We start from the raw sequence: 57,671 nt of genomic DNA, 5'->3' as shown, positions 1-57,671 counted from the left end.
GAACGAGGCCTTTGCCATGGTGAGCATGCTGGCCATGGCAGGGTGCCAGATCCCCCATCACAAGCTGAACGTGAACGGAGGCGCCTGCGCCCTGGGCCATCCCCTGGGGGCAAGCGGCGCCCGCATCCTGGTCACCCTGATCCATGCCCTGCAGGCGCGGGGCCTGCGGCGAGGGGTGGCGAGCCTGTGCATCGGCGGCGGGGAGGCGACCGCCATGGCCATCGAACTGGGCTGAAAAGCTTCCCCCGACGGCGCAGGCCGATAAACGCACAACGTCCCTCTTGCGGGGACGTTGTCATTTCCGGAGATGGATAGGTGAGCGCGGGGAGTGGGTTCAGTCCGTTCCTTCCATGGCCTGGAGCTGCTGATTGACCCAGGTGGTGGCGGCCAGATAGAGGTGGCTGACCTTCTCTTCATTGAGCCCCAGGCGGGCTGTGCTGGCGGCGATCCGCTGCCAGTTGGCCTTCTCGTACTCTTCACAGAACGCGAGATAGAACCCCAGATTGCCCTTGCGCTCCAGCAGGGCGGCGCGGATCTCGGCGGTCAGGGGTATGGTGCCGAGCAACTGATCCAGCGGTTGCCCCATCAGCACGTCCAGCAGGGAGAAGAGCCCGGTGATGAAGGCTTGCTGCGCCTGCTGGGTGGGGGCATGGGTCTGCGCCAGCAGCTCGCAGAAGCGGGCCCGGATGAGGGACATCTGGTAGAGCTCGGCACTCTTGTCGTGACCGGCGCTGGTGGCGGCGATCAGGGCCACGAAGCGCTTGAGCTGGGCGTGCCCCAGGGAGCTGGCGGCCTGGCGAAACGAGGCGATGGGCTGGGGAAAGCGCTTGAGGTGGTTGACGTAGCGCAGCAGCTTGAGGGAGAGGGAGAGATCCTGGTTGAGCAGCTGCTCTATCTTGTCCAGATCCGGCTCGGCCTGATTGACCACCTTCAGCAGCTGCATCACCACCAGCTGGGTCGGGGGCATGGTGGTCTGCTGCACCATCTGGGGCCGACTGAAGAAGAAGCCCTGGAACAGCGACACTCCCAGCGCCTTCATCCGTTCAAACTCGTCCTTGTCCTCCACCTTTTCGGCGAGGTAGGTGAGCGGCAGGTGGCTATGGGTCTGCATGAACCGCTCTATGCTGGCGAGCGGTGTGGCCCGCAGATCGAACTTGATGATGTGGATGTAGGGCAGGAACCTGTCCCAGGCCGGGACCAGGGTGAAATCATCCAGCGCCAGCCGGTAGCCCAGCCCGTGGAGCTGGATCACCTTGTCCAGCAGGGCATCGTCGGGCTCGGCATCTTCCAGTATCTCGATCACCACCTTGTCCTGGGGCAGGCACTCGGCCAGGCCGTCCAGCAGCAGGGAGTGAGGAAAGTTGATGAAGCAGGGGTGGCCGCCAAGCAGCTGATCGATGTTCTGTTGCAGGAACTGCTCCGTCACCAGTCGGGAGGTGGCCAGCTGGGCGGAGATGGGGGGAAACACATTATCCAGGCTGTCGCGAAACAGCAGCTCATAGGCATGGGTCTTCAATTCCCGATCCAGGATGGGCTGCCTTGCTACATAGGAATACATGCATTTCTCCAGCATGGGTGAAGGCTTGATTCTATGGTGAAGCGGATCACTATGCCAGTGCCGACCGGGTCGAAAAGGTCAGCAACTGGCATAGTGTTGCCAGGGGTGGCGGGATCAGAAGAGGTAGTTGAGCTGCAGACCGGCCAGCCAGGCGTCCCCTTCCGAGGTGCCCTGGAAGGTGGAGGTGGTTTGCGCCATCCCGGGTTTGAGCTGCATGGTTTCGCTCACCTCGACCTTCTTGCCGTCGATCAGGGTCAGCCCCAGATCCAGCGACAGGTTGCTGTCTATCTGGTAACCCACCCCGGCGCTGTACCACACCCGATCCGAGTCCGGGATGGAGATGGTGCGGCGATCGGCGGGAACCGGGCTGCGATCGTAGGCCAGGCCGGAGCGCAGCTGCCACTTCGGATCCAGGCGATAGGTCAGGCCGAAGGCGTAGCGCCAGCTGTCTTCCCAGTGCTCGTCCTTGATGTGCATGGTGCCATGGTGATCGAGCTCGGACTCGAGCTGGACGAACTTGCTCCAGTTGGTCCAGTTGATGCTTGAATGGATCGCAAGGGCCGGGGTCAACTGATGGAACAGGGCCAGCTCCGCGGTGGCGGGCAGGGGCAGATCCAGGGTGCCGGTGTCGGTGAAGGTGCGACCCAGCAGGTCGGTGCCGACGGCATCCCCGGAGAGGGTCAGGTTGACGTCATGGCGATAGGAGAGGCCGAGGCGGGTGGCAGGGGACAGCTCCAGCAGGGTGCCGAGATGCCAGCCAAGGGCCCAGCCATCCCCCTTGAGGTGCTTGGCAATCTTGTTGTTGGAGGGGAAGGTGCCACCCACTTCCCCTTCGCCCTGAATGGCGGAGAGGCCGGCGCCGACCGACCAGTGCTGGTTGATGCGATAGGCCAGGGAGGCGCCGAGATCCACCGTCTTGATGTCGGAGACGTTGCCGAAGTGACCGGCGTTGTAGTTGTCCGGCATCTGGACGCCGAGGCCATAGTAGGAGGTCGCCGCCAGCCCCAGCCACCATTGATCATTCAGGGGCAGGATGAGATAGGCGTTGGGCACCCAGGCACCGTCCGCGATGTCGTTGGCGCTCGCATCCAGGGTCACCGGGCCCTGGGTGGTGGGGACCCGGGTCACCCCCTCGATGTTGACGTCAGGCTGTATATGGATGACGCCGCCGGAGAAGGCGGTGCGCTCGAAACGGGTCATGGCGGCCGCATTGCGGGCGAGCACGCTGGCGTTGTCGGCGATGGCTGCCTCCCCGGCGAAGGCACGGCCCATGCCGGTGGCCGATTGTTCCGCCAGCTGGAAACCGGCCGCCAGGACCTGGCCAGGCAGCAAGATCAGGGCGATGAGGGAGGGCTTGATGGTCGACTGCATTGCTTTTCCTCGGGATGAACTGAGGGTTCATTCTGTGATTCGGTTGGGGGCGGGATTTTATATGGTATGACCAGTAAGGCAACGGGGGCGGGGGCCGAGCGGGCAAAACGGGATTAAATGCTGGAGCGGTTACTTATAACAGTTTGATAAAAAACAAAAAGAGTACAGCTGTTTGCTACAGCTGTGCGCCGAAATGGGGATGTCGCATAAAAAAAGAGCGCCCGGAGGCGCTCTGTTTGATCGCGATGAAATCAGAATTTCATGTTGAACTGGGCGGAAGCCAGGAAGGCGTTGCCGTGGGAGGTGCCCTTCCAGCGTACCGGATCGGTATGGCTGGTCAGACCTTCGTTCACGTCCACTTCCTTGCCGTCCAGGTAGGCCATGCCGAAATCGACGCTCATGTCCTGATCGATGTGGTAGGTGGCGCCGGCGCTGTACCAGACACGGTCGGAGTCAGGAATGCTCAGGCTGCGGTATTCCGGCTCGATCGGGCTGTTGTCGTAGGCGAAGCCGATGCGGGCTTCCCAGGACGGGTTGACGTACCAGGTACCACCGATGGCGTAGCGGGCGGAATCCTTGAACTTCTCGTCTTTTTGCAGGCAGACTCCACCGGCACAGGCGTTGCTGGTGGCCTTGAGCTCCTGGAAGGCGCTCCAGTCGGTCCAGTTGACGGAGTAGTGCACCGCGAACTGCTGGTTCAGACGGTGGTAACCGGCGAACTCGGCCTGGGCAGGCAGATCCAGCTTGAGGTTGCCATCGACGGTCTGGTAACCGGAGGTCAGCCCCTTGAAGTCGCCGTCAAAGCTCAGATCTACCTGGGAGCGGTAGGTCAGGGCCAGGCGGTTGCTGTCGTTGATCTCGTACAGGGCGCCGACGTTCCAGCCAAAGCCCCAGGTATCACCCTTGAGGTGGGCGATGGCGGTGTCGCTGTTGTGAACGATACCGGTTCTGGCGGTCAGGCCCGGAGCCAGGGCACCGGCATAGCGGTTCAACTCGGCCTGGGCATAGACGGCATTGACACCGGCACCCACGCTGAAGTTGGAGTTGATGCGGTAGGCGATGTTGGGGTTGATGTTGAAGGTCAACAGCTCGGTATCACCGGCACCGGCACCGGCCGGGAAGGTCTTGGAGTACTCGGTGGAGAGGCCGTAGTTGGAGAAGAGGCCAATCCCCCAGGCCCACTGATCGTTCAGGGGCTGGATGAAGTAGGTGGCAGGCACGAAGGCATCGGGGGCGATGTCGCTCTCGCTGGCCGATGCCAGCTTGGCCGGACCGGCATAGATGTCACCCGCGACATCCACGTCGGGCTTGATGTAGGTACCGGAAACAGACAATGCCATCTTGTCGAACGTGGTCATGGCGGCCGGGTTGCGGGACAGCACGGACGCGTTGTCGGCGATGGCTGCTTCACCGGCATAGGCGCGGCCCAGACCGGAGGCCGAGTGTTCGTTCAACTGGAACGCGGCGGCGAAGGTCTGAGTGCTGGCCAGGGTGACGGCCGCGGCGATCAGGCTTTTCTTGAAAAAGGCAGTTGTCATAGTGTTCTCTCTTTGTAAGCAGATTTTCTGTCGATATCAGGGCTCTTTGGCCGCTATAGACGACAAGATCTGTTGTTATGTCAGCTTCTTCCCATTCACTTCTGGCGTGATTCTATGGATCTGGTAGGAGGTAAGAAATCAGACCAGTGACAGCAGAATACATAAAAGTTTCCATTGTGTTAATCATTTGTTTTAACTTGCCGTTTAAATAGTCTGTTTTATCCATTATCGGATAAATAACACACAATGAGTTCCTTTTGAATCGTTCAAAAAAAATAGTAAAAATGTGACTTCAGGTGGGTATCAAGCGGGAAGTTGTCGGGATTCTGAGATGAACAGGCAGACAACAGACGGTGTCTGCCTGTGATGTGGAGGGGACGGGGCCAGGTCAGCCCCAGTCAAGATCTGTTAAATGGACCAGTGCAAACGGGACTCAAGCTGCTGGGCAACCGGGGCCAGTGACTCCTGCATGTCTCCAATCAACACCATGTTTGCCCCCTTGAGCGGGAGTATCTCCCCCTTGAGGGTACCGTCTGCAAAATCGGGCTGGATCCTGAGCGGCACATGCTTGGGCACCAGGAACAGGGTGACCGGTCCCATCTTGCCCTGGATCACCATGTGCAGGGCCGGCCCCTGGTAAAAGGCACAGTGATTGACATAGGTGATCTTCATGTCGGACATGTCCATCAGGGTGGCGCCATATTTCTCCATCTTGGCGTTGATGGTCTGCAGGCTCACCTTCTCATCCACCCCCTGGATGAAAGGCTCCTCTCCATAGACGTGGGCCATGGCCACCTGGGCCAGCGACAGCGGCTCCGATGCCGGTGGCCAGCTGATCCAGCGGGTACTCATGCCGAGCAGGAAGGCGACCGAGGCCGCCATGGCGAGGGGGCGCCAGCCTCTGCCTTTGGCCGGGGAGGGCAGTGGCACCACCTCGTCGTCCGCTTCCATCGCCTGGCGGAGCAGGATCCGCTCGGCGAGACCGGCGGGCACCTCCACCTCCAGGGTGCGGCGCAGTTTGCTGTCCAACTGCTTCATCTCGTCCAGATGCTTGCGATTGGCGACAGACGCCTCTGCCGCGGCGAGGAAGGCAGGATCCCTGTCCGTGGGATGGGTGATGGCCCGGCGGCGAAATTCAAGCTCATCCATTGGTGTGACCTCTCTGTTGCTGCGCAGCCTCCATGGCCTCTTTGATCTGGTTGCGAGCCCGGAACAGCCGCGTCATGACGGTGTTCTTGTTCAGGCCGAGCTGGGCGGCGATCTCTTCGCCGCTGAACCCCCCCAGCACCTGCAGCAGCAGGGGTTCCTGATACTCGTCGGGCAGGCGGGCGATGTGGCGCCTAAGCCACTCGTGCTCCATCTCCTGTTCGCTGTGCAGCGCATCCTGATCGCTTTGGGGATGCTCGTCGAGATCGACGAGATCGAACTGCTTGCGCTCGAAGCGCCGGGCATTTTCCCGCCGCAATATGGTGATGAGCCAGGCCTTGGCGGCCTTGTCATCGACCAGGGCGTCGAGCGCCTTCCAGGCTCGCAGGAAGGTCTCCTGCACCAGATCCTCGGCGACTTGGGGATCCCGGCACAGCCAGTAGGCGTAGCGGTAGATGTCCCCGTGCAGGGCGTGCACCAGGGCCTCGTATTTCGTTTGTTTGTCTGCCATATCCCCATAGACCGGGGTGGCCGAGGGATCCTTTCCCGTTCCTGCCTTTTTTTTTCTAAAAAAACCTAACGTCATGAATGCGATTCCTTTTTCATGAGTGGTTTGCCGCAGGCGTCAGGGACGTGCCCACGCCAGTTTTCTGAGGACATAGGCTATCGCAAAAGTCTCCCTGGCGCACAGCGCCCGGGCCAGCCCCTGCCAGTCGACCCCCTGGCTTGCAGCGCCAGGGGCGGCGAAACAGGCCCTGTCCAGATCATCGAGTCGCGCGCCCATACCGGGATCGCCATGGCATGGCAGGCTGGCCAGGTGCTGGCAAGGCTGCCCCCGGCGCAGCGCTGCCCAGGCCAGCAAGGCCCCTCTGGCCAGGTCAGGCTCCCGGGTAGCCAGGGCCCGTTGCAGCCGATAGAAGGCGAGCCAGCGCGGCCCGCCTTGGCACAGGGCGCGCAGCAGCAGCGCCCACAGCACCCAGAGGAGGCTCTCTGTGCCGGGCGCCCTGGCGGGATCGGAGGGAGCGGCGTCGCCCTCGATGTGCAGGGTCTGCGCCGGCAGGCGGGCCTGCTCGATACGCCCGGTCCCGGTGTTGAACCAGGAGAGTGTCACGGCGGGCAGGGTATAGCTGCCTGGGGCTTGTGCGGTCAGGGCCTGGCGCCACTGGCGCTCGAAGCGCAGCGCCCCCTTGGCCACGAAACGCTCCTGCTGCTGCTCGCCGTCCGGTTTCATCGAAAGACCCTGCGGCAATGCCGGGGCCGGGAGCTGTGGCAGGCGGTTGCCATCTCCTCCCTCCATCACCAGGGTGAGGGTGCGGATCACCGGCTCCCCGACGCTGGCTCCCCTGGCCGGGCTGAACTGCTGGCGCAGGCTCAGGCTGCTCGCCACCGGCTCTACCGGTGCCTTGTCCACCTTGACGAAGAGGGTGGCCGCCCTGGCGGAGAGCAGATCCCCTTCGTCGTTTTGCGCGGCAATGTCCGGGTCCTGGGGCAATCGCCCCTGGAAACGGGGGGACTCCAGGGGATGCAGCCCGGGCTCCCTGGCCTGGAGCAGCCACTTGCGGATCAGGCGCCCCGGCATGCCGGGGCTGGCGGGGGACTCCCAGCGATCGTCTCCGAGGCGGCGTATGGTGAAGCCTTGACCGAGGGGCTCGCCGAGGTTGGGGGCCTCCATGTTGGCGGGCAGCCAGAGGCTCAGCTCATAGATGAAGGGTTGCCCCGGGTAGAGGGGGCCCTGATGCAGCACCCTGGCCTGCAGCTCCACGGGGGAGACTCGTGCCTCGGGCTGCGGCATCAGGGTGCCCGTCCGGGGGCGCGCCGGGATGGGCAGTGCGGGCGTCTGTTCGGCGCCGAGGGTCAGGGGCGGCACCTGGCGGGGACTGGTCTCCAGCAGGTGAAGCGGGATCTGCCAGCGGATCAGGCTGCTCACCTCGGTGTTGACGCGACTGATGCTGACCTGGCCTACCGCAAACTGGCGCAGCAGGGGGAGTAGGCTGAGCTCGTCGCCCTTGAGCTCCCCGTCGGCTTCGATGACGAGCAGCCAGTCGCGCTCGCTCTCCCCAGCCAGCAGTTCGGCGCGAGGGGGGGCCGCCTGCACTGGCGCGATCTGTACCTGGACGGCCAGCAGCATGGCGAGCAGCCAGCCGCCGCTTGGCACCTTCATCAACCGGATGAGTGAACGCAGCCAGGGGATCACCAGGGCTCCTCCATCTTGATAAGGGGGCGGCGCTCGGCCTCCTTGCGCAGCCGCTGCTCCAGCAAGAGTACGGGGGGCGCCGGGGGGCGGGGGTTGTCCGGGGCGGCAGAGGGCTCGGGGGGCTCGCCGCTCTCGGGGGCCTGGGCAGAAGGGGCCGCCTGTGGCGGGTTGGCTCGCAGCAGCGCCAGGTTATGGAGGGCATCCTGGTGCCCGGGCTCCCGCTTGAGGGCGGCCAGGTAGGCCAGCTCGGCCCCCTTGAGATCCCCGAGCCAGACCAGCGCATTGCCCCTGTTGTAGTGGGCGGTGGCCGTGTCGGCACGGCCATAGGCGGCGACGGCCCTGGCATAGTCACCGGCCCTGTACCAGGCATTGCCCTGCCAGACGGGGTCCTGGAAGGCGCGAGCTGCCTCCTGATAGCGCCCCTGGGAGAAGGCGTGCCAGCCGGGCGCTTCCTGGGCGGGCCACCAGGGTGCGGGCGCCGCCTGCAGGGGGGGCGGGGGGATGAACACCACCATGAGCAGCAGCAACCAGTGGGCCCCTATGCGGGCCAGCAGCGCCAGGGGCAGCAGAGGAAGCAGCAACCAGGGGCCGAGATCGAGGGACCTGGCCCCGGTCTGGGTCTGGCTCATGGGCAGGGGGGCAAAGGAGGGGAGCCCGGCCTGCAGCCATTGCAGCCTTCCCCCTGTGCTGGCCGCGAGATCCGCCATGGCGGCGCCGTCCGGTGCCGGCAGAGTCTGCCCCAGGGCGCTGCCGAGTCGCCACCCCTCGGCGGGGGGCGGGGGCAGCGCAGCGCTCTCACCGGCATTGGCCAGCAGGATGTCGAGCCGGGGGGACGGCGATTGCGGGCAGAAGAGGGTATCCAGACAGGGCCAGAGATCGGCGATGCGCGTCATCTGGCTCTGTGATAGGCCGTCGGTGATGAGCAGCAGGCGCGCCTGCTGGCCCGGGGGGATCTGCGCCAGGGCCAGTGCCACGGCCCGCTCCGGTGCGCTGCCCTGAAGCGGCATGATGGCCGGGCGCAAGTCCGGCAGCAGCAGCGAGATGGCCTGATGATCCCGGGTAGGGGGCATGGCGAGGTAGGCATCCCCGGCAAACAGGATGAGTCCGAGGGGATGGGGCACCTGCCGGGCCGCTGCCTCGGCCAGCATGTCCTGAAGCAGCAGGCGCACCCGGGTCGCTCGATCCGGGGGCAGATCCTTGGCCTGCATGGAGCTTGAGAGATCCAGCAACCAGAGATCCAGGGCCGAGCTGCTGACGGTCTGGCTCTGCTGGCGCAAGGCGGGGCCCGCGAGTGCCAGGATCACCGGCAGGGTGGCCAGCCAGAGCCAGGGGATGGCCCGGCCCCGGGCCGGCAACAGATAGGCCTGCATGGCGGGGGCCAGCAGGGGGCGCTGCCGACGACGGCGCCACCCCTGCCACAGCCAGGGCAGCAGGGCCAGCAGCCAGAGCGGGCGTAGCAGCATCAGCTCCATATTGACACTCCTTCAAGCCACTTATGCATGGGGCGGCTCCGGCGCGTCTCTGTCCGTTCGCCGCCCCGGCCAGCGCAGTCGGGCCGGCCACACCAGCAGCAGCCAGGCCAGCGCCAGGGGCCAGGGGTAGAGCTCATGGTGGGGACGATAGAGGGTCTGCGGGCGGGCGGCTGGCTCCAGGGTGTCTATGGCCTGATTGATGGCTGAGAGATCGGCCTGGCTGCGGGCGCGAAAATAGCGGCCATGGCCAAGCTCGGCCAGTTGCCGCAACAAGGGTTCATCCAGCTCGGCGCTGGGATCGGCCCCTCCCAGGGGGGAGGCGAAGGTGTCGGGATCGGCCCCCACCCCCAGGGTATAGAGGCGGATGCCTGCGGCGGCGGCCCGCCTGGCCTCGGTCAGGGGCTCTGCGTTGCCCGCGGTGTTGCGCCCGTCCGTCACCAGCAGCAGGGCGGTGGGGCGGTCGGGGTCGGCGTGCTGGCGGGCCAGCAGTATGGCCTCGCCGAGCGCCGTGGTGCGCCCCACCAGATCGAAATCGAGCTCGCGGGTCAGTGCCAGCAGGGCCCGGGTCTCCTGGGTCAGGGGGGAGAGCAGGTAGGCGTGATCCGCAAAGACGATGAGGGCGATGCGATCGCCGGGGCGCTCGCCGATGAGCTGCGCTATCTGCTGGCGCACCGCAGAGAGGCGATCGCGCTGCTCCCCCTCATCCAGCATGTCCTGGGTGCGCATGCTGTCGGAGAGGTCCACCGCCAGGATGAGATCCCGGCTGGCCTGGTAGTGAATGAGGGGGGGCTCCTGCCACTGGGGGCGGCACAGGGCCAGCACCAGGGCACACCAGCACAGGGCCATGCGCCACAGGGGTTGCCCGGCCTGGGGTAGCAGCAGGGGAAAGCCGGCATGGGCCAGCCTGGCGCGGCCGGTGCGGGAGAGCGGGGGCAGGCCGAAGCGCACCAGCAGCGGCAGCGCCAGGGCGAGGGCAAACCAGGGCCAAGCGAGGTTCATCTGGCTCCTCCGCTGCGCCTGCGGCGCCACAGCACAGGGCGCGCCATCCAGTGCGGAGCGCTGACGCAGCGGCGTCCCCAGCTGAGGTAGGCAAGGCGCAGCCGCGCCCGCTGCCCCCCATCCGGCGCGTCCGAGCCATAGAGCCAGCCCGGCCACTGGCGGGCGAACTCACCAAAATGGCAGCCTCCCTGGCGGTCGAGCCAGGCGAGCCACTCCTCCCCTTGCAGGGAACGCGCCTCTGGCCAGCGGGCGATGGCCGCCTCTCTCAGCGCGGCGTGCAGGCCAGGCACCAGATCGGCGGCTTGCCAGTCTATCTGGCGTGCCCAGCGGCGCTGACGCCACAGGGTGTTTATGGTGGCCCCGATCAGCAAGGCGGCGAGCACGGCGATCAGCAGCCAGCCCCAGGCCAGCAGACGGGGATCGCTCGCGCTCTCCAGGAGCGGGCCCGGATGGATGTCGCGAAGCTGTCCCTGGATCTCCTGAAGCCGCGTCAGCGAAGCGATCTCCCCAGGCGGGTGCTGGAGGGGGGGAGTTTGGGGGGCGCTCAGAACAGACGGCATCCAGCCTCCTGCCACTGGCGTTGCAGCGGCAAGCCGTTGTCGAGGCGGTAGAGGCGCTGCACCAGGGGCAACAGCTGCTGCTGGCAGGCGTCGGCCTGCTGCCGCGCCGCGGCCTGGTAGCGCCGGCGAAAGAGGGGCTGTCCGGCGTCGAGCCAGCCGCTGCGCTTGCCCGATTGCACCGCCAGTTGCCCCTGCTCGGGCAGGGCCACCTCCAGGGGATCCCGGATCTGCCAATAGTGGATGTCGTGGCGCTGGCCGAGGCGTTGCAACTGCTGGCTGAGCCCCTGATCCAGGGGCTGATGGTGGCTGATCACTGTGAGTCTGGCGCCATGGGGCAGGCTGAGGCGCGCCAGGGTCTGGGCCAGGGAGCTGGCCAGGGGGGCGCGCTCCAGCCCCGCATCATAGTGGTGACAGAGCGCCTCCAGCAGGGGGATCAGGGAGTCACGCTGAGACTCGCTGCGGGTCTCCACCCCGTGGCAGACCAGGGTGTTTGCCTGCTTCTCCCCCTGCCACAGCAAGGCGGCGGCAAGCTCGCAGCCGAGGCGGGCCTTGAGCTGGGGGCCAGAGCCGAAATACATGGCGGGGGAGAGGTCCAGCAGCAGCCAGTGGGCCTGCTCCTGCTCCTCGGCATACAGCCGGGTGTGGGGGCGGCCTAGGCGGGCGGTGACCCGCCAGTCGATGTGGCGCACCTCGTCCCCGGCCTGGTAGAGGCGCAGCTCACGAAAATTCAGGCCCGGCTGGCGCCCGAGCCGCCCTTGACGAGCCAGGTGAATGCGCGCCCGCTGACCCTGTCTCGCCCAGAGCCGGATGGCGAGCAACCGGGCCAGGGACAGGGCGATGTCGGGATGGGCGCGGGGATCAGCGGATCTGGTCATGGGGGCAGATCATCAGGGGCATGGCACAGTGCTGGTGCGCTGTCAGGGACATGGAATGGCATCCAGCAGACGGGCGATCAGGGTGTCGTTGTCGAGGTTGTCCGCCAGGGCCTGATGGCTCGGGATGAAGCGGTGGCGCTGGACGGCAGGCTGTCAGGGACATGGGATGGCATCCAGCAGGCGGGCGATCAGGGTGTCGTTGTCGAGGTTGTCCGCCAGGGCCTGATGGCTCGGGATGAATCGGTGGCGCTGGACGGCGGGCTGTCAGGGGCATGGGATGGCATCCAGCAGACGGGCGATCAGGGTGTCGTTGTCGAGGTTGTCCGCCAGGGCCTGATAGCTGGGAATGAGGCGGTGACGCAAGATGGCCGGGGCCAGCTGCTGGATGTCTTCCGGCAGCACGAAGTCGCGCCCTGCGAGCCAGGCACGGGCGCGGGCGGCGCGGGCCAGGCCTATGCTGGCCCTGGGGCTGGCACCCACCGCAATGAGGGGTTCGAGCTCGGGGCAGAGACCGCTGCCGGGGCGGGTGGCACAGATCAGCTGCACCAGATAGTGCTCGAGCCGGGTCTGCATCTGAACGGTCTGCACCGCGCTGCGGGCCGAGAGCAAGGCGGCCTGGCTCAGGGTCACGGGGGGCGGCGGCAGGGTGTCGCCCCCGGCGTTGAGCTGCAAGATGGCGAGCTCCATGGCGGGGCTGGGGTAATCCACCATGAGTTTGAGCAGGAAACGGTCGAGCTGGGCCTCCGGCAGGGGATAGGTCCCCTCCTGCTCGATGGGGTTCTGGGTCGCCGCCACCATAAAGAGCGGCGGCAGGCGCCAACTCTTCTTGCCCACCGTGATCTGATGCTCGGCCATGGCCTCCAGCAGGGCGGACTGCACCTTGGCCGGGGCCCGGTTGATCTCGTCCGCCAGCACCAGGTGGTTGAACAAGGGGCCGGGCTGGAACACGAAGCTGGCGTCCTGGGGGTGAAACACCTCGCTGCCGGTGAGATCGGCGGGCAAGAGGTCGGGGGTGAACTGGATGCGGGCGAAGCGCCCCTCGACGGCGCCGGCCAGCGCCTTGACCGCCCGGGTCTTGGCCAGCCCCGGCGCCCCCTCGATCAACACATGTCCTTCACATAGCAGGGCGATCAGCAGCCCCTCGATGAGGGGGCCCTGTCCCAGGATCTGACTGCCAAGATAGTCCCCAAGCGCTCTGAATTCGGCCGCTGCCATGTAATGAACCCGTTGTTTTTATGGAAGTTGATCTTTTTATACTCCAGTTGGCCCCCAAGGGCGAGGGAGGGGACCAAGATGGGGACAATTTAGTTTCAATCAGCCGTATGAAAGTTGTGATTGGATTGTTAAGATGTGGCGCTATGAGGTCAGACCTCTTCCTTTTAATCTTCTCGTTTAACCAAGGAGCCAGGATGAAACAGCCATTGAAACTGACGACTCGCCAGGGCGAACGGATTGCCGTCGTGGCGGGTCTGCGAACCCCCTTTGCCAAGCAGGCCACCGCCTTTCACGGCGTGCCTGCGGTGGATCTCGGCAAACTGGTGGTGAGCGAGATGCTCGCCCGCACCGATCTCGATCCCAAGCTCATCGACCAGCTGGTGTTCGGCCAGGTGGTCCAGATGCCGGAAGCCCCGAACATAGCCCGGGAGATAGTGCTCGGCACCGGCATGAGCGTCAGCACCGATGCCTATAGCGTGTCGCGCGCCTGCGCCACCAGTTTCCAGGCGGTGGCCAACGTCACCGAATCCATCATGGCCGGCACGGTGGACATCGCCATCGCCGGCGGGGCCGACTCCTCCTCCGTGCTCCCCATAGGGGTGAGCAAGACCCTGGCCCGGGCCCTGGTGGATCTCAACAAGGCGCGCAATCTGCAGCAGCGTTTCAATATCCTGCGTCGTCTGCGCTTGAAAGACTTGATGCCGGTGCCGCCCGCAGTGGCCGAGTACTCCACCGGCCTCTCCATGGGACAGACCGCCGAGCAGATGGCCAAGAGCCACCAGATCAGCCGCGAGGCGCAAGATGCTCTGGCGCACCGCTCCCATACGCTGGCGGCGCAAGCCTGGGCAGAGGGCAAGCTCAGCGGCGAGGTGTTTACCGCCCACGTGCCCCCCTACAAGTCGCCGCTGGAGCGGGACAACAACATCCGCGAAAGCTCGGATCTGGCGAGCTACGCCAAGCTAAAGCCGGTGTTTGACCGGCTGCATGGCTCCGTCACCGCCGCCAACGCCACCCCGCTCACCGACGGCGCCGCCGCCGTGCTGCTGATGCGCGAGGGGCGGGCGAAGGAGTTGGGGTTGGAGCCGCTTGGTTATATCCGCAGTTTCGCGTTCTCCGCCATCGACGTCTGGCAGGACATGCTGATGGGCCCCTCCTATGCCACGCCGCTGGCGCTGGACAGGGCTGGCATCACGCTGGCCGATCTGACCCTCATCGACATGCACGAAGCCTTTGCCGCCCAGACCCTGGCCAACCTCAAGATGTTTGCCAGTGCCGAATTTGCCCGCGACAAATTGGGCCGGGATCAGGCCATCGGCGAGGTGGATATGGACAAATTCAACGTCCTCGGCGGCTCGCTGGCTTATGGCCACCCCTTTGCCGCCACAGGTGCGCGCATGATCACCCAGACCCTGCACGAGCTGCGGCGTCGGGGTGGGGGACTGGGGCTCAACACTGCCTGTGCGGCGGGTGGGCTGGGTGTGGCCATGGTGCTGGAGGTTGAATGATGAGCGCTAAGACTTTTTCACTGGATATTCGCAAAGACGGCATCGGCATCCTCACCATGGATGTGCCCGGTGAGAGCATGAACACCCTGAAGGCCGCCTTCGCAGACGAGATCCGCACCGTGCTGGCCGAGATAAAGGGGAACCGCGATCTGATCGGCCTGGTGATCGCCTCCGGCAAGAAGGACTCCTTCATCGCCGGGGCCGACATCGGCATGCTGGCCGCCTGCACCAGTGCCCGTGACGCCGAGACGCTGTCGCGGGAGGGCCAGGTGGTCTTCGCCGAGATCGAGGCGCTGACCATACCGGTGATCGCCGCCATTCACGGCCCCTGCCTCGGCGGCGGGCTGGAGCTGGCGCTGGCCTGCCATGGCCGGGTGGTGACAGATCACGCTAAAACCGTGCTGGGCCTGCCGGAAGTACAGCTCGGCCTGCTGCCGGGCTCCGGCGGTACCCAGCGCCTGCCGCGCCTCATCGGGGTGGCCAAGGCGCTGGATCTGATGCTGACCGGCAAGCAGGTACGGGCCAAGCAGGCCAAGAAACTGGGGCTGGTGGACGATGTGGTGCCGCCTTCCATCCTGTTGGAAGCCGCCATCAAGCTTGCCAAGAAGGGTAAGCCCCGCCATCAGTTGAAGCGGGATCTGCAGGGCAAGGTGCTGGAGACCAACGCCCTGGGTCGCAAGGTGCTGTTCGATCAGGCCCGCAAGGGAGTCAAAGCCAAGACCCGTGGCAACTACCCGGCCCCTGAGCGGATCCTCGAGGTGGTGCGCATCGGCGTGGAGGAGGGGATGCAGGCTGGCCTGGCCGCCGAGTCCCGCCACTTCGGCGAGCTGGTGATGACGGCGGAATCCGCCGCCCTGCGCTCGATTTTCTTCGCCACCACAGAGATGAAGAAAGAGGTTACCTATCAGGGCGCCGAGCCGCGCAAGGTGGCCCATGCCGCCGTGCTGGGCGGGGGCCTGATGGGGGGCGGCATCGCCTTCGTCACCGCCACCAAGGTAGGGGTGCCGGTGCGGATCAAGGACGTAGGGAGCGCCGGCATCGGCAACGCCATGCGCTACAGCTATGACCTGCTGGCCAGGAAGCTCAAGCGCCGCCAACTGCTGCGCAGCGAGCTGGAGAAGCAGATGAGCCTGCTCACCGGCACCCTGGACTATTCCGGTTTCCACCGGGTGGACATGGTGGTGGAGGCGGTATTTGAAGATCTCGCCCTCAAGCACCAGATGGTGGCGGACGTGGAGCGCGAGTGCGCTGAACACACCGTCTTTGCCTCCAACACCTCCTCCCTGCCCATCCACCAGATAGCGGCCAATGCCGCCCATCCGGAGCGGGTGGTGGGGCTGCACTACTTCAGCCCGGTGGACAAGATGCCGCTCGCGGAAGTCATCCCCCATGCGGGCACCAGCCCCGAGACGGTGGCCACCACCCTGGCCTTCGCCCGGGCCCAGGGCAAGACGCCTATCGTGGTGAAAGACGAGGCGGGCTTCTACGTCAATCGCATCCTGGCCCCCTACATGAACGAGGCGGCGCGCCTGGTGCTGGAAGGGGAGCCGGTGGAGGTGCTGGACGGCGCCCTGCTGGACTTCGGCTTCCCGGTCGGCCCCATCACCTTGCTCGATGAGGTCGGTATCGACGTGGGGGCCAAGATCTCCCCCATCCTCGAGAAAGAGCTCGGCGGCGAGCAGTTCCAGGCCCCCAAGGCCTTTGACAAGCTGCTGCAAGACGATCGCAAGGGGCGCAAGAACGGCAAGGGCTTCTACCTCTACGGCAAGGCGGCGCCGCGCAACAAGCTCACCGGCAAGGAGGGCAAGAAGACGGTGGACGAGAGCGTCTACGCCGTGCTCGGGGTCAAGGTATCGCCCAAGCTGGCCCGCCAGGAGATCGCCGAGCGCTGCGTGCTGCTGATGCTCAACGAAGCGGCCATGGCGCTCGACAGCGGCGTGGTGGCCTCGGCCCGTGACGGCGACATAGGTGCCATCTTCGGTATCGGCTTCCCCCCTTTCCTGGGCGGTCCCTTCCGCTACATGGACAGCCTCGGCATCGATCACCTGGTGGGGCGCCTCGAGTTCTACCAGAAGCGCCACGGCGATAGGTTCGCCCCCTGCGCACGCCTCAAGGCGATGGCGGCGGAGCAGCAGCGCTTCTACTGATCCCAGGCGATCTGCAAAGGATGTACGCGAGGCGACCCCGGGGTCGCCTCGCTTTTTTGTCTGACCGTGAGCAGGGAAGGGGGGAGCGCTTGCCCCATGGGCAAAAAAGCGGCACATCAGGGGCCAAATCATTGATCTGGCGCAAACTGGTGCCCCATTTATTACTTTGGTGGCATAGGACTCAGGCGCCGGTTGAGGTCAAATAGCCTTATCAGGAACGGGGACTACTCCGTCACGAAAGGGACACCCATTTCACTGGATGAAGGACACACTATGAGTCTGCTTGAACAAACCATCTGGAACATATTGGGATACGGGGCCATGCCCTTTATCTTCCTGAGCGGCTTCGTGGCCGTGGCAGTGATCTGCTGCCTGCTGCTCAATGCCTTCGGGGTCAAGTCCGCCGAGAAGTGAGTCACTCTCGTTCATGCCGCCAAATGCCAGTCTCACGACTGGCATTTGTTTTATGTGTCTTTTAAGGCACTTATCCAGGCCCAAGTGGGGAAACTGTGGTCAATATGGTCGAACCCGGCGGCCATTTTGATTACACTGGCGCCCGGCATGTCCGCCCTTTTCTCTTTTATCAGGTGTTCACGATTTCTATGGCGCTCAAGGCAACCATCTTCAAGGCCCAGATCAGCTTGTCTGACATGGACCGCAATCTCTATCAGGACTTCTCCCTCACCCTGGCCCGTCACCCCTCCGAGACCGACGAGCGGATGATGATCCGGCTGGCGGCCTTTGCCTGGCACGCCGCCGAGCGGCTGGAGTTCACCAAGGGACTCTCGGCGGACGACGAGCCCGAGCTCTGGCGCAAGAACTACTCAGACGAGATCGAGCTCTGGATTGAACTCGGCCAGCCCGACGAGAAGCGCCTCAAGAAGGCGTGCAACCGCTCCCGTCAGGTGGTGCTCTATCTCTACGGTGGCCGCGGCACCAGCGTCTGGTGGAAGCAGAACCAGGGCAAGCTCGGCCTGCACGACAACCTCACCGTGATCGAGCTCTCCGACAGCCAGACCCTGCCCCTGACCGCCATGGTGGAGCGCACCATGCAGCTCACCTGCACCATCTCGGACGGCCAGCTCTGGGTCAGCAACGGCACCCTGGAGGTCACCCTGGATCCCGTGGTGCTGATGGGACGCCCCGCCCGCGAACTCTAAGACGGACTCCCCATGCTCAGTGCCCTGCTCGATATCGTCATCCCGGTGTTTGCGGTGGCGGGCCTCGGCGCCCTCTACGGGCGGCTGCGCGGGGGAGCCGAACTCGGTTACATCAACCGGGCCAACATAGAGCTCTTCTCCCCGGCGCTGGTCTTCTCGGCGCTGGTGAAATACCCCCTGGATCTGGCGGCCCACCTGCCGCTGATCGCGGCCGGGGCCCTGGTGATCCTGCTGCCGGTTTTTTCATTCTCTGTGGTCGGTTACACCAATAGCTAAGGGGTCGGTATCAGGCAACATAAAAGGCCCCTAGATTCACTGTGCTATCACAGAGTACCGAGAGACCTTTAGGAGGCGAGTTTATGGTGGGTGTCTTCAAGCCGGATGCTTGTATTTTTATAAGCCTACGTCTTTTTGTTTTTCAACATCTCTGTCACATGATTCTTTATTAGTAAAACTATATTCAAGAGTCAGATAACCGTTATCTCCAGTGGTTGCCCCAGCGAACAACCCAATCTCCAATAATTCGTTTGGCAATGGCTTTTTTTCCTTACCCCAAACACTATATAAATATCTATCCTCTTTTTGTAACCCACGCATCCAATACTGAGGGTCATTCCACAATGACCCTGATACTAGGAAATCCGTTCTTTTGTGAGAGCCATAACGTTCGTCTAGTTTTCTCTCAAAATCATCAAATTCGGATTTTAACTGGATACCATGTCCATTCGTCGGGATATCCTTTCCAACCCCTTTGATCCAACAAAGCCCGGTTTTATCTGATATTTTAACGACATACTGTTCAAATTGAGGATGAGCCTTAGGTGGGGTATCTAACATATAAACCCCTGTGCTAATAGGCGTCAAATGCCCCTTAAACATCTCCTTGGTCATCCCCATAGCCAAACCAAATGGACCGTCTGCAGCTAATATGTCCCCCTTATCAGCTACCGAAGCAGGTGCCATCGCTGGTTCATTTACAGTATTTGAAATGCTTGATGTAGGAGAATTATCTGGTTTGCTATTTGGTTCAGCGCTAGCTTTCACTGTGAAAGGTAACCCGTATTTTGCGACTAAAAGCTGCTGTTGAAGAAGTGCCAGAGTCTGCTCTTGGGTTGCCACAGTCGACATACTGATTGCTGCTATCAAACCACCGCTATACTGTGCCGCTTTTGCTTTAGCTTCCACCAGTTGTTGCTTTGCTTGTTCAATTTCGCTTTGTAGTGACTGAGCGCGCTCGGGGTCAGGTTGACTGGTTGGTGCTATGACAGTCACCTTCGCACCAGTTTCAATTGCTTGAATGCGTTGATTAAGTATGTCTCTACTCAACTTCAGTGTTTCTTCTCGCACCTGCATGATAGTCTTAATCAGCCCGCCGTTGTACTGCGCTATTTCGCCGGAAACAATGTCTATTTCTTGTCCTAGCCTATCTCGCTCTTGTTTGAGCTGGCTGACCATCTGTTGCTCTTGTGGCGTTAACGTCCTTGGTTCATTACAAGCAGAAAGAATAAAAGCTGAACAAACCAGTAATGCTATCTGAGTTTTTTTAAACATTGTGCCCTCTTCTCCTCAGTCTAAACTTCAATACTGAATCAGTACACCTGTCAACAAAACCTGTATGACCATCCGCAGCCTAAACCCATTTTCAGTTACTACACTGACCAGTCAGCCATAAAAAGAAAGCCCATCAAATGGGGTTATTCTGTATCTGTGAAGAAACACGCACTTTAAAGTTAGTTTCCTCATTTAATAAAAGGATCTTGTTGCACACGCTGCTACATCAACTGCCTTTGCTCCACCACAATCGCATATTGGAGACATCGACAGTCCATGCTTAAGAGCCCGTAGATTCGATTAGCGAAGCGTAATCGGACTTTCGCGATAGCAATAAAAAGGACGCCATCAGGCGTCCTTGAAAAAAACTGGGTCAACTCCCCAGATGCAGCGCCAACCACACCGCCAGCGGGATCACCACCACGGAGAGTGCATTGCCGCCGAGCACTATGCTGGCCACCTTGTCGGGCTGGCACTGGTACTGCTCGCACAGCATGTAATTCAATACCGCCGGGGGCAGCGCCACCGACAGCATCAGCAGTGGTATCCAGTCAGGTTCAAGTGGCAGCAACCAAACGGCGATGCCAAGGGAGATCCCCCCCGCCAGCAGATAGAGCAGGTTGCATTTGAGCGCGAGCCCCAGGTGGCCCAGCTCCCCCTCCATTAGCCGAACCCCCAAGGCAAACAGCATCAGGGGCACCGCTATCTGGCCGAGCAGGGAGGCGCTGGTCACCAGGTAGTCCGGCAGCGGGATCTGCAGGTTGGCCACCAGCAGACCGGCGAAGGCGGCCCAGAGCACGGGGCTTTTCAGCCAGCCCCAGCGGGAGCTGCTCGCTGAGAGGATAAACATGCCCACCGAGAAGTGGAGCAGGTTGGAGAGCACGAAGAGGATGACGATGGCGCCGAGCTGCTGCTCGCCAAAGGCCAGCACCATCAGCGGGATGCCGAGGTTGCCGGTGTTGCCGGTGTTGCGAAACATGGCGGGCTACAATTGGGGCAAAGTCAATCACTCGAACGACAGGGGCGGCCATACCAAGTAATGCATGGCCGCCCTGTTTATTTGTTGACGGGCGCTTGCACCTGACCATCCTTGCGCAGCTGGGTATAGAGGCCAAACCCGGCCAGCAGGCCGGCGAGGGCCAGCAGCAACCAGATGGCGGTGGCGGGGCGGCTGCCTGCATCCCCCAGCATAAAACCGATAAGCAGGTTGCCAAAGAGCGCCATGCAGCCCCCGGCGCTGGCATAGAAGCCGTAGTAGCTGGCGAGCTGCTCAGGGGGCGCGTAGCGGGGCAGCTGGGCGGCAAAGAGCGGGAAGCAGAGGATGGAGCCCAAGGAGAGCAAGGCCACCTGCGCCAGGACACCCGCCGTCGGCCAGGGGGAGAGCAGCGGCAGGGTCAGGTAGCTCAACCCCATCACCCCGATCCCCAGCCCCATGGCGAGCGGCACCCCAAGGCGCTGCTCCACCAGACGGGACGCCGGCAGCTGGAACAGGACGCCGATCACCGCCGAGAGGGTGAAGACGCCGCCGAGCAGCTGGGTGGCGTCCGGCAGGCTCTGGATATGGGCGGGCAGGGCGAGATAGAGCTGGTGGAACAGGATCTGGTAGCTGCCCGCCAGCAGGGTGAACATCATGAAGGGGCGCTGGCGCAGGATCTCCCGCCATTGGCGCAAAATGGCGCCGCGCGTGCTCTGGTTGCTGACCGGTCGCTTGGGCAGCACCCGATACTGCAGCACCCCTAGCAGGGCGAACAGACTAGCCGCCAACAAGCCTGTCAGGGCATAGCTCTGCTGGGTCAGGGCCAGGCCGACCAGGGGGCCGAGCAGCATGCCCGCCTGGCTGGCGAGATTGTGCAGGGCGAAGGCGCGCTGACGCTGACCGGGGGCGCTGCATTCGCTGGCGAGATAGGCCTGGGCGCTGGGGGTGAAGAGGGCCCCGGCAAAACCGGTCAGGGTCGCCGCCAGCAGCAGTATGGGCAGGGACTCGGCCCAGCCCAGCAGCACGAAACCGACCGAGCGTACCAGGCAGCCCCAGACGATGGCGGGGTGATAGCCGATGCGATCCCCGAGCGTCCCCCCCAGCAGAAAGAGCCCCTGCTGGCTGAAGACCCGCATTCCCATGACCAGGCCGCAGGCCCAGCCGGCGAGGCCAAGCCCGCTGCCCATGTGCTGGGCGAGGAAGGGCATCATCATGTAGAAGCCGAGGTTGAACGCCAGCCCGTTGATGATGAGCAGGCGGGCGGCCGGGCTCATGCCCTGCCAGTCCCGCCAGTAGGAGGCGCCGTTCATCTTGTGTGTACCCGGGGGCCGGTTGCGGGCCATGCCGAATGCGCCGTCATGATTGTCTTCGCAGGGTACGCAGGAAGGGGATGCCGCTCTGATCGTGGCTTATCTGCACAGGTACCTGGTAGAGGCGCTCGATGAGGGCCGCGTCGAGCACCCGGGCGGGGGGGCCGAAGGCCTGCAGATCGCCCCCTGCCAGCACGATCAGCTGATCGGCAAACTGGGCCGCCAGGTTGAGATCGTGCAGCACCACCAGGGTGATCCACTGCTGCTCCCGGGTCTGCTGGCAGAGGTGCTCCATCAGCTGCATCTGGTGATGCAGGTCCAGGGCGCTGACCGGCTCGTCCAGCATCATGATGCGGGGATCCCGCAGCAGCACCTGGGCAAAGAGCACCATCTGCCGCTGGCCGCCGCTCAAGGAGTAGAGGGGGCGATCCGCCAGATGGGCGATGCCGAGCGCCTGCAGGGCGCGGCCGGCCGCCAGTATGTCCTCGTCCGCCAGACGCATGGAGAGGCTGTCGAGGCGCCCCAGCACCACCACTTCGATGACGCTCAAGTCCAGCTCCAGCTGGATGTTCTGGGGCATGTAGCCAAACTGCTGGCGCCATTTGGCCTGGGTCATCTGGCGGGCACTCTGGCCCCCCAGGCGGATGTCGCCAGCGGCCGGGGTCAGTTCACCGAACAGGGCGCGCAGCAGCGAGGTCTTGCCGGTCCCGTTCGGGCCGATGATCACATGGACCTGACCCGGATGCAGGGTGAGGTCGAGCTCCCGCAGCAGGGTCTGCTGGCCGAGGGAGAGGGAGAGTCGGGTTATCTCAAGCACGTTTACGCCCCCTGCCGAGGATCAGCCAGATGAAGAAGGGCACGCCAATCAGGGCGGTGACGATGCCGATGGGAAAGAGGGCCCCCGGAATGATGGACTTGGAGAGCACAGAGGCTGCCGACAACATGCAGGCGCCGCACAGGGCGGAGAGCGGGATCAGGAAGCGCTGATCTTCCCCCACCAGCATGCGGGCGATGTGGGGGGCCACCAGGCCGACGAAGCCGATGATGCCGACGAAGCTGGTGGCGGTGGCGGTGAGCAGGGCGACCAGGATCAGGGTCTTCATGCGCAGCCTGTCCACGTTGACCCCCAGGCTCCGGGCCCTGGCTTCCCCCAGACGCAGGCTGGTGAGGGCCCAGGCATCCCGATAGATGAGCAGGGTGCAGATCAGGGTGACGGCGGCCGTGATGATCAGGGAGTCCCAGGTGGTGCGCATCAGGCTGCCAAACAGCCAGAACATGATCTGCTGGTTGAGCTCGGGGGAGGAGAGGAACTGCAGCAGGGAGAGCAGGGACTGGAACAGGAACAGCAGGGCGATGCCCGCCAGGATCAGGGTCTGGCTGCTGATGTTGCGCATCATGGCCAGACCAAACAAGAGGCTGGCGGCAAACATGCACAGGATGAAGGCTCCGGCCGGAATGGCGATCAGGGGAGGGAGCCCGAGACCGCCGCTATAGAGCGCCAGTGCGGCGCCAAGCCCGGCCGCGGCCGCGAGCCCCAGGGTGAAGGGGCTGGCGAGGGGGTTGTCCAGCAGGGTCTGCATCTGGACGCCGCCAAGGCCGAGGGAGGCGCCGACCACCAGGGCCATCAGGGCGATGGGCAGGCGCATGTCATGGACTATGGTGCGGGTCATGGCGTCCGCCTGGGCGGGAGAGAGCAGGGCATTGACCACCTCCCCAAGGGGCAGCAGGGAGGGACCGGTGGCGATGTCGAGCACTAGCGTGATGCACAGCACCAGGGTGAGCAGCGCCAGCCAGTGCCAGCGACGGCGCTCCCGTTGCCGCTGGCGGGTGAGGGTCTGCTGGAGGGCAGCCAAATCATTCATGATGACAATCCTGAAGCGGGCGCCATGAGGGGCGCCCGGTTAAAGAGGGATGACGAAGAGGGCTCTGCCGAGGGGGACAGAGCCCGAACGACCGGATTTAGTTGGCTTCACCCGGCTTGATACCCAGCATGAAGGTGCCCTCGGGACGGATGGGCAGATAGCTGCGGTAGAAGCCCTGATAGGTGGCCAGGGGATCGAGATCCTGGAACAGGTCCGGGTAGAGGGCCTTGGCCATGAACTCGATGAGGGCGGCATCCATGATGCTGCGGGTGGCGCCGTGATAGACCGCATAGAGGCGACCCTGCTGCACCGCGGGCAACTCGCTCCAGCCCGGACGGGCGGCAAAGCCCTGCAGACGCTGGCGCACCGTCTCGGCCGAGACGTCCTGACCCACCTGCATCGCTTCTGCGCTGCTCACGCTCTCGTAGCCTGCCATCAGGATCACCTCGGGTTTGCTCGCCAGCAGTTGCTCAGGGTGGATGGGACCCCAGCGCTCGACGAAGGGCGCCGCCACGTTGTCACCCCCCGCCAGCAGGGCCATGGCGCCCCACATGTCCTTGCCATAGGTGTAGCTGTACTCGGCCGGGCCCTTGTCACCCAGCTCGATATAGACCCGGGGGGGCTGGCGCTTCGCGGCGGCGATGCGGGAGGTGATGATGTCAATCTTGGCCTTGTATTCGTCGGCCATCTTGCGGGCACGGGCCTCCTGGCCGGTCACCTTGCCAAGCAGCAGGGTGCTCGCCATGTGGCGGGCCAGGGTCTGGGCGTTGTAGTCCACCACCACCACTGGGATGCCTGCCTGCTCGAGGCGCGGCAGATCCGGGGCCAGGGCCTCGTATTGCCACTGGGCCAGGATCACCAGATCGGGTTTGACCGCCAGGGTCTTCTCGATGGAGAAGCTCTGATCCTGCACGTTGCCAAGGTCCGGCACCCTGGCCAGTTGCGGCAGGCTGGCCACATAGAGGGACCAGATGGCAGGGCGGGACTTGACGAACCAGCCGCGGGACATGCCCACCAGGCGATCGGCGCCGCCTTCACCGGCCACGGCCAGATAATCCTCGGGATAGAAACCGAGCACGATGCGGCTCGCGGGCAGGCTCAGGGAGACCTTGCGGCCCATCACATCTTCCACTTCAACGGGGGCGGCGGCCTGTGCCATCCAGCTCATCAGGGCGAGCTGACCAAGCAGCAACAACTTTGCCAGGGGGTGACGAAACATCTTGTGAAACCTCGGGGGATAAGGCCTAAAAAAAGAAGTGAGAACTATTGCCATTCGTGAACCGAAAAGCAATAAACGTTTGTCCTGTCTCCTCTTTTGTTAATTTTGTCATTTCTGGAATCGGTTTCACACGAGCACAGAGTGCCGTTCCAATGGAGCCCATCTCTCTGTTTTCACGGATCATGGGGGCCTGTGGCGCCTATCTGGCTGCACCTGGAACCACGCTCTGGCCGTCTCGCTCGCGTCTCTGAAGCGGGGCTCAGCCCCGGACTCTGCTCGATGTCGAGCCCCCTGGCATGGCCCCCCAGAGGTGGCGACGATTTCCTGCGCACCGATGACAGGCACTGCCCATTCGGGTATTGATCGTCACCTGCGCGCAACAATTTGCGGTCATTGTTAGCCAGCTCCCAGCGGCTCCGTCGTCAAAGGGGCAGAGTAGGCGCGATCTTGGCCCCTGGCCGAGTTCGACAGCAACAAGGTGCTGCGGCCCGCCTTGCGCGGGGCGCCAATAACATGATCTGCAAATAAAAAAGGAAACTGACCATGTCAGGAAGACACTCTCTGGTAGCGCTGGCCGTCGGGCTGGCGTTGGCGGGACAGGCACAGGCGCAACTGCTTGTCACCGAATACCTGGAAGGCGCTGGCAACAACAAGGCTTTGGAGCTGAGCAACCTCGGCAGCGACGCCGTCGATCTCTCCCAATACCGGCTGGCGCTCTACGCCAACGGCAAACCCCTCACCGATGCCCCCACCAACAGCCTGGCGCTGCAAGGCTCCCTCGCCCCGGGGGCCAGTCTGGTGCTGGCCAACCCTTCCGCCAACGCCGAGATCCTGGCCAAGGCCAATCAGACCAGCGGCAACCTGGTGTTCAACGGTGACGACGCCCTGGTGCTCTATCGCGGCAGCGAGATAGTCGACAGCGTCGGCCAGGTGGGGGTGGATCCGGGCACGGCCTGGGTCTCGGGCAACGTCTCGACCCTGGACATGACCCTACGCCGCAAGGCCACCGTCAGCACGGGCCGCACTGATGCGACCGGCCCCTTCGATCCTGCGCTCGAATACCTGGCCGCTCCCAAGGATGACGCCAGCGGTCTCGGCTGCAGCGGCGATGCCCCCTGTGATGGCAGCCAGCCGCCTGCCTTCGTCTGCCCGGTAGACACTCTTGTGCCGGTGCCCGCCATCCAGGGCCCCGGCAGCAGCAGCCCCCTGGTGCCGGCCGGCAAGTTCGAGTCCGAGCAGGCCTATGCCACCCGCGGCGTGGTGACCCAGGTAGTCAGCGGCCTCTACAAGGGCTTCTTCATTCAGGACGCGCAGGGGGACGGGGATCCGGCCACCTCAGACGGCCTCTTCATCCACAGCACCCAGGCCAACGGCGCCCTGGTGCCAGGGGCCGAGGTGTGCGTCTCGGGCAAGGTCAAAGAGTATTTCAACCAGACCCAGCTCAGCGCCGATCAGCTGGTGGTGACCCAGCCGGCAGGGGCCTTGCTGCCAGCGGTGGATCTGGTGCCGGTGGGAGGCGAGAGCCTGAGCCAGCTGCTGGAGCGCCACGAGGGGATGCAGGTGCGGCTGGTGCCGGAGTCCAGCCTGGTGGTGACCCGCAACTTCAGCTTCGATTACGACGGCAAGCGCAACAACCTGGTGCTTTCTTATGGCGCGCCCCTCATCAAGTCGACCCAGAAGTTTGCCGCCATGAGCCAGGAGGCGAGCGACTGGGCCCTGCGCAACCAGCAGAACCAGCTGGTGGTGGAGACGGACGCCAAGGCGCCGGACGGCGTGCTGCCCTGGTTCCCCGGCTTCAACGCCGAGGACGGTTATCTTCGCATCGGCGACAAGCTCAACGGGCTGGAGGGGGCGCTCGGCTACTCCTACAACCTGTTCCGGCTGGTGGCCAGCAACCGCATCGACGCAAGCCAGATCGATCACAGCGGTTGGGACAGGGTGGAAACGCCCGAGCTCGCCGAGGCGGGGGATCTGAGGGTCGCGAGCTTCAACGTGCTCAACTTCTTCACCACTGTGGTGGGGGGGGATGCCAACCCCACCGGCAGCAACAGGGGCGCCCTGACGGTGCCTGAGTTCGAGCTGCAGCGCACCAAGATCGTCAGCGCCATCACCCGCCTCAACGCCGACGTGGTGGGGCTGATGGAGATAGAGAACAACGGCTACGGCGACAACTCCGCCATCGCCAACCTGGTGGCGGCCCTCAACGCCGCCCAGCCGGACGAGGCGGATCACTACGCCTGGGTGGCTTCCCCCGATGGCCAGCCCATCGGCACCGACGCCATCACGGTAGGGCTCATCTACCGGCCCGCCAGTGTGACCCCGCAAGGGGCCGCGAGCCTGATCGCGCTGCCGGTACAGCAGGCCGAGGCGCAGGACGCCAGCGGCAAGCCGGTGACCATCAATCAGGGGATGCGCGAGTCGCTGGTGCAGCGCTTCAGCTCCCCCAAGGGAGATGCGCCCCTGACCCTGGTGGTCAACCACCTCAAGTCCAAGGGCTCCGCCTGCTTCGAGGATTATCCCGACTACGCCAGCGCCGATCCCCTGGACGGCCAGGGTCACTGCAACGCGCTGCGGGTCTCCGCCGCCAAGGTGTTGGGGGAGACCCTCAAGGGGGTAAGCGGGGATCTGCTGCTCATCGGCGATCTGAACGCCTACGGCATGGAGGATCCCATCCGGGTGCTGACCGACTATGATCCGGCCGCCCAGGCGCGCCAGATCATGAGCGCCTCCTTCACCACCCTGGCGGGTCAGCCGTATGAGGAGAGCGGCAGCACCCTTGGCAAGGGGTATGGCCTTGTCAACCTCAACACCCGCTTCCACGGCACCGACACCTACTCCTACAGCTATGAAGGGGAGCTCGGCAACCTGGATCACGCCTTGGCAAGCCCTGGCCTCGCGGCCAAGGTGATCGGCATCGAGGATTGGCACATCAACTCCGCCGAGAGCAACTTCTTCGAGTACGGCAGCAAGTACAGCGGCCAGCTGGCGAAATCCGAGGGGCCCTTCAGCGCCTCGGATCACGATCCCGTGCTGGTGGCCATCCAGTATCCGCTGCCCCCCGCCGGCGTCTTGAGCCTGGAGAGCGCCGCCGCCAGCGTGGAGGAGGGCAGCACCTTGTCCTTGAGCGTGGCGCGCCGTGACGGCAGCCATGGGGAGGCCAGCGTCAGCTACCGCATCGCCTTTGGCAGCGCCGATGCCAACGACGTGGCGCCCCTCACCGGTACCCTGCATTGGGCCGCCGGCCAGAGCGACAGCCAGAGCATCAGCATCCCGGTGAAGAGCGACACCCTGCACGAGGGGGACGAGACCTTCACCCTGGAGCTCTATGATGCGAGCGGCGCGACCCTGGGGGAGCAGCACCAGACCCTGGTGACCATCAAGGACAAGCTGGCGCCCTCCACCATCTCGTTGGCGCACGCCAGCCTGACGGTGAACGAGGGGCAGTGGTTTGCGGAGATCCCGCTGGTGCGAAGCGGCGATCTGAGCAAGCCAGCCCGTGCCACTCTGGGCCTTGAGGGGATCACCGCGCGCTGGGGGCTGGATTTCCTGCCCTGGTTCGGCCAGACGGTGAGCTGGGCCGCGGGCGAGGGGGGCAGCAAGTCGGTCAAGGTGCTGATCCTGGATGACTGGTTCGTGGAGTCCACCGAGCAGTTCAGCGTCAACCTCGAGAAGCTGAAAGGGGCCCAGCCGGGCACAGTTCAGCAGACCCGGGTCGACATTCAGGACAACGACAAGCCCTGGTGGCCCTTCGGCCGCCACTAAAGGTGAAAGCGAGATAGAAAGGGGCCTGCGGGCCCCTTTTTGTTGCGGATACTTGTTGTTGCAGACAGATGTTGTTGCGGACATGAAAAAGGCCCACCGATGTGGTGGGCCTTCTCCATGGCGGGGCGCTCCTAACGGAGTATCAACCCTGCGCGTTGCTCAGTACCAGCTTGCCATCCTTGACGGGGATGGTGGTGCCGGGTTTTTGTTCCATTCGCACTACCCCTTCCTGACCGGCGAGGCGGTAGGTGACGTCATAACCCAGGGTGCGGGTGCTGCTATCTTGTACCGTCTTGCAGCGCTGCTCAGTGGTGGTGTAGGTGTCCCCCGCCTGCATGTTGCCCTGCACCTGGTTGCCGGCGTAGCCGCCTGCGACGGCCCCCGCGGCGGTGGCGACCTTCTTGCCGCTGCCGCCACCAAACTGGTGGCCCACCACGCCCCCCAGGGCCGCACCGACCACAGTGCCCAGGATCTTGTGCTCATCCTGCACCGGCTTGCGGTGGGTGACGGTGACGTTGCGGCACTCCTGGCGCGGTGTCTTGATGGTCTCGGTCACCGGCTTGCTGGCCAGCACCTCGGCAAACTGGGGCTCTGAGGTAAACAGGGATCCGCTGGCTGCCGCCGACAATGCCAGCGCAGAGGCAATACCGATCCCGACACCTGCCAACATGGATTTGTTCATCGCTCTTCTCCTCGTACTTGTACCCGTTGAGGGCTTGGGACCATTCTTGGCATTTTGCGCGTCAGGCTCAAGGCAAGCGCCTACGGATCGCGACAGAGGCTGACTGCGCAAAAAACGACCGCACCAAAATAGCGTCTGTGTTTGGCGACAAAGGGGGCGGGTCAGTGGAAGTCATAAGGCAGATCAGCCGGCGTGGGGTCCCACCAACCTAAGACGTTTTGCTAATACCTGCCCCCAGAGCCCCTTGATACCCTTGATACCCTTGCATTTCGTACCAGAAAGCCGCCGCCGGCACGATGCCAGGGCGCGTTCACGGCTGCACCGCCGCTTTGTACCCCGACGAGGAAGGAACCCGATGACAAGCCAGAACATCTACGAGAGAGGCCTCGATAAAAATGGCGCCAATTTCGAGGCCCTGACCCCCTTGAACTTCCTGGCCCGGGCGGCCAGTGTCTATCCCGACTACCCGGCCCTGATCCACGGCCCCCTGCGCCAGAGCTGGGCCCAGACCGAGCGCCGCTGCCGCCGGCTGGCCTCGGCCCTGCGCCGCCGCGGCATCGGCGAGGGGGACACCGTCTCCATCGTCGCCCCCAATGTGCCGGCCATGTTCGAGGCGCACTTCGGGGTGCCCATGAGCGGCGCCGTGCTCAACACCATCAACACCCGGCTCGATGCCGATGCCATGGCCTTCATCTTCCAGCATGCCCAGAGCAGGGTGGTGCTGGTGGACAGGGAGTTCGGCACCGTGGTGCGCAAGGCGCTCTCTCTCATCGACAGCCAGCCTCTGGTGATCGCCATCGACGATCCGACCTATCAGGAGGGGGAGCTGGTGAGCGAGTTGACCTACGAGGCCTTCGTCGCCACGGGGGATGAGCAGGAGCCCGGCTGGCTGCCGGCGGACGAGTGGCAGGCCATTTCGCTGAACTATACCTCCGGCACCACGGGCAATCCCAAGGGGGTGGTCTACCACCATCGTGGCGCCCACCTGAACGCGATCAACAACGCGCTCTCCTGGGAGCTGCCCAAGCACCCCGTCTATCTCTGGACCCTGCCGATGTTCCACTGTAACGGCTGGTGTTTCCCCTGGACCCTGGCGGCGACCGCCGGGGTGAGCGTCTGCCTGCGCCACGTGCAGGCGGGCGCCATCTATGAGGCGCTGCACGCGCACAAGGTGAGCCATTTCTGCGCCGCCCCCATCGTCCTCAACATGCTCAACAACGCCGATCCGGCCCTGAAACTGGGGCTCAGTCATCCCATCAAGGCGATGACGGCGGGGGCGGCGCCACCCGCCACCGTGATCGCCGGCATGGAGGCCATGGGGATCGCCGTGACCCATGTCTATGGCCTGACCGAAACCTATGGCCCCTGCGTGGTGTGCGAGCCCCAGCGAAGCTGGCAGGGGCAGGATGCCACGGCGCTCTCCCGGCTCAAGGCGCGCCAGGGGGTGACCTCACCGCTGCAGGGGGAGATGCGGGTGGCCAACCCCGTCAGCGGCGAGCCTGTGCCCCGGGATGGCAAGACCCTGGGGGAGATCTTCCTGCGTGGCAACATCGTCATGAAGGGCTATCTCAAGAACCCGGCGGCGAGCGAAGAGGCGATGGCGGACGGCTGGTTTCGAAGCGGGGATCTGGCGGTCTGGCACCCGGACGGCTACGTGGAGATCAAGGACAGATCCAAGGACATCATCATCTCCGGCGGGGAGAACATCTCCAGCCTGGAGGTGGAGGACGTGCTCTATCGCCACCCGGACGTGGACGAGGCCGCGGTGATCGCCATGCCGGACGAGAAGTGGGGGGAGGTGCCCTGCGCCTTTGTGAAGCTCAAGGAGGGTAGGGTGCTCAGTCAGGCGGAGCTGATTGCGTTCTGCCGCGAGCAGATGGCCCACTTCAAGGCCCCCAAGCGCATCATCTTCACCCCCCTGCCCAAGACCTCCACCGGCAAGGTGCAAAAGTTCATGTTGCGCAAGCAGCTGGAGTGACTCAGGTGAGGGCCTCATCCAATCAACGGGCCTGCGGGCCCGTTCTTTTTCATCCAGAGAGCGCCTGCTCAGAAGCGTGTCTGGCGCAAGGTCGACCGTCCCTCTGCTTGACGGGGACGCGCTGGCGACCAGCCATCCTGGCGCCTCTCAGCGGGGCGGGTTGGCGCCCTTGATGCGCTTGTGCAGCGCCTGCCACAGGCTGGTGATGAAGTAGTAAAGTCCTCCTGCTTCACTGGCCTTGGTGTACTCCGCGAGGGGCTCTATCATGCCGCTTTTGAACTTGTCGAGCGCCTCTTTCTCGTTGGCTGCGTCGATATAATCCCCCACCACCTCGAAGCCCTGCTCCAGCAACTGTGACTTTTCAGGCAAGAATGAGGGGGACGACATCAGCAAGAAGGTGACGCTGGCGGGATCCTGTCCCTGACGGAAGAACTGGTATTTGCTCATAGGGCCTCTGGGGTGGACTGTGCCCCCGCATTATCCATGGGGGCCTTGGCGCCGGACAGGCCCCATTTGCGGCATCCAAAGGGGCCTCCATTCAGGTCGGCTTCAGTCAGCCTCTTGGCGGTTTCTCCTTGCCAAACAGCCTGGGTGCATGGAGCAACATGGTTCTGAAGAGGCCTATGGTGCCGGGGCCACCATAGGGGCGGCTGGGATCGGCCATGTTGAGCTGATGGGATTCGGCCGCCGCGCGGGCATCAGGGGCCAGTATGGGTTCGCCTATGACCTCGAACCCCTGTGCCAGCAGGGTGGCCTTGTCTGCCAGGAAGCTGGCCGACGCCATGTCGAGCAAGGTGAAGGCGGCGGGCGCCTCCGGGGTGGAGAAAACCTGAAATTTGTTCATCGCGCCTGGGGAGGTGAGGGTGGTGCGCCATTATCACCGCCGCCCCTGGGATGAGCGACTCCCTGTTCAGGGGGGCCGCCAGCCTGGGTATCTCCGATCCTGTCAGGGGTACAGCGTCCTTGACGCGCCCTGACAGTGGCAACTCCCGCGAAGAGGGCGCCAGCGCACGAAAAACGGGCCCCTGAGGGCCCGTTTTGTCGAGATGAGTTCAACGATTACTTGGTATGGCGCTCATACAGGCGCTGCACCACGTCTTTGAGGCCCAGCCCCTCGTTTTGCAGCAGCACGGTGAGGTGATAGAGCTGGGTCAACATGGATTCGTTGTTCACTTGGTGTGGCGCTCATAAAGCCGCTGCACCACATCCTTCAAACCCAAGCCTTCGTTTTGCAGCAAGACGGTCAGGTGGTAGAGGAGATCGGCGGATTCGTTGATGAGCTCCTCCCTGTCTTTCGCCATGGCGGCCAGGGCCACCTCCACCCCCTCTTCACCCACCTTCTGGGCGATGCGCTTGGTGCCCTTGCCATAGAGGCTGGCGGTGTAGCTGGTGGCCGGATCCGCGCCTTTGCGAGATGCCAGGATCTGCTCGAGCTCGGCGAGAAAACCGAGCGGCGGCAGCGGGTGGCCGTCGAAGCAGGAGGGATTGCCAAGATGGCAGGTCGGGCCCACCGGGTCGGCGGCGATCAGCAGGGAGTCCTGATCGCAGTCGGTGGTGATGGCGACGAGTTTGAGCACATGACCCGAGCTCTCGCCCTTGGTCCAGAGGCGCTGCTTGCTGCGGCTGAAGAAGGTGACCTGGCCGGTGGCTTCAGTCTTTTCCAAGGCCTCGCGGGTCATGAAGCCCTGCATCAGCACCTCGCCGCTTAGCGAATGCTGGACGATGGCGGGGATCATGCCGTCACACTTGTCCCAGTCCAGGCGCTCGGCCAGGGGCAATGCTTTGTCTACTGCTTGATTATTCACGGATGGCGACTCCTTCGTTTTTCAGCCAGCGTTTCAATTCGGGAATGGGGATAAGGCCCTTGTGGAACACGGACGCCGCCAGGGCGCCGTCCACGTCGGCCAGGGTGAAGGCATCGCGAAAGTGTTCCATGGCACCGGCGCCGCCGGAGGCAATCAGCGGCACCTTGCAGACGGCCCGCACCAGTTTGAGCTGCTCGAGATCATAGCCCTGGCGCATGCCGTCCTGGTTCATCACGTTCAGCACGATTTCGCCGGCGCCGCGCTTTTGCACCTCCTTGACCCACTCCAGGGTGGTCCAGCTGGTGGTGCGGGTGCGGCTCTCGTCGCCGGTGAACTGTTTGACCTGATACTGGCCGCTTGGGGCATCGAAGTAGGAGTCGATGCCCACCACCACGCACTGCACGCCGAAACGCTCCGCCAGCCGGGTGATCAGGGAGGGGTCGGCCAGGGCCGGGGAGTTGATGGAGACCTTGTCGGCCCCGAACTCCAGGATCTGGCGGGCATCCTCGACGCTCTTGATGCCGCCGGCGACGCAGAAGGGGATGTCGATGACCTCGGCCACCCGGCTTACCCAGCTCTTGTCCACCACCCGGGCGTCGCTCGAGGCGGTGATGTCATAGAACACCAGCTCGTCGGCACCCTCGGCGGCGTAGCGGCGGGCGAGATCGACGATGCCGCCCATCACCTCGTGGTTGCGAAACTGCACGCCCTTGACCACAACGCCATCTTTGACGTCGAGGCAGGGGATAATACGCTTTGACAACATGCTCATTGCTCCATGTAAAGCACAGTTAAAAAATCATCGTTCTGCCGGTGACGCAGGATCAGGCGGCGGACGGAAAAGCGGTTGGCATGCTTTCACTGCTGGATCCTGAGCGGGAAACGGCGCGCTCATCGGGCGGCGCGGCCCCGGGGGAACCAACACTATATGCATGACTTTATTCAGTGATTCAACCCTTTGTCTCCCTTCGGCTGGCCCGGGGGCGGTGAAGCGCCATCGGGGAGAGGGGGCATGACCTCAGTGGGGGGCTCATCTGCTTGCGCGCATTGGTGCAAGGTGAGCAGGGCGCCGTCAAAGTCAAAGCTCTTCAACTGCCTGGCCAGGGTCTCGCTGCGGGGCCCGAGCATGAGCCGCAGGGGGGCGGCATACTGCTCGAACAGCGGGATCACGGCGGTGTCGCTTTGCAGCAGCAACGCCTCCATCTGCTGGCGCAGATCCCGTTGCCACTGGCTGCCAAGGGGGATGAGCTGCGGCGCCTGGGCGGACACCTCTTCCCCCAGCCGGTCGTGCAAGGCCGCCAGCTCCCCGGCAATGACCGTCATCAGGGCGGTCGGCTCGGGGCCATCCCCCGCGAGTGTCTGCTCCAGCTGCAGGCATTGCCGCGCGAGTTCCACCATGCCAAGGGTGCTAGCGACCCCGCGCAGGGTGTGAACCAGCCGGGTGGCGCTCGTGCTATCCCCCGTTTGCAGATGGTGGTGGAGCAGGACCATGTCCTGGCCATGCTCGTTGGCGAAGTGGCGCAGCAAGGCAAGGTATTTGTCCTGCTTGCCTTGCAGTGCCGCCAACCCCTGTTGCAGATCCAGCCCGGGGACGCCCTGTAGGCGGGCGAGGGGGCCTGCTAGGGGATCGCGGGACAGATCCTGCTCACCGGGCTCCACCACGGGCTCCACCATTCCCTTGTTCGGCAGCCAGCGCTGCAGCGCCTCAAACAGCTTGGCGGGGGTGACGGGCTTGGCGATGAAGTCGTTCATGCCGGCGGATTCACAGGCCTTCCTGTCCTCCTCGAAGGCGCTCGCCGTCAGGGCGAGGATGGGAAGCCGCGCCAGGCCGGGCAGGGCGCGGATGGCGCGGGTGGCGTCGTAGCCATCCATCACCGGCATCTGTATGTCCATCAGGATGAGATCGTAGGGATGCTGGCGGACAAGGGCCAGCGCCTCCTGGCCATTGACGGCGGTCTCGATGACGAGGCCGCTGTTGCAAAGCAGCTCCAGCACCACCTCCCGGTTGATGGCGTTGTCCTCCACCAGCAGCACCCGGGCAGTGTGGGTGAAGACGGTTTGCGCTAGGCTCTGCTGCGGCGGGAGCGGGTGCGGCGCCTCCCCCTGACCCGCAGAGAGGGCGGCGGTGAACCAGAAGTTGCTCCCCTGGCCGAGGGTACTGTTGACGCCGGCCTCTCCCCCCATCAGGGTGGCGAGCCGGCTGGTGATCGCAAGCCCGAGGCCAGTGCCGCCGTATTTGCGGGTGGTGGAGACGTCGGCCTGCTCGAAGGCCTGGAACAGCTTCTCGCACTGCTCCGGGCTGATGCCGATACCGGTGTCTTCCACCTCGAAGCGCAGCAGGTTGCCGTCGGCAAGCGGACGGGCCACCCGTACCCGCAGGGTGACCGCACCTTGTTCGGTAAACTTGATGGCATTGGCGGCGTAGTTGAGCAGTGCCTGGCGCAGGCGGGTGATGTCGCCATGGACCCAGGTGGGCGAGTCTCCCATGTCGACCATGAGGGAGAGGCCCTTGGCGCGGGCCTGCTCGCTCATCAGGGCGCTGACGTTGTCCAGCATGGCGGTGAGGGAGAAGTCGCTCTGCTCCAGCGCCATCTTGCCCGCATCTATCTTGGAGAGATCCAGGATGTCATTGATGATGGTGAGCAGGTGCTGGGCGGCATTGTCGATCTTCTCCAGCCGCTCGTGCTGGGTGCTGTCCGGGGTGTCGCGCTTGAGCAGATAGGTGAGCCCCAGGATGGCGTTCATGGGAGTGCGGATCTCGTGGCTCATGTTGGCCAGGAAGGCGCTCTTGGCACGGTTGGCACTCTCGGCGCGCTGGTGGGCCTGGGCCAGTTGCAGGGTGCGCTCATCGACCATCTCTTCCAGGTGGTAACGGTACTGATCCAGCTCCTCGCCGAGCTGTTTCTTCTCGGTGATGTCGGCCTGTACCGCCACATAGTGGGTCACCAGCCCGTTCTCCTGGCGAATGGGGGAGATGGCCGCCAGCACCTGATAGTGTGAGCCGTCCTTGCGCCGGTTGACGAACTCGCCGTGCCAGCGCTGGCCACGCTTGATGGCGTCCCACAGGGCGACATAGGTGGCTCTGGGGGTGAGGCCGGAGCGCAGCAGGGAGGGGGTCTGGCCGATGATCTCCTCCTGCTGGTAGCCGCTGATGGTCAGGAAGGCCGCGTTGACATATTCGATGCGGGCCCGAGTGTCCGTGATGAAGACGCCGTCCGGGCTCTGCTCCAGTGCCAGGGAGAGCTGCCTCAGCTGTTGCTCGGCCTGCTTGCGCTCCGTGATGTCAAGATGGATGCCGAGCAGACGCAGGGGGCGCTGCCAGGCATCCCGATAGACGCTGCCCTTGCTCACCAGCCAGCATAGGTCGCCGTTTGGCTGCAGGATCCTGAACTCGATTTCGAAGGGCTTGTCGCTGACCGACAGCTCGGCCAGCAAGGTGTCTATACGGGGCTTGTCGTCCGGGTGCAGGCAGGCCTGCCAGGCGTGAAAGGTGGTGAGTTGCCCGGCGTCGCGGCCATAGAGGCGGGCGCATTCCGGGGAGAAGAAGAGGTGATCATTGACCATGTCCCACTCCCAGATCCCGACGTGGGCGCCCTCCTGGGCCATCAGCAGCCGCTGCTCGCTCTCGCGCAGGGCGCTGCTGATGGATTCGGCCCGTACCCGGGCACTGATGGCATCGTCCATCAGGTTCAGTGCCGCCAGGCGGGCGCGGCGCTGGGTATCGAGCGCCGCCTGCTGATTGTGCAGCAACTGCTGCTCGGCCAGCTTGCGCTCCGTGATGTCCTGCACAGTGCCATAGAGCTCGACGACATGGCCGTTTCCGTCCCGCAAGGCAGCCCCACGGGCGATGACCCAGACCGGGTGCCCCTGCTCGTTGATGACGCCGGCATCACATTCATAGGGCAGCCCATCGCGCAGACAGTGCTCGACGGCCTGGGCTATGGTGTGCCAACCCTCCTGGGTGAAGTACTTTTTCACCTCGGGATAGACGGCAGGGGGGAGGGCGGGATCACGGCCATAGATGCGGTAGATCTCCGGAGACCAGAAGTGGTTGCCGTCGCTGACACGCCAGCGCCAGTTGCCGATTTTGGCCAGCCGCTGGGATTCCCGCAGGATCCCCTCGTTGCGGCGCAGGGCCTCCTCCGTCTCCTTGTTCTGCTGATTGTCCTCGATGATGGAGATGAAGTAGTCGGGCTCCCCCTCGCTATCCCTGACCAGGGCCACCGTCAGTGTCGTCCAGATGGCCTCGCCCCCCTTGTGCAGATAGCGCTTCTCCAGGGTGTAGTGGGGCAGCTCGCCCGCCAGCATCCGGTCGACGTAGTGCTGATCGATGAAGAGATCGTCCGGGTGGGTGATCTGCTGGAAGCTCATGCCCATGAGCTCACCGGCGCGATAGCCCAGCATGTCGCATAGCCGCCGATTGACCCGCAGCCAACCACCATCGGGGGCGACCAGGGCGATGCCGACCGCCGCCTGCTCGAAGGTGGCCTGGAAGCGGTTCTCGCTCTGTTGCAGGCGGGACTGGGTGTTCATCAGCTCCTGCCAGCGCTGGATCTCCCGGGCGCGGGAGCTGTGGATGGCGGCACTGAGGAGGCTGACGAGCACGCCGTTGGCAACCAAGAGCCCCCACTGCACCAGATCCTGGCCGGTCGCCACGGTCAGCTCATGGATCGGGGGCAGCAGGAAGTAGGTGGTGACCAGGGCGCTGATCAGGGTGCAGAGCAGGCCTGGCAGCAAGCCCCCCAGCAGGGCACAGAGGATGATGGGCAGCATGAAGAGCACCAGCAACGGCCGCTCGCCAAAGGCGATGGGCAGCTGGACCCGGATCTGCAACATCAGGACGGGCAGCAGCAGGGCCAGCAGGCAGACGCCCCAGCGCTGGGTGGCTGGGCGGACGTGCCACAGTTGCGGTCGGTGCATCATGGGTGCTCCTCCGGCGGCATGGGGGCCTGGGGGTAGGGCGGCGGCAGCCCGAGCTGGTGTGAGAGCGCATTGATCTGGTGCTTGAGGGTCAACATGGCGAGCTCCCTGTCCACCATCACCTTGTTGAAACGCTCCAGCTCCTCGTTTTGCTGGCGCAGCTCCATGGCCTGGCGGGTCAGGGCCTGCTCGACCTGCTCCCGCTCGGTGACATCGAGCAAGAGCCCGAGCACGGCGGGCTGGCCGCGATAGTCGACGCGCCGCCCGTACAGCTCCACTTCCAGGGGCTGGTTGTCGTGGTGCAGGGCGCTGAAGCGGGCATGGATGTCGCTACCCTCCTGCTCGCATCGCTGCACCAGCTCGGCCACCCGGTCGCTGTCCTTCGGGTTTGCCAGGGCGTGCAGGGGACCGACGCCGAGCAGTGCGCCGGGGGAGTCATAGCCAAACAGGTGGGCAAAACAGGGGTTGATGTAGCAGAGTTTGCCCTGCTGGATGATGTAGATGCCGGCGAGGGATTGCTCCACCAGGGCGCGAAACAGCCCCTCCCGCTCCCGCAGGTCTGCCTCGGCACGCTTGAAGCCCGTGATGTCGCGGGAGATGCCAAAGATGCCGATCACCTGACCCTCGTTGTCCTGCAGCGGCCCCTTGGTGGCGAGGAACACCCGATCACCACTGGGCAGGGTCAGGTACTCCTCCTCGGTTTGCACCCGGTTGTTCTCGATCACCCGGCGGCCTGCCTCCATCAGCATCCGGGCCTGATCGGGGGGGAAGATGGCCAGGTCATCCTGACCCAGCATCTCGGCGGCGGGTCTGCCCACGAACTGGCTGGCGGCGCGGTTGAACAGTATGTATTTGCCCTCCCTGTCCTTGGCGAAGATGGCATCTTCCGAGCTGTCGGCGATGGCGGAGAGCAGTTGCAACGCCTGCAGCCGCTGTGCCTGGGAGTGGCGCACCTGCTCTGCCATCAACAGCCGGGTGTGCTGGCGCAGCAAGATGATGCCGGCGTTTGTAACGAAGAGCACCAGCAGGGCGATGAGACCAATCCAGATGCTCTCCTTGAAGCTGGCCTGGTTGAGCTCGGCCTTGTCTATCTTGGTCAGCAGGTACCAATCCGTGTCCGCAACCGGATAGACGACGCCAAAGGCCGCGATGTCGCGATAATCCATGCCGGACAGCACCCTTGACCTTCGCTGCCCGCCGTCCAGCCGCAGATACTGGGCCGCCAGCAGGGTGTCGTGATGAAGTGGAAGGTACAGGCGCAGGGCCGAGTCGGGGCGATAGCGCGGGTCGTTCAGATACTGCACCTGATCTGCGCGCTGGCGAAACAGCATGGCTTCCCCACTGCTGTCGGGGATGGGCCAGGGTGTGAGTATCTGGTTTATCCAGTGACTGCCGCTTATCTGCAGCACCATGACGGGGGCCGCCCCGGCCGCCCTGGTCAGGGGGGCCAGGAAGTCGAGCCGGGGTTGACCTCGCTCATCCAGATAGGGGCCGACCCTGAGCACCTTGCCCGGCTCCACCCGGGTCAGGGCATCGCGCAGGGTGGCATTCATGATGCCGGCCCCCGGGGTCTGCCACAGGGCCTGGCCGGCGGGGTCGAAGAGGGCCGCGCCATCGAATCCCCGCCCCGAGATGAACTCGACCAGATGTGTCAGTTGCTGTGCCTGTTCATCGGAGGGTCTCTGAGGCTCGGCGGGAGAGAGTGCCCTGTCGCGGGAGTTGCCGATGATCTGGCGCAGATCCTGCTCCCGGTTGCCCAGCCACTCGGTGATGCGCCTGCTCTTGAGATCGGCGATGGTCTCGAGGCGTGCCACCTCCTTGTCCCGGGTCAGGCCGATGTTCTGGGCGATGGCCATGGCGGTTAGGGCCAGAATGAGACCATTTAGCAGCAGAATGGGCAGCCACTGACGCCCGGTGAGGCGGGGGCTGGCGGTGGTCTGATTGATGCGACGGCGCAGCATGGCATAGAGCATGAGCGCGGTAATGAGGATAAACAGCCACCCCTTGATGGTGCTGGCCAGGGCGAACTGGGCCGGGGTGTGGAAGAGCCACTCCACCGCCTTGTCCGAGAGCAGGATCCACAGGCTCGCCACCGCGGCATAGGTGAGTACCACGTTGAGCACCTGGGCCCGGGTCAGGGGAGGCTGCTCAGCCATGGATTGCCTCGGCGACATCCTGGTAACGTCTGGCGATGAGGACGAACTGCTCGAAATGGCTGTCGAAGGCTGCCACCACGTCCGGGTCAAAGTGTTGACCGCTGCCGGAGAGGATCAGGGCGCGGGCCTCGTCATAGGACATGGCCGGTTTGTAGACCCGGGCGCTGATGAGGGCGTCAAACACATCCGCCAGCGCCATCAACCTGGCCGAGAGGGGAATGGCATCGCCGCAGAGGCCGTCCGGGTAGCCGCTGCCGTCCCACTTCTCGTGGTGCCAGTGGGCTATCTCCTTGGCCAGAGTGAGGAAGGCCAATGGCTGCTCCATATCCCGCTCGGCCTCCTCGATGGCGTCGCTGCCGAGCTTGGCGTGGGTGCGCATGATCTGCCACTCCTCCGGGATCAGCTTGCCCGGTTTGAGCAGGATATGATCGGGAATGCCGACCTTGCCGATGTCGTGCAGGGGGGCGGAGCGGCTCAGCAGATCGATGTAACCCGGCGACAGGGTCCCGGCAAAGCGGGGGTGACCGGCAAGGGCGCTCGCCAGCAACCGCACGTAGCCCTGGGTGCGCAGGATGTGATTGCCGGTCTCGGGATCGCGGATCTCCGCCAGATGGGCCAGCGCCCGGATGGAGACCTGCTGGATCAGATCGTTTTCGGCCATCCGGCGAGCGACCTCTGCCTCCAGGGCCGCGTTCTGATCGTGCAGACCATCCCGGGCCTGTTTGGCCTCCAGCTGGGTGCGTACCCGCGCCTGGACGATGACGGGCTTGATGGGCTTGGTGATGTAGTCGGCGGCCCCGAGGGACAGGCCCTGCTCTTCGCTCTGGGGATCGGCGAGGGCGGTGAGCAGTACCACTGGGATGCGGTGGGTGTCGGGGTTGGTGCGAAGTTGCTTGAGTACCTCGTAGCCGTCCATGCCGGGCATCATCACATCCAGCAGAATGAGATCGGGTTTCGTCTTGCCACTGGCGATGCGCAGGCACTTCTCCCCGCTCTGGGCGGCGAGTACCCGGTAACTGGGTGAGAGCAGCTCGGTCAGCACCATCAGGTTCTCGGGAGAGTCATCGACGATGAGGATGGTGGCACAGTGAGATCTGAACATAAGCCTTCCGTGACATTATCTCGATGAGTCCGAGTATAGAGCCAATTGTTCCCAGATTATAAGGGCTTGCCGCTGCACCCTCAGAAGATAGAGGTGCCTGTTCCGGCGCTGATGGCCGGACAGGCACCTTGGGGAGCCGCGGGTGATCCCGTGGTCACTCACCCCAGCAGGCGATGGCCTGCTGTACGTCGAACTTGCCCTCCAGCAGGGCGCGGCCGAGGATGACTCCCTTGACGCCTGTGTCCTTGAGCGCCTCTATGTCCGCCAGGCCGCCGATGCCGCCGGAGGCCTGAAACGCCACGCTGGGGTAGCGGGCACAGAGATCCCGGTAGAGCTCGACGTTGCTGCCCGAGAGCGTCCCGTCCCGGCTGATGTCGGTGCAGAGCACGTGCTTGAGCCCGGCGGGGAGGAAGCGCTCGATCAGCGCCTCCAGGCTCACACCGCTGTTCTCCTGCCAGCCTGCCACCGCGATCTGGCGATTCCCCTCTGCATCGATATTGACGTCCAGCGCCAGCACGATGCGCTCGGGGCCATATTTCTCCATCCAGCTAGCCACCAGATCCGGGGACTTGACCGCAGTGGAGCCGACCACCACCCGGTTGGCGCCGGCGGCCAAGAGGTCTGCCACATCCTGCTCGCTGCGCACACCGCCGCCCACCTGCACCGGCGCCCTGGTGGCCGCCAGCAGGGTGGTGATGAGGGCGAGCTGGCGCGCTTTTGCATCCTTGGCGCCGTCCAGATCCACCAGGTGCAGTTGCGCCGCCCCCTGGGCGACATAGTCGTCGAAGCGGGCCTGGGGGCTGCTGCTGTATGCGGTCTTCTGGCCGTAGTCCCCCTGATAGAGTCGGACTACCTGACCATTGATGAGGTCGATTGCGGGAATGATCATCCTTGTTACAGCTCCAGAAAGTTTTGCAGTAAACGGGCACCGGCTGCGCCGGATCGCTCCGGGTGGAATTGGGCGCCGAAGAAGTTGTCGCGCCCCACGATGGCGGTGAAGGGCTGGCCATAGTCGCAGCTGGCGAGCGTCGCTTCTGTCACCTCCAGGGCGTAGGAGTGGACGAAGTAGAAGTAGCTGCCGCTCGGGATCCCCTTGAGCAGGGGATGGGTCTCATCGTGCTCTATCTGGTTCCAGCCCATGTGGGGCAGGCGCAGATCGCCCACCTCCATCAGCCGGATCCTGCCAGGCACTATGCCGAGGCAGTCGATGAGCCCGCCTTCGCCGCCATCGGTGCTCATGTTCTCCTCGGAGGCCTGTGCCAGCATCTGCATGCCGAGGCAAAAGCCCAGCAGGGGCTGCCTGGCGGCGCGGATCAGCGGCACCAGGTTGCGCTCGTTGAGATTCTTCATGGCGGCCACGGCTGTGCCCACCCCGGGCAGGATCAGCTTGTCTGCCCCCTCGATATCGGCCGCCTTGCTGGAAACCAGCGGCTGCACGCCGAGACGCTCGAACGCCATGCGCACCGAGGCGAGGTTCGCACAGCCCGTGTCGATGATGACCAGCGTCTGCTTGCTCACATCCATCACAGCACCCCCTTGCTGGAGGGGAGTTCGCTCCCTTCCACCCGGATGGCCTGGCGCAGGGCGCGGCCAAAGCCCTTGAACAGCGCCTCCACCTGGTGGTGGGTGTTGCCGCTGCCGACCTTCATCTGCAATGTGATGGCCATGGCGTCCGAGAGGGAGCGGAAGAAGTGGGGCACCATCTCGGTGGCCATCTCGCCCACGCTGTCGCGGCCAAAGCCGCTCGGGCAGTCGAACACGAAGTAGGGGCGGCCGCTCAAATCCAGCGCCGTGGCCACGTCCAGCTCGGTCAGGGAGGGGGCCTGGGCACTGTCGTTCGTGCCTTCAACCAGGCGAGGACGACCGTCGATCACCGCCTGCACCTCGTCCATAGCCAGCACGAAGCCGAAGCGGCCGATGCCGCGCTTGTTGCCAAGGGCCTGGCGCAGGGCCTGACCGAGAGCCAGCCCGACGTCTTCCACCGTGTGGTGATCGTCGATGTGCAGATCGCCGCTGACCTTCAGCTTGAGGCGAAAGCCCGCGTGGGTGGCTATCTGATCCAGCATGTGATCGAAGAAGCCGATGCCGGTGGCAATCTGGTTGCCGCCGCTCTTGTCCAGGTCCACCGCCACCTGGATGCGGGTCTCCTTGGTGTAGCGCTCCACCTCGGCCACGCGCCCCTTGGAGAGCAGCTGATCACGGATGGCGAGCCAGTCGTGATCCTGCGGGTGGTAGCGAATGCCGCGAATGCCCATGTTTTCGGCGAGTTGCAGGTCGGTCTGGCGGTCGCCAATGACGAAGGAGTTGGCAAAGTCGATGCGACCGGACGCGAGGTACTCCTTCACCAGGCCGAGGTGGGGCTTGCGGCAGCTGCAGCCGTCGGTGGGGAAGTGGGGGCAGATCAGCACCTGCTCCCAGTTCACTCCTTGGGATTCAAAGAGGTGCATCATCAGATCGTGAGGGGGCTGGAAGTTCTCCAGCGGCAGGCTGGCGGTACCCAGCCCATCCTGGTTGGTCACCATCACCAGCACGTAACCGGCGGCCTGCAGCTCCCGCAGCACCGGGATCACCATGGGCTCGAAGCGCAGCTTGGCGAGGCTGTCCACCTGCTTGTCGGTCACCGGCTCCTCTATCAGAGTGCCGTCACGGTCGATAAACAAAAACGGGGTCTTCATCTGGCTACTTCCTTATACGCTGGCGGCAGACGGGTTGCTGGCTGAGGGGGTGCTGTTCGATAGATCGCGCAGCACGGTGAGGACGGCGTCCATCTCCCCCTGATAGCCGATGGTGATGCGGATGCTGTTGTCCAGGCCCGGCTTGCTGGAGAAGTCCCGCAAGATGATGCCGGCGGCCTTCATGGCGGCAAAGACGGCGGCACCATCGGTGAAGCGCACCAGCACGAAGTTGCCCTTGTCCTCGAACACCTCTTTCACGCAGGCAAGCCGCAGCAGCTCGGCCTTGATGAGGGCCTTCTGCTTGTTGAGCTCCTGCACCCGCTCCTGCATCAGCGCCAGCCCCATGGGGGAGAGGGCCTGGGCCGCAATCTGGGCGATGGGCTCGGGGATGGGGTAGGGGGCTATCACCTTGGCCAGCATGGCGATGAGCTCCGGGTCCCCCAGGGTGAAGCCGCAGCGGATCCCCGCCAGGGCAAAGGCCTTGGAGAGGGTGCGGGTCACCACCAGATTGGGGTACTGGGCCAGCAGATCCACCACTGAGCTTTCCGGGCAGAACTCGATATAGGCCTCGTCGACCACCACGATGGCGCGCTCCCGGGCCTTCTCCAGCAGGGCGATGAGCCCCTTGCGGCCCACCAGATCCCCGGTGGGGTTGTTGGGGGAGCAGAGGAACACCAGTTTCACGTCGGAGAGACGATCCGCGATGGCGGGCCAGTCCGGCTGACGGCTGGCGGTGAGCGGCTGCTCGACGATGCCGACGCCGCAGGTCTCGGCGCTGATGGCGTACATGCCATAGGTGGGGGGACAGATGAGGATCTGATCCTCCCCCGCCTCGCAGAAGGTGCGGATCAGCAGCTCGATGGCCTCGTCGGCGCCGCGACTCACCAGCACCTGGCTCGGATTGACCCCGGCGTAGGCGGCGTAGCCGCTCACCACCTCGGCCGGCTGGCACTCGGGGTAGCGGTTGAGACGGTTGCCCTCGATGGTGAAGGGGTAGGCCAGGGGCGCCTCGTTGGCGTTGAGCCAGACGTGACCCTGACCGCCGATGCGACGGGCGGATTGATAGGGGGTGAGGGCCCGCACCACGCGGCGAGCCAGATTGGCGATGCTCATGACAAATCCTTCTGCTGCTGGTCTGAAAGTGCGTTCAATCCGAGGGTGACGGCATTATTGATGAGGGCATGGCGCCCTCTCGGTGCGGTGATCGTCATGTCCGCTCCTCTTGCAGTGCATTCAATCTCAGCGTCACGGCATTCTTGTGGGCATCTAGCCCTTCCGCATCGGCGATGCGCTGGACTATGGGGCCAAGGCCCCGGATCCCCTCGATGCTCAGCTCCTGCACAGTGTAGCGGCGCTGGTAATCCGCGAGCCCAAGGCTCGAGCAGGTGCGGGCATAGCCATAGGTGGGCAGGGTGTGGTTGGTGCCGCTGGCGTAATCCCCGACCGACTCCGGGGTCCATGCCCCAAGGAAGATAGAGCCGGCGTTCTCGAGTTTATCCAGCAGATCGCGGGGGGCGCGGGTCTGCACGATGAGGTGCTCCGGCGCGTAGGCGTTGGAGATGGCGCAGGCCTCGTCCAGATTGTCGCAGAGGATCACCAGGCTGCTGCCGAGCGCCTGGGCGGCGATGTCGCGGCGGCTGAGCTTGGCCAGCTGGCCCTTGATCTCGCTGGCGATGGCATCGGCCAAGAGCGGCGAGGTGGTTACCAGCACCACCTGGCTGTCGGGGCCGTGCTCGGCCTGGGAGAGCAGATCCGCGGCCACGAAGGCGGGGCTCGCGCTCTCGTCGGCAATCACCAGCACCTCGGAGGGGCCGGCGGGCATGTCGATGGCGGCGCCGCGCCAGTCCCGGGAGACCTGGCCCTTGGCTTCGGTCACGTAGGCGTTGCCCGGGCCGAAGATCTTGTCCACCTTGGGAATGCTCTGGGTGCCGTAGGCCATGGCGGCGATGGCCTGGGCGCCGCCGATGGCGAACACCTTCTCGACACCGCAGGCGCGGGCGGCAAACAGGATCTCGTCGCTGGCCGGCGACGGGGTGCAGAGCACCACCTCACGGCAACCGGCGATGGCGGCCGGAATGGCCAGCATCATCACGGTGGAGGGGAGCGGCGCGCTGCCCCCCGGCACATAGAGGCCGACCCGGGCGATGGGCTGGGTGCGCAGCTCGCACACCACGCCGGGCTGGGTCTCCACTCGCACCACGGGCTGCACCTGGGCGGCGTGGAAGGTGCGAATGTTGGCAATCGCCGCCTCGATGGCCCCCTTGATGCCGTCATCCAGCCGCGCGCAGGCGGCCTCGATTTCGTCCTCACTGACGCGCAACTGCTCACGGGGGGCGCGCTCGAAGCGCAGGCCGAGTTCCCGCAGGGCGTCGTCGCCCCGGCTGCGCACCGCGCCGATGATCTCCTTGACCACGGCGCCTATGTCCGCCTCGTCATTGAGGGCGGGCCGGGTCAGCACATCGGCCTGCTGGGCGGGGGAGAGGGTCTTCCAGATCAGGGTCTGCATGATATCCCTTCCTTATTCCATCATTTTTTCGATGGGCAGTACCAGAATGGAGCTGGCGCCGAGGGCCTTGAGCTGCTCCATGGTCTCCCAGAACAGGGTCTCGCTGGAGACGACGTGCAGGGCCACCTGGTTGGTGTCACCGGCCAGCTGCATGATGGTGGGGCGCTCGGCACCCGGCAGCAGATCTGTGATGGCATCGAGCTTGTCTTTGGGGGCGTGCAGCATGATGTACTTGCTCTCGCGGGCCTGCTGCATCCCCTGAATGCGGGGCAGCAGCTTGTCGATGAGCTTCTGCTTGGCCTCATTCAAGGGGTTGGGAGCCTGCACCAGCACCGCCTTGGAGCGATAGATCACCTCCACCTCTTTGAGGCCGTTGGCTTCCAGGGTCGCGCCGGTGGAGACCAGGTCGCAGATGGCATCGGCCAGACCTGCGCGCGGCGCCACTTCTACCGAGCCGCCCAGCATCACGCTCTTGAAGCCGAGCCCCTTCTCGTCGAAGAAGCGCTTGAGCAGCCCGGGGTAGGAGGTGGCGATGCGCTTGCCCGCCAGACTTTGCGGCCCTGTGTAGGTGACGTCTTCCGGCACCGCCAGGGAGAGGCGGCAGCCACCGAAGTCGAGCTGCTTGAGGGTTTTCACCTCGAAGGGCAGACCCTGTGAGGCGCGGATGAGCTGCACCTCTTCCAGGACGTTCTCGCCTATGATGCCAAGGTCGACCACCCCTTCCATCACCAGCCCCGGGATATCGTCATCGCGCACCCGCAGTATGTCGATGGGCATGTTCTCCACGTGGGCGATGAGGCGCTGTTCCCGTAAGTTAATTTTGAGGCCGCAGCTCTTGAACAGGGCCTGGGAGTCCTGGCTCAGGCGACCGGACTTTTGCATGGCGATGCGCAGACGTTGTGTTTCCATTGCTCGATTTCCTTCTAGTCAAAAACGAAAAAACCCTCGGAAGTGTGTGCTTCCGAGGGTTCATGAATCTTGCGGTCCTTTTGGAAGTCACCAGTTAAGTGTCTTCCAGCAGTCAACCTCCTGAAAGACTAGTCGGGATGATGATGGTGATGATGAGTCTTCAGGGTGGTGAACTTCATGTAATCAATCCTTTACAAATAAGATGTCGTAGTTGACGCCTGATTTAAACTACCTGCCTTGACAGAAAATGCAACCTGAAATTGTGATTTGACCGATTAAAGTGGAGAAAACGGTTTTCTGGTCGATAACTAATCAAGATAGCCTGAGGAGTGATCACCATGCCCAGCCAGGACCTGTTATTCCCCATCTTGCCGCGCGCGCCGTCGACCCCGAGCCCCGACGACATCAAGCGGGAGGTGACTCAGATCAGCCAGAAGCATCAGCTGCGCAAGATTGGCACTGACAACGGCGGTGGCGCCCAGCAGCACCAGCAGGGGTATCAGCCGACCAGGCGTGATCAGCCAAAGGCGCAGGAAGATGATCACAAGCCGGATCCGGACCATCAGATCGATCTCTTCGTCTGAACGCATTATCAGTCCCGCTTTCGTCGCGCTTTTGGCATAATGGCCGCTTTTGCGCGGGACGCTCCTTTGACCATCCAGACCCTGTTCAAGCCAGATGGCCCTCTGGCCAGCCACATCGAGGGCTTCAAGGCCCGTGCGCCGCAACTGGAGATGGCCGAAGCGGTGGCGCGCGCCATCAAGAGTGGCGGCCGCCTGCTGGTGGAGGCGGGCACCGGCACCGGCAAGACTTACGCCTACCTGGTGCCGGCGCTGGAGTCCGGCAAGCGGGTGGTGATAAGCACCGGCTCCAAGAACCTGCAGGAGCAGCTCTTCTACCGGGATCTTCCCACCATCACGGGGGCGCTCTCCTACACCCCGCCGGTGGCCCTGCTCAAGGGTCGCAGCAACTATCTCTGCATCGAGCGGATGAACCGCCTCCTGAGCGAATCCCACCTGCAAAAGCCCGAGATCCTCAGCGATCTGGTGAAGGTGAAGTCCTGGTCCACCGCCACCGACAACGGCGATGTGGGAGACATTCCGGGGCTGCAGGAGAACGCCGAGATCCTCGCCCACGTCACCAGCACCAATGACAACTGCCTCGGTCGCGACTGCCCCTATTACGACGACTGCCATCTGGTGGTGGCCCGGCGCCGGGCCATGGACGCCCAGGTGGTGGTGATCAATCATCACCTCTTCTTCGCCGATATGGCGGTGAAAGACACCGGATTTGGCGAGCTGGTGCCCGAAGCGCAAGTCTATGTGTTCGATGAGGCGCACCAGCTGCCGGAGATCGCCACCAACTACTTCGGCAAGTCGGTGGGCAGCCGCACCATCCTGGATCTGGCGCAGGACATCCAGCTCGCCTATCGCGCCGAAGCCCACGACATGGGGCAGCTTGGCAAGGCGGCAGACAGGCTCTCCATCGCGAGCCAGGACTTGCGCCTCGCCTTCGGGATAGACGGGGGGCGCGGCAATACCCGGGATCTCCTGCGCCAGCCGCTCTGGGGCCAGGCCCTGGCGCGTCTCAACGACGCCATCGGGCTCTGCTACGAGGTGCTGAAACTGGCGCTCGGGCGCGGCGAGCAGCTGGATCACGCCTTCGAGCGAGTCTGCGAGTTGCGCACTCGCCTTGGGGAGGTGCTGGCGGTCAACCAGACAGGTTTCTCCTACTGGTATGACTGCTCCCGGCTGCACTTTTCCCTCAATCTCACCCCCTTGTCGGTGGCCGAGCGTTTCAGTGCCGAGGTGCAAAAGCCCGAGGTGGCCTGGATCTTTACCTCCGCCACCCTGACGGTGGACAACCGTTTCGATCACTTCAAGGCGGAGCTGGGGCTGGCGGGCAGCGCCGAGCTTATCCTCGACAGCCCCTTCGACTACGCCGAGCAGGCACGGCTCTGTGTGCCGCGCTATCTGCCGGAGCCCAACGCCTTCGGGCGCGGCGAGCAGCTGGCCAGTCTGATGATCCCCCTCATCAACAAGACGCCGGGGGGCTGCTTCTTCCTCTGCACCAGCCATCAGGTGATGCGGCAGGTGGCCGAGGTGCTGCGCCGGGAGATCGGCCGCACCGTGCTGTTGCAGGGGGAGGACAACAAGCAGCGGCTGCTCAAGACCTTCGTGGAGAACGGGCGCGCCGTGCTGGTGGCCACCAGCAGTTTCTGGGAGGGGATAGACGTGCGAGGGGCGGCATTGTCCTGTGTTATCATCGACAAGCTGCCGTTTGCGAGCCCGGACGACCCGTTGCTCAAGGCGCGGGTGGATGACTGCAAGCTCAAGGGGGGCGATCCCTTCGCCGAGTTGCAGCTGCCCAAGGCGGTGATTGCCTTGAAACAGGGGGTGGGGCGGCTCATTCGTGATCGCAGTGATCACGGCGTACTGGTGATCTGTGATCCACGCATGGTCAACAAGCCCTATGGCGCCACCTTCATCAAGAGTCTGCCCGCCATCCCTCGCACCCGGGAGCTCGGGTCCCTGGGGCGTTTCTTTGATCGGGGCGACTGAGTCTGCCGGTTATTTCCCAGAGCGGCTGGCGAGCCTGGGACGCTGTGTCGAGCGGGATGCTCGGGCCTGGGCCGCGTACCCGGCGCGCTATGCATTGGACCTCAAATGCTGGCGGGTGGCTAGCGATTGACGGATTTGCCATGTTAAGAAAACGGGTGAGCTCTGCTCGCTTGCACGTTATGTAATTGACTGATTATATAGAGATTGTAACCCATGACCGAGTTGAAGATCCTGGCCGTTGATACCGCCACCGAAGCCTGCTCCGCCGCCCTGCTGGTGGGCGGCAAGCTGTTCTCCCGTTGGGAAGAGGCGCCGCGGGATCACACCCAAAAAATCCTGCCCATGGTTCAGGCTGTGTTAGACGAGGCCGGTCTATCGTTGACTGAGCTCGACGCCATCGCCTTCGGGCGTGGACCGGGCTCCTTTACCGGCGTGCGCATCGGGATCAGCGTGGCCCAGGGGCTCGCCTTTGGCGCCGGCGTGCCGCTCATCGGCATCTCGACCCTGGCTGCCATGGCCCAGGGGGCTTATCGTCTGGAGGGAGCAACGCGGGTGCTGACCGCCATCGATGCGCGGATGAACGAGGTCTATTTTGGCCACTACGAGCTGCTCGATGGCCGCATGCAGCTGGTGGGGGAGGAAGTGGTGAGCGATCCCGCCGCGCTGATTGACGCGCGCGGCAAGCTGGCGGGCAGCCTGAGCTGCGTCGGGACCGGCTTTGAAACCTATGGCGAGACGCTCAATGCGCTGGCCGACGAGCTGGCGGTGAGCCAGGTGCGTTTCCCGGCGGCGGTCGACATGCTGCCCCTGGCACGCAGTGCCTGGCTGGCGGGGGAGGCGGTGGCTGTGGAGCAAGCTACTCCCGTCTATTTGCGCGACAAGGTGACCTGGAAAAAACTGCCGGGTCGCGAGTGACATCCAACGGCGAGCCGCGACTCGACGCCAGAGTGTGAAGGCGGGCGGTGCGGACAAGGAGAGGCAAATGATGAAACGCGTGATCATGCTGGGCCTGACGGGGCTGCTGCTCGGCGGCTGCAGCACTGTGCCCAAGGAGCTGGCCTATGAGCCGGAAAGCCAGCTGGTGGCCTATCAACCTGCCCTGCAGGGGATGGAGGGCAAGCCTGCGCGCTGGAGCGGCGTCATCTCGGCGGTGCACAACGAGCAAGATCAGAGCGTCATCGAGGTGGTCTACCTGCCGCTCAAAGCCAACGGCGTACCGACCCAGACGGAGCAGAGCCCGGGGCGTTTTCTGGCCGTCATGAAGGGGTTTGTGGATCCGACGCTCTATGCCAAGGGGCGCAGCCTGACGGTGCTCGGCACCCTGGACAAGCCGGTGGACAGCCAGATAGGCAATCACAAGTATCGCTTCTCCGTGCTCAAGGTCACCGCCAGCAAGCTGTGGCCGCCGGTGAAGGAGGTGGAGATCCGCTACATGGACCCCTACTTCTACGACCCCTTCTATGATCCCTTCTGGCCAAGACGCCACTACTCCCGCTGGTGATCATGGAAGAGCGCTTCCTCACCCTGTCCGATGGACGGCGCATCGCCCTGCTGGATAACGGCCGGCAGGGCAAGCCCCTGATCATTGCCCTGCACGGCTGGCTCGACAACGGCGCCAGCTTCCTGCCCCTTGCCCCCCATCTCGCTGAGTACCGCCTCGTCTGTGTCGATCTGCCGGGTCACGGCCATTCGGATCACAAACCGACCCCCTATGTCTTCGTCGACTGGCTCGACGATCTGCACCAGATTGTCCAGGCTGCGGGCTGGCAGCGTTTCACCCTGCTCGGCCATTCGCTGGGGGCCCTGATCGCCAGCGCCTATGCCGGGGTCTTCCCCGAGCAGATAGTGCGGCTCATCCTGCTGGAGGGGTTGGGGCCGCTCAGCCAACCCGATGAGGAGGTGCCTGCTCAGTTGCGGCGGGCCATCCTCAATCGCAGCCGCACTCGCGAGCGAGCGTCCGGTGGCTTTGTCTCCCTCGACGAGGCGGTGGCGGCCCGCTGCAAGGTGGCTGACATCTCCCCGGCGGCGGCGCGCCTTATCTGCGAGCGCCAGCTGGAGGCGCGGGAAGGGCGCTGGCACTGGCGCAGCGATCCCCGTCTGCGGGATCTCTCGCCCATGCGCATGAGCGAGGGCCAGGCCCAGGCGCTGATCCGGGCCATCGCCTGCCCTGTGCTCTTCATCCGGGGCGAGCAGGGGTTCCAGAGTCTGCTGGCGCAGTGGCAACTGCGGGGGCCGGCCTTTGGCCAGATTGAAATGGTACAGGTGGCGGGAAATCATCACTTCCATATGGAAAATTCGGCAAAAACCGCCGTTTATATCGAAAACTTCTGTCAGATCCGGTAGGATCGCCGGCTTTGGATCATGTCAGGTTTGCTTTCTCCCTCACACTTCTCGTTGTTAATTCGCTGTTAATCGATGTTGCCTTATGTAACTATGTGCGGCATTAGAGCTGTAGCTTAAAACAACTGATTGAAATGGATGTGACAGGGACGGAGGCAACACAGTGAGCGCACAGGTGCTAGTTATGCAGGAGAAGTTCGTGGAAAGAGTCTGGCTGAAGCGTTATCCAGAAGGGGTGCCCGCCGAGATCAATCCAGACCAATACGGCTCCCTGGTCGAGATGTTTGAAGAGTCGGTGGCCCAGTTTGCCGACCAGCCCGCCTTCGTCAACATGGGGCAGACCATTACCTATCGCCGGCTGGAAGAGCAGTCCCGTGCCTTTGCCGCCTACCTGCAAAACGAGCTCAAGCTCGGCAAGGGCGACAGGGTGGCGGTGATGATGCCGAACCTGCTGCAATACCCCATCGCCGTGTTCGGCATACTGCGGGCCGGCATGACGGTGGTCAACGTCAACCCCCTCTATACGCCGCGCGAGCTGGAGCACCAGCTCAAAGACTCCGGCGCCAAGGCCATCGTCATCGTCTCCAACTTCGCCCATACCCTGGAGAAGGTGGTCTACGACACCCCGGTCAAGCACGTGATCCTGACCCGCATGGGGGACAACCTCGGCCTGGCCAAGGGCACCCTGGTCAACTTCGTGGTCAAGTACGTCAAGAAGCTGGTGCCCAAATACAATCTCCCGCACGCCAGCACCATGCGCCAGGCCCTGGCCAAGGGGCGCTACCTGCAGTACATCAAGCCGGAGATCAGCAACCAGGACATCGCCTTCCTGCAATACACAGGCGGCACCACGGGTCTCTCCAAGGGGGCCATGCTGACTCACCGCAACATGATTGCGAATGTGGAGCAGTGCCTCGGTGTCTATGGTCCCGTGCTGGAGCGGGGCAAGGAGTTCGTGGTCACGGCGCTGCCGCTCTACCACGTCTTTGCCCTGACGGTGAACTGCCTGCTGTTCATGCGCCTGGGTGGCTACAACCTGCTCATCAGTAACCCCCGCGACATCCCGGGCTTTGTCAAAGAGATTAAGAAGTACCCCTTCACCTGCATCACAGGGGTCAACACCCTGTTCAACGCACTGGTCAACAACGGCGAGTTCCAGAGCATGGACTTTTCCAGGCTCAAGCTCACCATAGGGGGCGGCATGGCGGTGCAGCGGGCGGTGGCCGAGCAGTGGAAGACGCTGACCCGGACCCCGCTGCTGGAAGGCTATGGCCTGACCGAGTGTTCACCCCTGGTGAGCGTCTGCCCCTACGATCTGGTGGATTACAACGGCTCCATCGGTCTGCCGGTCTGCTCCACCGAGATCCGGCTGGTGGATGACAAGGGGTTGGTTATCACCGAGCTGGGCGCCCCCGGCGAGATGCAGGTGCGTGGCCCCCAGGTGATGACGGGCTACTGGCAGCGTCCTGAGGCGACCGCCGAGGTGATGCAGGATGGCTGGCTCTGTACCGGCGACATCGCCGTGTGCGACCAGCAGGGCTTCTTCAAGATCGTCGATCGCAAGAAGGACATGATCCTGGTCTCCGGCTTCAACGTCTATCCGAACGAGATTGAAGACGTGGTGGCGCTCCATCCCAAGGTGCTGGAAGTGGCCGCCGTCGGCGTGCCTAACCCGGTTTCCGGCGAGCTGGTGAAAATCTTCGTGGTCAAGAAAGATGCAAAGCTGACAGAGGACGAGATAATTGCCCACTGCCGCAAACATCTGACTGCCTATAAGGTGCCGAAACTGGTAGAATTTCGCGACGAACTTCCCAAGACCAATGTGGGCAAGATCCTGCGGCGCGTGCTGCGCGACGAGGAGATTGCCAAGCAGTAACCGGCATGCACTGCTCTGCAGTCAAGCGCTGTCGTTATGCAAAACCGTGGGTCATGCCACGGTTTTTTCTTTCTGGGTCCCGACCAACGTGCAGGCAAAGATGCAATATCAACTCATTTCACAGCAAGCCGAACTGGAGCAGTATCTCGCTTCCCTGGCCGACGTTCCCCTGGCCATAGATACCGAATTCGTTCGCACCCGTACCTACTATCCCCAGCTCGGTCTGTTCCAGATCTATGACGGCGAACGCCTCGCCCTGCTGGATCCCCTGACCCTGGATCTCTCCGGCCTGTGGCAGCGGCTCGGCCGGGCAGGGCAGATCGCCATACTGCACGCCTCCGGTGAAGATCTGGAGCTCATCCAGCATCAGGCGGGCCACTTGCCCAACCAGATGCACGACACCCAGCTCGCGACGGCATTTCTGGGGTACGGCGTCTCGGTGGGTTTCGGCGCCCTGGTCAACGAGTTTCTCGGGGTGACTCTGGAAAAGGATCAGGCCCGCACCGACTGGCTGGCCCGTCCCCTGACCGCGCGCCAGCTCGAGTACGCGGCGGCAGATGTCTTCTACCTGATGCCCCTCTACGAGAAGGTGATGGCCAGGCTGCATGAAAGCGGCAAGTTTGCCTGGTTCGAGCAGGAGTGCCAGAACCACTCCGCCCGCAAGACCCAGGGCAGCGATCCCCGTCAGGCCTACCTCGAGATCATCAACGCCTGGCAACTGGGTCGGCGCGAACTGGCCATTCTGCGCGAGCTCGCCGCCTGGCGTCAGCAAGAGGCGGTGCGCCGGGATCTGGCCCTGAACTTCGTGGTCAAGGAGCTGCACCTGTTCAAGGTGGCGGAGCGCCGACCCACTTCATTGCGGGATCTCAACGAGCTGGGGCTGGCCCCCATCGAGATCAAGATCCACGGCAAGCGGATGCTGGACATCGTCGCCTCTGCCCAGCAGAGCGATCCTGACAGCTGGCCAGAGCCCATTCGCCGGCTGGTGGACTTCCCCCAGTACAAGGCCGAGCTCAAGCGCATCAAGGCCATGGTGGAAGAGAAGGCCAAGGCCAGCAACATCCCGCCGGAGCTGGTGGCCAGCAAGAAGATCATCCACCAGTACTTCACCTGGAGCTGGCGGATGAGCGCCGAGGAGCGGGCACGCGCCGACAAGCCCATGCTGCTGCAAGGCTGGCGTCATGAGCTGGTGGGGCATCTGCTGGCCCAGTAGCGGGCCTCTGATGCCCCTATGACGAAAGCCCTGGCTGCGTGTGCGGCCAGGGCTTTTGCTTATCCGGATGGCGTGAACCGGTTTTATCCGTGGGTCAGCAGGTTGCCTTGCTGCTGCAACTCGTCGAGATGCAGGCCTGTGGTGCCCTGCAGCAGAACCAGATCCTGGAAGCCTGCATCCCCCGTTGTGCCATCCCTGTCCACGCTGAGGATGGTGCTGCCATTTTCCTCCCGCACCGCCAGATAGTCGGACAGGTCGCCGCCCGTCGTATCCTGGAACAGATCTCGCAGATCCAACACGTCTCCCCCCTGTATCAGGTTGGCACTATTGAAGTCGGTTATGGTATCGAGCCCCCCTTCGCGGCCGAAGACGAAGGTATCGCTTCCTTCCCCGCCAACTAAAACATCATTGCCAACCCGCCCGTTCAGGGTGTCGTTGCCATCGCTGCCCACCAGGCCATCATCGCTATCTGTCCCCGTCAGTATTTGATCTGCCAGTATCGCGTGGTAGCGGATCGTGGTACTGGCATCTTCCCCTTGTATCATCTGGAAACCGGCTGTCGTATAGGTGCCCTGCAGCTGGATTTCGCTGCGGTGGGTACCATCGTCGATGGTCAGCACACCGCCGCTCGCGGTGGCGTTGCTGATATAGGCGATCGTTGCGCTGCCAACGTCGGCCAGCTCGAACTTATCTCCTGCGTTGAAACCAGAGACGGTGCCGGTGAAGTCGGCGGCATGTGCCAGCCTTAGGATCCCATCCCCCTCGAGGGCAAAAGCTGTGTCCATGTTCGACGCAGCAGCGTAAGCCAGCGTAGCCATGCCGCTGATCAAGGCGCTGCCGGTACCGCTGACAGCCGCGTTCAAGATCACATTGCCGCCATTGGCCCACAGCAGGCCGCTGTTGTCGAGCCCGCTGTCGATGATCAGACCACCGGTCCCGGTCGCTGCCAGCATGCCGGAGTTGATGATGACCTCATTGCCTGTGTCGATCACCAGGGCATGACTGCCATCGGCGAGGATGCTGCCTGCGTTGTTCAATATCAGTTGCCCGGCACCGAGTTGGCCTGCACCACGGATGCTGTTGTCGATGTTGAACAGCACTGTATCGGCGCTGCCACCGAACAGTGCATTGTGGTCGCTGTCGGAGAGCACCAGTTGTCCGCCGCCACTCAGGCTGGCACCGCGGAACAGGATCTCCAGGCTGGCGCCGCTGTCGAGGCCACCAAGGGCAATCATCCCTTCGTTGATGAGGCTGCCACCAAACGGCATGATGGCCCCGTCACTTATGGTGAGGATACCGCCGTTGCGGGTCACCGGATCGATGTTGAACTCGAAGTTCGCCTCGCCGAGCATAGACCCATCGATCCCTTTGATTGTGATGCTCTGGCCCTCGCCAATGCTGATCACCGCATTGCCATCGACGTCATTGCCTATTTGCACGTTTGCCATGCTGGTGACGCCGGCAAAGCCGATCAGATCCAGCCTGTCGTTGGTCACGTCGAAGTTGTAGACGACGTTGTTGCCGATGGGTTGGGCGAACACGAACTGATCCGCACCGGATGAGCCGGTTAGGTTGTCGTCTTGCGACAGGGCGAAGATGGGGGAGCCTGGGGCATAGGCTTCGACATTATCGGCGATATAGGCGCTGCCCATGCTGCCGTCGACGTTGGTCCAGCTCATGTTGACAGCCAGGACTACGGCCCCGACAAAGTCAGCCGGGGTGGTGACGGTGAGGCTGCTTGGATCCTCGGTCATTAGGCTCCAGGTGCCGTCGCCATTGTTGTTGCCGCCGTTTATGGTCCAACCCGAGGGAACGCCGGATATCTTCATCGAGATCAGGCCAATAAGCCCCTCGGGGGCTTCCAGGGCCAGGTGGATCGGTTCGCCGGCAATACCAGCGGGTGCTAGAGATGCAATCTGTGGTGTGCCGAAGGAAGTTGATGTGGCGACATTGCCATTGCTGTCGATCACATTGTTACCCGCATTCAGGTTTAGCCCTAGAGTGTTACCTCGGTCGCCATTGGCTGGCTGTCGACCATCGTAGGCAACTGTCAGCGTCCAGGTCGAGCCGGAGCCTGAGACGCCCGTGATACTGGGGAAGGGCGAAACGCTGGTAGCACTGCCGAACAGGGTGAAGTCTTCGGCGCTGACCCCGTTGACCTGTTCGGAGAAGGTGACGGTGAAGGTCGCGGTGCCGGAGTTGCCGCTACGCGAACTGATGCCCGTGATGGAGAGTACGGTCGGTGCGACCTCGTCGAGGTTGTTGACCGCGAGGATGACGGCCTGATCGGTGGCAGGGTTGACACCATCGCTGGCCAGGACGCTGAAGCTATAGCTGGACTGGGTCTCGTGATCGGGGTTGCCGAGCAAGGTGACCGCGCCGGTGGTGGCGTTGATGGTGAACTTGTTGGCATCGGTACCGGCGAGGCTGAAGGTCACGCCGGCGCTGATGTCGGCGCTGTCGTCGGCGGTGGCGGTGTAGACCACCTGGCCGGCGCCGCTGTTTTCATTGAGAGCGGCCGCAGTGCT

General features: G+C 63.8%; 45 protein-coding genes, 3 pseudogenes and 1 other annotated feature (1 of these 49 running past the window's edge). Of the genes and pseudogenes, 15 read left to right on the top strand and 33 right to left on the bottom strand.

Annotation, left to right across the window (positions count from 1 at the left end; genetic code table 11):
* A protein-coding gene (locus AAHB08_RS06235) for a thiolase family protein (protein WP_342058428.1) crosses the window boundary here: on the top strand, positions 1–235 show its 3' end. The gene continues 929 nt to the left of window position 1, outside the view; only the last 235 of its 1,164 coding nucleotides appear in the window; the start codon falls outside the window, past its left edge; the stop codon is at positions 233–235.
* 99 nt (positions 236–334) lie between these two features.
* On the opposite strand, the gene AAHB08_RS06230 is transcribed toward AAHB08_RS06235, so the two are convergent.
* The 12 genes and pseudogenes from AAHB08_RS06230 to AAHB08_RS06170 all read right to left on the bottom strand — a co-directional run bounded on the left by AAHB08_RS06230 (position 335) and on the right by AAHB08_RS06170 (position 12,928).
* A complete protein-coding gene (locus tag AAHB08_RS06230) occupies positions 335–1,558 on the bottom strand; it encodes an EAL and HDOD domain-containing protein (RefSeq protein WP_247626042.1) in 1,224 nt (407 codons plus the stop codon).
* Between the two features lie 114 nt (positions 1,559–1,672).
* On the bottom strand, positions 1,673–2,929 hold the full coding sequence (locus tag AAHB08_RS06225; RefSeq protein ID WP_342058427.1) for an OmpP1/FadL family transporter: 1,257 nt from the start codon (positions 2,927–2,929) through the stop codon (positions 1,673–1,675).
* Positions 2,930–3,180: 251 nt separating this feature from the next.
* A complete protein-coding gene (locus tag AAHB08_RS06220) occupies positions 3,181–4,467 on the bottom strand; it encodes an outer membrane protein transport protein (RefSeq protein ID WP_202045534.1) in 1,287 nt (428 codons plus the stop codon).
* 408 nt (positions 4,468–4,875) lie between these two features.
* Positions 4,876–5,616 (bottom strand): DUF3379 domain-containing protein, encoded by a 741-nt coding sequence (locus AAHB08_RS06215; protein WP_342058426.1) that lies wholly within the window; start codon positions 5,614–5,616, stop codon positions 4,876–4,878.
* The gene (locus tag AAHB08_RS06210; protein ID WP_342058425.1) at positions 5,609–6,199 is read right to left on the bottom strand and encodes a sigma-70 family RNA polymerase sigma factor; all 591 of its coding nucleotides are present in this window, start codon (positions 6,197–6,199) and stop codon (positions 5,609–5,611) included. The genes AAHB08_RS06215 and AAHB08_RS06210 overlap by 8 nt, the downstream gene beginning before the upstream one ends.
* A 39-nt stretch (positions 6,200–6,238) precedes the next feature.
* Entirely contained in the window at positions 6,239–7,774 is a 1,536-nt protein-coding gene (locus tag AAHB08_RS06205) for a hypothetical protein (RefSeq protein WP_446699517.1), read from the bottom strand.
* A gap of 29 nt (positions 7,775–7,803) precedes the next feature.
* Complete coding sequence (locus AAHB08_RS06200; protein WP_342058424.1) at positions 7,804–9,279, bottom strand: VWA domain-containing protein; 1,476 nt, start codon at positions 9,277–9,279, stop codon at positions 7,804–7,806.
* A gap of 21 nt (positions 9,280–9,300) precedes the next feature.
* Complete coding sequence (locus AAHB08_RS06195; protein ID WP_342058423.1) at positions 9,301–10,278, bottom strand: VWA domain-containing protein; 978 nt, start codon at positions 10,276–10,278, stop codon at positions 9,301–9,303.
* Positions 10,275–10,838: a DUF4381 family protein gene (locus AAHB08_RS06190; RefSeq protein ID WP_342058422.1), complete on the bottom strand. Its 564-nt coding sequence runs from the start codon at positions 10,836–10,838 to the stop codon at positions 10,275–10,277. Before AAHB08_RS06190 ends, AAHB08_RS06195 begins: the two co-directional genes overlap by 4 nt.
* Positions 10,823–11,713: a DUF58 domain-containing protein gene (locus AAHB08_RS06185; protein ID WP_342058421.1), complete on the bottom strand. Its 891-nt coding sequence runs from the start codon at positions 11,711–11,713 to the stop codon at positions 10,823–10,825. Before AAHB08_RS06185 ends, AAHB08_RS06190 begins: the two co-directional genes overlap by 16 nt.
* 153 nt (positions 11,714–11,866) lie before the next feature.
* Positions 11,867–11,974, bottom strand: a pseudogene (locus AAHB08_RS06175) (AAA family ATPase); the annotation flags it as partial.
* A 3-nt stretch (positions 11,975–11,977) separates the two neighbouring features.
* Entirely contained in the window at positions 11,978–12,928 is a 951-nt protein-coding gene (locus AAHB08_RS06170) for an AAA family ATPase (RefSeq protein ID WP_319917547.1), read from the bottom strand.
* A 194-nt stretch (positions 12,929–13,122) separates the two neighbouring features.
* Between AAHB08_RS06170 and fadI the strand changes: the two genes are divergently transcribed.
* The 5 genes and pseudogenes from fadI to AAHB08_RS06145 all read left to right on the top strand — a co-directional run.
* Positions 13,123–14,433: an acetyl-CoA C-acyltransferase FadI gene (gene fadI, locus AAHB08_RS06165; protein WP_005325159.1), complete on the top strand. Its 1,311-nt coding sequence runs from the start codon at positions 13,123–13,125 to the stop codon at positions 14,431–14,433.
* Entirely contained in the window at positions 14,433–16,580 is a 2,148-nt protein-coding gene (gene fadJ, locus AAHB08_RS06160) for a fatty acid oxidation complex subunit alpha FadJ (RefSeq protein WP_342058420.1), read from the top strand. Before fadI ends, fadJ begins: the two co-directional genes overlap by 1 nt.
* A gap of 273 nt (positions 16,581–16,853) precedes the next feature.
* Positions 16,854–16,994, top strand: a complete 141-nt coding sequence (locus AAHB08_RS06155) for a TIGR02808 family protein (RefSeq protein ID WP_081934454.1) — start codon at positions 16,854–16,856, stop codon at positions 16,992–16,994.
* 188 nt (positions 16,995–17,182) lie between these two features.
* A complete protein-coding gene (locus tag AAHB08_RS06150; RefSeq protein ID WP_043129908.1) occupies positions 17,183–17,740 on the top strand; it encodes a YaeQ family protein in 558 nt (185 codons plus the stop codon).
* A 12-nt stretch (positions 17,741–17,752) separates the two neighbouring features.
* A pseudogene (locus tag AAHB08_RS06145) lies at positions 17,753–17,998 on the top strand (AEC family transporter); the annotation flags it as partial.
* A 135-nt stretch (positions 17,999–18,133) separates the two neighbouring features.
* Here the strand turns inward: AAHB08_RS06145 and AAHB08_RS06140 are convergent.
* From AAHB08_RS06140 to AAHB08_RS06115, 6 genes and pseudogenes are all read right to left on the bottom strand, one after another.
* The gene (locus AAHB08_RS06140) at positions 18,134–19,291 is read right to left on the bottom strand and encodes a hypothetical protein (protein WP_342058419.1); all 1,158 of its coding nucleotides are present in this window, start codon (positions 19,289–19,291) and stop codon (positions 18,134–18,136) included.
* Between the two features lie 373 nt (positions 19,292–19,664).
* Positions 19,665–20,276: pseudogene (locus AAHB08_RS06135) on the bottom strand (AEC family transporter); the annotation flags it as partial.
* 71 nt (positions 20,277–20,347) lie between these two features.
* Positions 20,348–21,577 carry an MFS transporter gene (locus AAHB08_RS06130; RefSeq protein ID WP_342058418.1) on the bottom strand — a complete coding sequence of 410 codons (1,230 nt, stop codon included), beginning with the start codon at positions 21,575–21,577 and terminating at the stop codon, positions 20,348–20,350.
* 46 nt (positions 21,578–21,623) lie between these two features.
* The gene (locus AAHB08_RS06125) at positions 21,624–22,394 is read right to left on the bottom strand and encodes an ABC transporter ATP-binding protein (protein WP_202045556.1); all 771 of its coding nucleotides are present in this window, start codon (positions 22,392–22,394) and stop codon (positions 21,624–21,626) included.
* Complete coding sequence (locus AAHB08_RS06120; RefSeq protein WP_139434622.1) at positions 22,387–23,439, bottom strand: FecCD family ABC transporter permease; 1,053 nt, start codon at positions 23,437–23,439, stop codon at positions 22,387–22,389. Before AAHB08_RS06120 ends, AAHB08_RS06125 begins: the two co-directional genes overlap by 8 nt.
* A gap of 97 nt (positions 23,440–23,536) precedes the next feature.
* A complete protein-coding gene (locus AAHB08_RS06115) occupies positions 23,537–24,658 on the bottom strand; it encodes an ABC transporter substrate-binding protein (protein WP_342058417.1) in 1,122 nt (373 codons plus the stop codon).
* Between the two features lie 543 nt (positions 24,659–25,201).
* Between AAHB08_RS06115 and AAHB08_RS06110 the strand changes: the two genes are divergently transcribed.
* Entirely contained in the window at positions 25,202–28,420 is a 3,219-nt protein-coding gene (locus AAHB08_RS06110) for an ExeM/NucH family extracellular endonuclease (protein ID WP_342058416.1), read from the top strand.
* A gap of 142 nt (positions 28,421–28,562) precedes the next feature.
* Here AAHB08_RS06110 and AAHB08_RS06105 read toward each other — a convergent pair whose 3' ends face one another.
* Positions 28,563–29,102, bottom strand: coding sequence for a glycine zipper 2TM domain-containing protein (locus AAHB08_RS06105; protein ID WP_139434607.1), 540 nt, complete (start codon positions 29,100–29,102; stop codon positions 28,563–28,565).
* A gap of 355 nt (positions 29,103–29,457) precedes the next feature.
* Here AAHB08_RS06105 and AAHB08_RS06100 point away from each other — a divergent pair, with 355 nt between their 5' ends.
* Positions 29,458–31,080: an acyl-CoA synthetase gene (locus AAHB08_RS06100; protein WP_342058415.1), complete on the top strand. Its 1,623-nt coding sequence runs from the start codon at positions 29,458–29,460 to the stop codon at positions 31,078–31,080.
* 147 nt (positions 31,081–31,227) lie between these two features.
* Here AAHB08_RS06100 and AAHB08_RS06095 read toward each other — a convergent pair whose 3' ends face one another.
* The 13 genes from AAHB08_RS06095 to hisG form a co-directional block, all read right to left on the bottom strand.
* Positions 31,228–31,527, bottom strand: a complete 300-nt coding sequence (locus tag AAHB08_RS06095) for a hypothetical protein (protein ID WP_342058414.1) — start codon at positions 31,525–31,527, stop codon at positions 31,228–31,230.
* A gap of 106 nt (positions 31,528–31,633) precedes the next feature.
* Positions 31,634–31,924 (bottom strand): hypothetical protein, encoded by a 291-nt coding sequence (locus tag AAHB08_RS06090; protein ID WP_342058413.1) that lies wholly within the window; start codon positions 31,922–31,924, stop codon positions 31,634–31,636.
* A gap of 325 nt (positions 31,925–32,249) precedes the next feature.
* A complete protein-coding gene (gene hisIE, locus AAHB08_RS06085; RefSeq protein ID WP_342058412.1) occupies positions 32,250–32,885 on the bottom strand; it encodes a bifunctional phosphoribosyl-AMP cyclohydrolase/phosphoribosyl-ATP diphosphatase HisIE in 636 nt (211 codons plus the stop codon).
* Positions 32,878–33,651: an imidazole glycerol phosphate synthase subunit HisF gene (hisF, locus tag AAHB08_RS06080; protein WP_342058411.1), complete on the bottom strand. Its 774-nt coding sequence runs from the start codon at positions 33,649–33,651 to the stop codon at positions 32,878–32,880. Before hisF ends, hisIE begins: the two co-directional genes overlap by 8 nt.
* A 176-nt stretch (positions 33,652–33,827) precedes the next feature.
* On the bottom strand, positions 33,828–37,808 hold the full coding sequence (locus AAHB08_RS06075; RefSeq protein ID WP_342058410.1) for a PAS domain S-box protein: 3,981 nt from the start codon (positions 37,806–37,808) through the stop codon (positions 33,828–33,830).
* Entirely contained in the window at positions 37,805–39,961 is a 2,157-nt protein-coding gene (locus AAHB08_RS06070) for a PAS domain-containing protein (RefSeq protein WP_202045571.1), read from the bottom strand. The genes AAHB08_RS06075 and AAHB08_RS06070 overlap by 4 nt, the downstream gene beginning before the upstream one ends.
* A complete protein-coding gene (locus AAHB08_RS06065; RefSeq protein WP_202045572.1) occupies positions 39,954–41,063 on the bottom strand; it encodes a response regulator in 1,110 nt (369 codons plus the stop codon). Before AAHB08_RS06065 ends, AAHB08_RS06070 begins: the two co-directional genes overlap by 8 nt.
* Before the next feature lie 154 nt (positions 41,064–41,217).
* The gene (gene hisA / locus AAHB08_RS06060) at positions 41,218–41,952 is read right to left on the bottom strand and encodes a 1-(5-phosphoribosyl)-5-[(5-phosphoribosylamino)methylideneamino]imidazole-4-carboxamide isomerase (protein WP_202045573.1); all 735 of its coding nucleotides are present in this window, start codon (positions 41,950–41,952) and stop codon (positions 41,218–41,220) included.
* 5 nt (positions 41,953–41,957) lie between these two features.
* On the bottom strand, positions 41,958–42,587 hold the full coding sequence (gene hisH, locus AAHB08_RS06055) for an imidazole glycerol phosphate synthase subunit HisH (protein WP_342058409.1): 630 nt from the start codon (positions 42,585–42,587) through the stop codon (positions 41,958–41,960).
* Complete coding sequence (gene hisB / locus AAHB08_RS06050) at positions 42,587–43,738, bottom strand: bifunctional histidinol-phosphatase/imidazoleglycerol-phosphate dehydratase HisB (protein WP_202045575.1); 1,152 nt, start codon at positions 43,736–43,738, stop codon at positions 42,587–42,589. Before hisB ends, hisH begins: the two co-directional genes overlap by 1 nt.
* 12 nt (positions 43,739–43,750) lie before the next feature.
* A complete protein-coding gene (hisC, locus tag AAHB08_RS06045) occupies positions 43,751–44,851 on the bottom strand; it encodes a histidinol-phosphate transaminase (protein ID WP_342058408.1) in 1,101 nt (366 codons plus the stop codon).
* A gap of 94 nt (positions 44,852–44,945) precedes the next feature.
* Positions 44,946–46,244 carry a histidinol dehydrogenase gene (gene hisD / locus AAHB08_RS06040; RefSeq protein WP_342058407.1) on the bottom strand — a complete coding sequence of 433 codons (1,299 nt, stop codon included), beginning with the start codon at positions 46,242–46,244 and terminating at the stop codon, positions 44,946–44,948.
* Between the two features lie 12 nt (positions 46,245–46,256).
* Entirely contained in the window at positions 46,257–47,153 is an 897-nt protein-coding gene (gene hisG, locus AAHB08_RS06035) for an ATP phosphoribosyltransferase (RefSeq protein WP_202045578.1), read from the bottom strand.
* A 24-nt stretch (positions 47,154–47,177) separates the two neighbouring features.
* Positions 47,178–47,306 (bottom strand) — a sequence feature (His leader region).
* Positions 47,307–47,491: 185 nt separating this feature from the next.
* Here hisG and AAHB08_RS06030 point away from each other — a divergent pair.
* The 7 genes from AAHB08_RS06030 (at position 47,492) to rnd (ending at position 55,143) form a co-directional block, all read left to right on the top strand.
* The gene (locus AAHB08_RS06030) at positions 47,492–47,737 is read left to right on the top strand and encodes a hypothetical protein (RefSeq protein ID WP_265436712.1); all 246 of its coding nucleotides are present in this window, start codon (positions 47,492–47,494) and stop codon (positions 47,735–47,737) included.
* A 66-nt stretch (positions 47,738–47,803) separates the two neighbouring features.
* Positions 47,804–49,714, top strand: a complete 1,911-nt coding sequence (locus AAHB08_RS06025; RefSeq protein WP_342058406.1) for an ATP-dependent DNA helicase — start codon at positions 47,804–47,806, stop codon at positions 49,712–49,714.
* Positions 49,715–49,927: 213 nt separating this feature from the next.
* Entirely contained in the window at positions 49,928–50,629 is a 702-nt protein-coding gene (gene tsaB / locus AAHB08_RS06020; RefSeq protein WP_342058405.1) for a tRNA (adenosine(37)-N6)-threonylcarbamoyltransferase complex dimerization subunit type 1 TsaB, read from the top strand.
* Positions 50,630–50,696: 67 nt separating this feature from the next.
* Entirely contained in the window at positions 50,697–51,215 is a 519-nt protein-coding gene (locus tag AAHB08_RS06015; RefSeq protein ID WP_202045584.1) for a Slp family lipoprotein, read from the top strand.
* Between the two features lie 2 nt (positions 51,216–51,217).
* Positions 51,218–52,057, top strand: coding sequence for an alpha/beta fold hydrolase (locus AAHB08_RS06010; protein WP_342058404.1), 840 nt, complete (start codon positions 51,218–51,220; stop codon positions 52,055–52,057).
* 196 nt (positions 52,058–52,253) lie between these two features.
* Positions 52,254–53,930: a long-chain-fatty-acid--CoA ligase FadD gene (gene fadD, locus AAHB08_RS06005; RefSeq protein WP_342058553.1), complete on the top strand. Its 1,677-nt coding sequence runs from the start codon at positions 52,254–52,256 to the stop codon at positions 53,928–53,930.
* Positions 53,931–54,030: 100 nt separating this feature from the next.
* Positions 54,031–55,143 carry a ribonuclease D gene (rnd, locus tag AAHB08_RS06000; protein ID WP_247626075.1) on the top strand — a complete coding sequence of 371 codons (1,113 nt, stop codon included), beginning with the start codon at positions 54,031–54,033 and terminating at the stop codon, positions 55,141–55,143.
* Between the two features lie 83 nt (positions 55,144–55,226).
* On the opposite strand, the gene AAHB08_RS05995 is transcribed toward rnd, so the two are convergent.
* Positions 55,227–57,671 (bottom strand): type I secretion C-terminal target domain-containing protein (locus AAHB08_RS05995; RefSeq protein WP_342058403.1); only part of this gene is annotated, 2,445 nt, incomplete at its 5' end.

Origin of the sequence: Aeromonas sp. OTU364 (assembly GCF_038440395.1) — a bacterium.
Classification (GTDB): domain Bacteria; phylum Pseudomonadota; class Gammaproteobacteria; order Enterobacterales; family Aeromonadaceae; genus Aeromonas.
The sequence above is the reverse complement of the archived record's forward strand: the minus strand, read 5'-3'. Positions and strand labels throughout refer to the sequence as shown.

Bases quoted from the DNA above. Each gene is read 5' to 3' on its own strand.
- AAHB08_RS06150 (WP_043129908.1), top strand. From the start codon at position 17,183: ATGGCGCTCAAGGCAACCATCTTCAAGGCCCAGATCAGCTTGTCTGAC.
- hisC (WP_342058408.1), bottom strand. From the start codon at position 44,851: ATGAGCATCGCCAATCTGGCTCGCCGCGTGGTGCGGGCCCTCACCCCC.
- AAHB08_RS06115 (WP_342058417.1), bottom strand. From the start codon at position 24,658: ATGTTTCGTCACCCCCTGGCAAAGTTGTTGCTGCTTGGTCAGCTCGCC.
- AAHB08_RS06205 (WP_446699517.1), bottom strand. From the start codon at position 7,774: ATGAAGGTGCCAAGCGGCGGCTGGCTGCTCGCCATGCTGCTGGCCGTC.
- AAHB08_RS06210 (WP_342058425.1), bottom strand. From the start codon at position 6,199: ATGACGTTAGGTTTTTTTAGAAAAAAAAAGGCAGGAACGGGAAAGGAT.
- AAHB08_RS06220 (WP_202045534.1), bottom strand. From the start codon at position 4,467: ATGACAACTGCCTTTTTCAAGAAAAGCCTGATCGCCGCGGCCGTCACC.
- AAHB08_RS06225 (WP_342058427.1), bottom strand. From the start codon at position 2,929: ATGCAGTCGACCATCAAGCCCTCCCTCATCGCCCTGATCTTGCTGCCT.
- AAHB08_RS06130 (WP_342058418.1), bottom strand. From the start codon at position 21,577: ATGAACGGCGCCTCCTACTGGCGGGACTGGCAGGGCATGAGCCCGGCC.
- AAHB08_RS06140 (WP_342058419.1), bottom strand. From the start codon at position 19,291: ATGTTTAAAAAAACTCAGATAGCATTACTGGTTTGTTCAGCTTTTATT.
- fadJ (WP_342058420.1), top strand. From the start codon at position 14,433: ATGAGCGCTAAGACTTTTTCACTGGATATTCGCAAAGACGGCATCGGC.
- fadI (WP_005325159.1), top strand. From the start codon at position 13,123: ATGAAACAGCCATTGAAACTGACGACTCGCCAGGGCGAACGGATTGCC.
- AAHB08_RS06120 (WP_139434622.1), bottom strand. From the start codon at position 23,439: ATGAATGATTTGGCTGCCCTCCAGCAGACCCTCACCCGCCAGCGGCAA.
- hisH (WP_342058409.1), bottom strand. From the start codon at position 42,587: ATGGATGTGAGCAAGCAGACGCTGGTCATCATCGACACGGGCTGTGCG.
- rnd (WP_247626075.1), top strand. From the start codon at position 54,031: ATGCAATATCAACTCATTTCACAGCAAGCCGAACTGGAGCAGTATCTC.
- AAHB08_RS06190 (WP_342058422.1), bottom strand. From the start codon at position 10,838: ATGCCGTCTGTTCTGAGCGCCCCCCAAACTCCCCCCCTCCAGCACCCG.
- AAHB08_RS06185 (WP_342058421.1), bottom strand. From the start codon at position 11,713: ATGACCAGATCCGCTGATCCCCGCGCCCATCCCGACATCGCCCTGTCC.
- AAHB08_RS06155 (WP_081934454.1), top strand. From the start codon at position 16,854: ATGAGTCTGCTTGAACAAACCATCTGGAACATATTGGGATACGGGGCC.
- AAHB08_RS06195 (WP_342058423.1), bottom strand. From the start codon at position 10,278: ATGAACCTCGCTTGGCCCTGGTTTGCCCTCGCCCTGGCGCTGCCGCTG.
- hisA (WP_202045573.1), bottom strand. From the start codon at position 41,952: ATGATCATTCCCGCAATCGACCTCATCAATGGTCAGGTAGTCCGACTC.
- AAHB08_RS06030 (WP_265436712.1), top strand. From the start codon at position 47,492: ATGCCCAGCCAGGACCTGTTATTCCCCATCTTGCCGCGCGCGCCGTCG.
- AAHB08_RS06015 (WP_202045584.1), top strand. From the start codon at position 50,697: ATGATGAAACGCGTGATCATGCTGGGCCTGACGGGGCTGCTGCTCGGC.
- AAHB08_RS06100 (WP_342058415.1), top strand. From the start codon at position 29,458: ATGACAAGCCAGAACATCTACGAGAGAGGCCTCGATAAAAATGGCGCC.
- hisB (WP_202045575.1), bottom strand. From the start codon at position 43,738: ATGAAGACCCCGTTTTTGTTTATCGACCGTGACGGCACTCTGATAGAG.
- AAHB08_RS06070 (WP_202045571.1), bottom strand. From the start codon at position 39,961: ATGGCTGAGCAGCCTCCCCTGACCCGGGCCCAGGTGCTCAACGTGGTA.
- AAHB08_RS06170 (WP_319917547.1), bottom strand. From the start codon at position 12,928: ATGGCAGCGGCCGAATTCAGAGCGCTTGGGGACTATCTTGGCAGTCAG.
- AAHB08_RS06215 (WP_342058426.1), bottom strand. From the start codon at position 5,616: ATGGATGAGCTTGAATTTCGCCGCCGGGCCATCACCCATCCCACGGAC.
- AAHB08_RS06095 (WP_342058414.1), bottom strand. From the start codon at position 31,527: ATGAGCAAATACCAGTTCTTCCGTCAGGGACAGGATCCCGCCAGCGTC.
- AAHB08_RS06010 (WP_342058404.1), top strand. From the start codon at position 51,218: ATGGAAGAGCGCTTCCTCACCCTGTCCGATGGACGGCGCATCGCCCTG.
- tsaB (WP_342058405.1), top strand. From the start codon at position 49,928: ATGACCGAGTTGAAGATCCTGGCCGTTGATACCGCCACCGAAGCCTGC.
- AAHB08_RS06200 (WP_342058424.1), bottom strand. From the start codon at position 9,279: ATGGAGCTGATGCTGCTACGCCCGCTCTGGCTGCTGGCCCTGCTGCCC.
- hisF (WP_342058411.1), bottom strand. From the start codon at position 33,651: ATGTTGTCAAAGCGTATTATCCCCTGCCTCGACGTCAAAGATGGCGTT.
- AAHB08_RS06075 (WP_342058410.1), bottom strand. From the start codon at position 37,808: ATGATGCACCGACCGCAACTGTGGCACGTCCGCCCAGCCACCCAGCGC.
- hisD (WP_342058407.1), bottom strand. From the start codon at position 46,244: ATGCAGACCCTGATCTGGAAGACCCTCTCCCCCGCCCAGCAGGCCGAT.
- AAHB08_RS06105 (WP_139434607.1), bottom strand. From the start codon at position 29,102: ATGAACAAATCCATGTTGGCAGGTGTCGGGATCGGTATTGCCTCTGCG.
- hisG (WP_202045578.1), bottom strand. From the start codon at position 47,153: ATGGAAACACAACGTCTGCGCATCGCCATGCAAAAGTCCGGTCGCCTG.
- AAHB08_RS06230 (WP_247626042.1), bottom strand. From the start codon at position 1,558: ATGTATTCCTATGTAGCAAGGCAGCCCATCCTGGATCGGGAATTGAAG.
- AAHB08_RS06110 (WP_342058416.1), top strand. From the start codon at position 25,202: ATGTCAGGAAGACACTCTCTGGTAGCGCTGGCCGTCGGGCTGGCGTTG.
- AAHB08_RS06090 (WP_342058413.1), bottom strand. From the start codon at position 31,924: ATGAACAAATTTCAGGTTTTCTCCACCCCGGAGGCGCCCGCCGCCTTC.
- AAHB08_RS06065 (WP_202045572.1), bottom strand. From the start codon at position 41,063: ATGTTCAGATCTCACTGTGCCACCATCCTCATCGTCGATGACTCTCCC.